A 56,592-nucleotide genomic window follows, 5' to 3' on the forward strand; every position below is an offset into this window, starting at 1 on the left:
CGATGCCCTGCTGGCGTTGATGCAGCGCGAAGGCCTCAGCCATGAACAGATTGCCAGCGTGACGGCGAGGGTCCACCAGGGCGCTATCGACGTGCTGGGCCGGGTCGTGAAACCGACCACCGTGCATCAGGCGAAGTTTTCCATGGGCACGGTGCTGGGGCTGATCGCGGTACATGGCAGCGCGCAGCTGATCGAATTCCGCGACCTGGCGCTGACCGACCCGCGGGTGGACGCCTTCCGCGAAAAGGTCCACATGGAGCTGGACCAGCAGGTCGATGCGGCCTATCCAGCGCGCTGGCTGGGTCGCGTGACAGTGACGACAACCGACGGCCACAGCCTTTCGGCGGCCATCGACGATCCCAAGGGCGATCCCGGCAATACCCTGTCGCGGCGCGATCTGGAAGACAAATTCCAGCGGCTGCTGGCGTTCTCCGGTGCCCGCACGCCGGAACAAGGCCAGGCGCTGATCGACAAGGTTTGGCAACTGCGTGATGCGCAGTCGCTGGGCGACCTGATTTAACCCCGGCGCAGGCCGTGCTTTGTGAGCAGGTGAATCCACATGAATCCTTCCAACCCACGTCCTCTGGACGGCATCACAGTGATCAGTCTGGAACATGCCATCGCGGCACCCTTCTGCACGCGGCAACTGGCGGACCTTGGCGCGCGCGTGATCAAGATCGAGCGCCCCGGCAGTGGTGACTTCGCCCGTGGCTACGACCAGCGGGTAGACGGCCTGGCGTCGCACTTCGTGTGGACCAACCGTTCCAAGGAAAGCCTGACCCTGGACCTGAAACAGGCCGACGCCACGGCGATTCTCGACGCGCTGATCGGCAGGGCCGACGTCCTTGTGCAGAACCTGGCGCCCGGCGCGGCGGCCCGCATGGGGTTGTCGTTCGAAACCCTGCATGAGCGTTACCCCAGGCTGATCGTCTGCGACATTTCCGGGTACGGCGAGGGCGGCCCTTATGAACGCAAGAAAGCCTACGACCTGTTGATTCAGAGCGAAGGCGGTTTTCTCTCGGTCACCGGCGGCCCCGGCGAACAGGAGATGGCCAAGGCCGGCTGCTCGATCGCCGACATCGCGGCGGGCATGTATGCCTACACCGGTGTCCTGTCGGCATTGTTGCTGCGGGACAAGACTGGCGTCGGCAGCCGGATCGACGTCTCGATGCTGGAAAGCCTCGTCGAATGGATGGGCTACCCGATGTACTACGCCTACAACGGCGCGCCGCCTCCCCCGCGCGCCGGTGCTTCGCACTCGACCATCTATCCTTATGGTCCTTTCCCGGTCGGCGATGGCGGGACGGTGATGCTGGGTTTGCAGAATGAACGGGAGTGGACGGCGTTCTGCGAGAAAGTCCTGCTGGACCCTGCGCTCGCCACCGACGAGCGCTTCAGCGCCAACTTCAAACGTTCGGAAAACCGTGACGAATTGCGCCGGATCATCGTGGAGAGTTTTGCCCGGCTGAATGTCGATGAGGTCGTAAAGCGTCTTGAAGATGCGCAGATCGCCAACGCCCGGGTCAATGACATGCAGGGCGTGTGGAATCATCCGCAACTCCAGGCCCGCGACCGCTGGCGCGAGGTGGGCAGCCCTAGCGGCCCGCTGCCCTCGATGCTGCCACCGGGACGCAACGCCGCCTTCACGCCGCGCATGGATGGCGTTCCGGCGCTAGGCCAGCACACCGGCAGCATTCTCAGCGAACTGGGCCTGACGGCGGACGAGCAAAGCCGGCTGGCGGCTGCCGGCGTGGTCTGAGCAGGCGAACGCTTGGCGCCGCTGTCTTTCGATTCATTGATCAGGAGTCTTGTCATGCCCCCGACCATCATCCGCTCGGCGCTGTTCGTGCCCGGAAGCCGGCCAGAGCGTTTCGCCAAGGCGCTGGCCGCCGGAGCCGACGCAGTCATCGTCGATTTCGAAGATGCCGTTGAAGAACCCCTGAAAGCCCAGGCGCGGGATAACCTTGCGGCATTTTTGGGCCAGACACCCTCGGCGCGGGTCTGGGTGAGAGTGAACGCACCGGCGCACCCGGAGCATGCGCAGGATCTGGCGTTCTGCGCCGCGCAGTCCGGCGTGGCCGGCGTCTTGTTGCCGAAAGTCGAAAACGCGATCCAGGTGGCGGCGGTCGCCAGGACCGGCAAGCCGGTATGGCCGATCATCGAGAGCGCCAAAGGCTTGCTGGCGCTCGCGGACATCGCCGCCGCGCCCGGCACCGAACGGCTGTCGTTCGGCAGTCTGGATCTGGCGCTGGACCTGAACCTCACCCCGGACACGCCGAGCGCGACCCTGTTTCTGGATCAAGCGCGCATGTCCGTGCAACTGCACTCCCGTGGCGCCGACCTGCAGCCGCCGCTGGACGGCGTCTACCCGGCCATCGAAGATCCCGACGGCCTTGAACAGGCGGTGCGGCATGCCGCTGACATGGGCTACGGCGGCGCGCTCTGTATCCACCCCAGGCAAGTACCGGTGATCCACGCCACGCTGATACCCGATCAAGCCCGGCTCGACTGGGCGCGTCGGGTGATCGCCGCCAGCGCCGCGGCCGATGGCGCGGGGGCGTTCAAGCTGGACGGCCAGATGATCGACGCACCTGTGCTGCTGCGCGCCGAACGCTTGCTGGCGCTGGCGGCCACGGATCCGGCCGCCGCAGAACGTGGCGATACCGACCGGGCCTGCTAGCGTTGCAAGGGAGGTGACGCCCCCGGCCCGCGCCCCGGACGACGGCGTTCAGCATTGCCGAACGCCGGGTTATCAAAAAGCTGATTCTCGAAATGCGGCCGATTGGTCCATCTTGATACCGGAAACGCTTCGAACGGCTTCAGCGCCTTGCCGGCCTGGAACTGAATGCTCCTACAACAATAAAAAGGTGATATCGATGTTGAAGCTGACCAAGGCGCTGTTCTGCGCCGCAGCCGTATCCATGGCCGGCCTGGCTCAGGCTGCCGATCCCGTCATCATCAAATTCGCGCATGTCGTGGCGGAAAACACGCCCAAGGGCCAGGGCGCGCTGATGTTCCAGAAGCTGGTCGCCGAAGATCCGCAGCTCAAGGACAAGGTCAAAGTCGAGGTCTATCCCAACTCTTCGCTGTTCGGTGATGGCAAGGAAATGGAAGCGCTGCTGCTGGGGGACGTGCAGATGCTCGCGCCGTCGCTGGCCAAGTTCGAGCACTACACCAAGCAGATACAAATCTTCGACCTTCCCTTCCTGTTCGACGACCTGGCGGCGGTCGACCGTTTCCAGCAAGGCCCGCAGGGCAAGGCGCTGCTGACGTCCATGGATGACAAGGGCATCCGCGGCCTGGCTTACTGGCACAACGGCCTCAAGCAGCTTTCGGCCAACAAGAAGGTCATCCTGCCCAAGGATGCCCGAGGTCTGAAGTTCCGCGTCCAGGCCTCCAGCGTCCTGGAAGAACAGTTCAAGGCGATCCGCGCCAACCCGCGCAAGATGAGCTTTGCCGAGGTGTACCAGGGCTTGCAGACCGGCACGGTCAACGGCACCGAAAACACCTGGTCGAACTACGAAAGCCAGAAGGTGCATGAGGTCCAGCCGTTCTTTACCGAGACCAACCACGGCCTGATCGACTACATGGTCATCACCAACACGAAGTTCTGGAACGGCCTGCCGGAAGACGTGCGCAGCGAGCTGCAGAAAATCATGGATCAGGTCACCGTCGAGGTGAACAAACAGGCCGAGGCTCTGAACCAGACCGCGCGGCAGAAAATCATCGACGCCAAGACCAGCGAAGTCGATCCACTGACCGCCGAGCAGCGTCAACAATGGCGCGACGCGATGCGTCCGGTATGGGAGAAATTTTCCGACCAGATTGGCGCCGACCTGATCAAGGCCGCCGAGCAGGCCAACAAGCCGTCTTGATTCGCCACCCGCTGCAAGGCGGAATGACAGGCAGTGCCGTGAATGCGGTTACCCGTTCGGGTAGCCGCCTCCTCCCTCGGTTCGGAGAATTCCTATGCAATCGCTCAGACGGGTCTGGGAGCATTTCGAGGAAGGCATGATCGCTTTCCTGCTGGCTGCCATGACGTTGGTGACCTTCGTCTACGTGGCGCTCAACAACCTCTACACACTGTTCTACAACCTCAGCGACCGCTGGGCCTGGAGCAGCGAGATCTTCGCCGGCATCGGCGATCACCTGATGGAATACGCCCAGGAAATGACCTGGAGCGTGGCCTTGACCAAGGCGCTGTTCGGCTGGCTGATCTTCTTCGGTATCTCCTACGGCGTGCGCACCGCCGGCCACCTGGGGGTCGACGTGCTGGTCAAGAAGACCAGCAAGCCGGTGCAACGCATCCTCGCCATGCTGGCCTGCGCGTGCTGCCTGGCCTACGCCGGGCTGTTCCTGATCGCCAGCGTGAAATGGGTGACGGCGCTGATGACCGCCGGAATCGGCGCCGAGGACCTTGATCGCTACGGGATCAAGATCGGCCACATCGCGATGATCGTGCCGTTCGGCTTTGCGCTGATCATCGTGCGTTATCTGGAAATCCTGTATCGCATCTTCACCCATCGCCAGACCGGGCTGGGCCTGGCCGACGAAGCGGCGGAAGCGAGCAAACTGGCCAACCCGGGTGAGGAGCAACACTGATGACGGTCATCTGTCTGTTTCTGCTGTTGTTCGTATTCATGTTCCTGGGCGTGCCGATCGCGATTTCACTGGGTCTGTCGGGCGCGGTGTCGATCCTGCTGTTCAGTCAGGACTCGCTCAGCTCACTGGCGATCAAGCTCTTCGAAACCTCCGACAGCTATACCTTCCTGGCGATCCCGTTCTTCCTGCTGTCCGGCGCATTCATGACCACCGGCGGCGTGGCCCAGCGCCTGATCGACTTCGCCAATGCCTGCGTAGGGCATATCCGCGGCGGACTGGCAATCGCCGCCGTGCTGGCCTGCATGCTGTTCGCGGCGCTGTCCGGCTCGTCGCCGGCCACGGTCGCGGCGGTGGGATCGATTGCGGTCGCGGGGATGGTGCGCTCCGGCTATCCGCGGGAGTTTGGCGCCGGGATCATCTGCAACGCGGGGACCCTGGGCATCCTGATCCCGCCCTCGATCGTGATGGTGGTGTATTCGGCCGCCACCGAAACCTCGGTGGGCAAGCTGTTCATGGCGGGGGTCATTCCCGGCATTCTGCTGGGCGTGATCCTGATGGTGGTGATCTACGTCGTCGCCCGGGTCAAGAAGCTGCCGGCCCAGCCCCGGGCGACCTTCCGCCAGTGGCTGCACACTGCGCAGCGCGCGTTCTGGGGCCTGCTGTTGCTGGTGATCATCCTCGGCGGAATCTATAGCGGCATGTTCACACCCACCGAGGCGGCCGCCGTGGCGGCGGTGTATTCGGCGTTCATCGCGCTGTTCGTTTACAAAGACATGAGCTTCCGGGAATGCCCCAAGGTTTTGCTGGAATCGGGTCGGCTGACCATCATGCTGCTGTTCATCATCGCCAACGCGATGCTGTTCGCCCACGTGCTCACCACCGAACAGATTCCCCAGCAGATCACCAGCTGGGTGCTGTCCGAAGGGCTGACGCCAATCGGCTTCCTGATCATGGTCAACATCGTGCTGCTGATTGCCGGCAGCTTCATGGAGCCTTCGGCGATCATCCTGATCCTGGCGCCGATCTTCTTCCCGATCGCCATGGAGCTGGGCATCGACCCGATCCACCTGGGCATCGTGATGGTGGTGAACATGGAAATCGGCCTGGTGCACCCGCCGGTGGGGCTTAACCTGTTCGTGACCTCGGCGGTCACCGGGCTGACGCTCGGGCAGACCATCCGCGCCGCCCTGCCGTGGCTGTCGATCCTGCTACTGTTCCTGATTCTGGTGACCTACGTGCCGATGCTGTCGCTGGCGCTGCCGAACTGGCTGGGGATGCCGTAGCGCGGCACCCATCGCCAGCAAGCTGGCTCCTACACGATTTGGCCAACGCCACGGACCTGTAGGAGCCAGCTTGCTGGCGATTTTACTTTACGCAGCGCCCATTCCCTTGAAGAACGCCTGGGCGTTGGCCGACAGGGTTTCGATGTGATAACCGCCTTCCTGAATCACCACGCATGGCAGGCCCATGGCGTGGATGCGTTCGCCCAGGCGGCGGAATCCGGCCTGGGTCACGGCGACTTTGGTCTGCGGGTCTTCTTCATAGATGTCGAAGCCCAGCGAAAGCACCAGCACCTGCGGCGCGAATGCCTTGAGCGCGGCTTCGGCGTCGTCCATGCGGGCGAAAAAGTCCGCTTCGCTGGAGCCGTGGGGCATCGGCAGGTTGAGGTTCGCGCCCTCGCCCGCTCCAGTGCCACGCTCGTTCTCGAAGCCTGCTACTACCGGGTAGAAGTTGGTCGGATCGCCATGGATCGAGGCGTAGAACACATCGGCGCGGTCGTAGAAGATTTCCTGGATGCCTTGGCCGTGATGCATGTCGGTGTCGAGAATCGCGACCCGCTCGAAGCGCTCGCGCAACTCCTGCGCGGCAATCGCGGCACTGTTAAGGTAGCAGAAGCCGCCAGCGCCCTCGGCACGGGCATGGTGGCCCGGTGGACGGCACAGCGCGTAGGCGGCAGGCTCTCCGTCGCGCACGACCCGCGCCGCGGCCACCGCGCTCTGGGCTGACCAGTAGGCCGCGTCCCAAGTGTGCTCGCCGACCGGGCAGCTGCCGTCGGTGAGGTAACGGGCGGTCTTGGCGAGAATGCCGCGCAACGCGTTGTTCTCACGAATGAAGATGTTGGACATCACCTCGTCGCCCCAGTCCTCGGGCACGGCGTGCCATTCGGCGTAAGCGGTCTGCAAGTAGTCGAGGTATTCGCGGCTGTGCACCGCCAGCAAGGGTGCAAGGCCCGCGTCTTGCGGCTCCAGCAGTGGGAACTCCAGCGCCTTGACGGCTTCGATCAACGCATCGACCCGCGCCGGCACTTCCTGCGGTGTGCGCATCTGGCCACGGGACAGATAAGTGCGAGGATGATGCAGACGCTGGGCGGGATGGAAAAAGGTTTTCATCAGACGTGGCTCTCTGTGTTGGCGTGGGCGATGACGGCGTTGAGCAGTACGTCGGCGCCCTGGCGCGCATGTTCAGGGGTGATGGATTCGGCTTCGTTGTGGCTCAGGCCACCCGCGCAAGGGATGAACACCATGGCCGTGGGGCAATGGCGGGCCAGATGGATGGCATCGTGGCCGGCACCGCTGACGATGTCGCGGTGGGCATAGCCCAGGCCTTCAACTGCGTTGCGCACCGCCTTGACGCAGGCCGGATCGAAGGGCGTCGCCGGACTCAGCCAGTGCCGCTCAAGGCTGAATCGCAGATCGCGCTCGGCGGCGATGTCCTGCAAGCGGCGCGTAGCCTCCTCTTCCATGGCCGCGAGCACGGCGTCCTCGACATGTCGAAGATCCAGGGTGAATTGCAGGTCGCCCGCGATGGTGTTGCGCGAGGAATGAGCGACCGACAGTTCGCCAACCGTGACCAGCCCCTGGAAATCAGTTGCCAGCTGCTCCAGCGCCGCGAGCATCTGGCCGGTTCCGAACAAGGCGTCACGACGCATCGGCATGGGCGTGGTGCCTGCATGGGCGCGCTGGCCCTGCACCCGCACATCCAGCCAGCAAATGGCCTGGCCGCCGGTCACGACGCCGATGGGCAAACCGTCGTTTTCCAGCACCGGGCCTTGCTCGATGTGCGCTTCAAAGTAGCTGTCGAACTCACGTTGCAGAGGCAGTTCTCCGGCGTAGCCGGTCGCCGCCAGCGCCTCGGCGACGCTGATGCCATCCCGGTCGCGACCGGCGAGGCCATCGCGCAACGGCAGCGCGCCGGTAAAAACCGCCGAACCCAGCATCGCCGGAGTGAATCGGGCGCCCTCCTCATTGGTCCAGACCGCCAGCTCCAGCGGCTTGTTGGTCAGGATATTGTGTTCGTGCAGGCAACGCACCACTTCCAGACCAGCCAGCACGCCATAGACCCCGTCAAATCGCCCGCCGCGCGGCTGGGTGTCCAGGTGGCTGCCCATGACCAGCGGCGGACCCTCCCGACGTCCTTCACGACGCGCGAACAGATTGCCGATCGCGTCCACGTGCAAGGTCATGCCCAGCTCGCGGCACCAGCCGGCGAACAGTTCGCGGCCTTGCTTGTCTTCGGCCGAGAGCGCCGGGCGACTGCTGCCGCCCGCCTCGCCCGGCCCGATCTGCGCCATCGCCATCAGGCTCTGCCACAGTCGATCACCATTAACTTTCAACATCTCATAATCCCTTCTTGGTTCAGGCCGTGGCGGCCTGGCTGCGGACGGCCTGCCGCCGCGACAGCGCCAGCACGCACACCAGCGACAGGCCGGCCAGCAGGGTGTAGAACACCGCCAGCGGCCACCACTGGCCGGTAAAACGGTGGGCCAGCAGCGTGCCGACCAGCGGCGTCAGTCCACCGGCGACGGCGCCGCATAACTGGTACGCCAGCGAGATCGCTGTATAGCGGACCCGAGTCGCGAACACGTTGCTGACAAAGCCGGCGATCACCGCGTAGAAACTGCCCATGCAAATGGTCGCCAGGGCAATGCCCAGGGTGATGCTGAAAATCGTGCCTTGCTGCACGAGCACGAACATCGGGTAAGGCGAGGTCATCGCCAGCAGCGCCGCCAAAGAAAGGAAGCGACCCGCCCCGATGCGCTCGGCGCAACGCGCCGCCAGCGGCTGTGCGATGAACTGGACGATCGCGACCAGGAACAGGCAGTCGAGAATCAGCGAGCGGGAGATGCTCAGCACCTGGGTGGTGTAACTGATCATGAAGGTATTGGTGAAATACACCCCCGCAATGCCCAGGGTGTTGGCGCCGATGCACAGCAACAGAGGCTTGCGCGCGGTCCGGAGGACCTCGATTACCGGCACTTTGGCTGCCTCTTCGCGGGCCTTGAGTTCGGTGAACTCCGGCGACTCGTCGACGCCCAGGCGAATCGCCAGGCCGACCACCAGCAGCACGGCGCTGAACAGGAACGGCAATCGCCAGCCCCAGCTCATCAGGTCGGCTTCGTCCAGGCCGCTGACCGCGCGGAAGGCCACCAGGGAAAGGATCAGCCCAGCCGGGCTGCCCCACTGGGCGAAGGACGCAAAAAAGGTGCTGCGGCCCTTGGGTGCGTGCTCGCCGGCCAGCAAAACCGCGCCGCCCCACTCGCCACCTACCGCCACGCCCTGAATGACGCGCAGCAGGATCAACGCGATGGGCGCCCAGACGCCGGCCTGCTCGTAAGTGGGCAGCAGGCCGATGATGACGGTCACCACGCCCATCATCAGCAGCGTCACGACCAGCGATTTCTTGCGACCGATCCGGTCACCGATATGGCCGAAGATCACGCCGCCCAGCGGCCGGGCGAAGAAACCGACGGCGAAGGTGCCGAATGCGGCGAGCGTGCTCAGCAGAGGATCGCCGGAGGGAAAGAACAGCGCGCCGAACACCAGCGCGGCGGCCGTGGCGAAGATGTAGTAGTCGTACCACTCGATCATGGTGCCGATGAACGCCGCGGCGGCGGCACGCTTGGGTTGTCTGCGGCTCATGACAGGGTCGCTCCGGAGGTCGGAATGGACGGGGTAATGACGGGCGACTGCGCCGCGGGCCACTGAAGAAGGTAATCAGGCGGGGTTGCCGCCGAACGGCAGGCGAGCGAAACGGAACTCGGTACGAGGGATGACATGCACGGACTCCTGGCGTGTGCTGGTTGTTATTGGCAGGAGAAGCTGGACTGCGATTCGCGCTCTGCGGCGCGTTGTCGAAGTGTCCGCTTTCGTGAAAAGATAAGTCAATTTTCTAATTCTTATACTTGGATATTAGGTCTGCTAATAATGAATCCTGTCGGCGATGGTGCTTCACCCCCTCGGATCGAGGCCCGGCGCTTCCTCAACGACCGGCTGGACTGGAACCTGCTGCGCACCTTTCGCATGATCGGCCAGGAAGGCAGCATCAGCCGGGCCGCCGCGCGCCTGCACCTTACCCAGCCGGCGGTCAGCCAGGCGTTGCGCCGCCTTGAAGAGCAACTGGGCTGTACCCTGGTCAAGCGCCGCGGGCCGCGTTTCGTGCTCACCGCCGCGGGGGAAGAAGTGCTGCATATCGCTGCCGATATCTACGGCAACGTCTCGCGACTGGGCGCGGCGCTGGAAACAGCCGACGACACTGTGGCCGGTAAGGTGCGCATCCTGACCATCAGCCGGGTTCAGTCCAGCTGGTACGACGAGTTCCTGGCCGGCTTCCACCAGCGCTATCCGCGTGTTGAGCTGGAGATTGATGTGATGCGCAGCTCCGACGTCATCAGCTCCCTGTTGCAGAAAACCGCGACGCTGGGTCTCGCGCTATGCCGCATCGAGCAGCCGCGCCTGGAGCGGCGTGTACTGCTGGCGCAACGTTACGCATTCTTCTGCGGCGGGCGCCATCCGCTGTTCGGCCGGGACGATCTGACCCTCGCCGATCTACAGAGCGAGAACGTCGTCAGCTTCACCAGCGATCAGCTCGGCGGCAGCCTTTCGCCCTTGACCGTGTTCCGCGACCAGCAAGGCTTTACCGGACGCATCGTCGCCAGTTCGCCCAGCCTCGAAGAAATTCGCCGGCTGATCGGCGCGGGTTACGGCATCGGCTGCCTGCCCGAGCACGTCGTCGCCGAAGACGTCGCGCGCCGGCAACTCTGGCGACTGCCGCCGGACCAGGGTGTCGCCGACGTCGAGATACACCTGCTCTGGCACCGGGAGCAGAAGATGGGCCGCGCCGAAACGCTGTTCCTGCAGGCCTTCGAGGAAGCGCTGGCGAATACGCCGGTCGAGCAGCGCCTCGACGCCGCTGCCAGCGCGACATGAAAGGAACATTGTGGCTGACGGAACGCATGTGGGAGGGAGCTTGCTCGCGACCGCGTTGTGTCAATCGGCTGTTCCGGGCCTGACATGCCGCGGTCGCGAGCAAGCTTCCTCCCACAGGCTCCGCGCTGGCCGCGGATCGTGACCGCCGGTCACCTGCCGAGTCGATGCATGCATCGCTTGGCAACGTCTGCGGGTCGATTCAGGAGAGTGACCGTTCGATAGCCCCATTGAACGGGTTCGCAAGCGCCCGTCACGCCAAGGAGTTGCAGATGACATCGAGTCCCCCCGAGCTGAACCGCCGAACCCTGTGCAAACTGCTCGCCGCCGGCGCTGGCGCTGCGGCCATCGCGCCACAGGCCATGGCCGAACGCTTTGTGGCACCGACCCCGGTCGATGTCGGCAAGGTCGAAAACGGCAGCGTGAAGTTCCCGCCATGGCGAGGTCCCGCAGATACGCCCTCGGCTCCACCGCCCAGCCCCCTGCCGCCGGAGCAGCGCGTCGGTTTCGCCATCGTGGGCCTAGGCCGTCTGTCGCTGGAGCAGATTCTGCCGGCCTTCGGCGAATCCCTGTACGCACGGCCGGTGGCGCTGGTTTCCGGCACGCCGGAAAAGCTCAAGACCGTCGCCGCTCAGTACGGCATCAAGCCGGAAGGCTGTTACAGCTACGAGGATTTCGACCGCATTCGCGACAATCCGGATATCAAGGCGGTGTACATCGTGCTGCCCAATGCCATGCATCGCGAGTTCTGCGAGCGCGCCGCCGCAGCCGGCAAGCATGTGCTGACCGAAAAGCCCATGTCCGTCACGTCCGCCGACGGCCAGGCGATGGTGGACGCCTGCCGCAAGGCCGACGTAAAACTCATGGTCGCCTACCGCATCCAGTACGAGCCTTACAACCTTCGGGCGAAAAAGCTGGTCCGCGACAAGCAGCATGGCCGGCTGGTCGCCTACACCGCGGTCAATACCCAGACTGTCGCCGAGGATGGCGATCGCCAGTGGCGGCACAAGAAGCAGATGGCTGGCGGCGGCTCGCTGCCTGATATCGGCCTGTACTGCCTGAACACCGCCCGTTTCCTCACCGGCGAAGAACCTGTGGAAGTATTCGCGAGCATTTACTCACCGCCGAACGATCCCCGCTACGCCGATGTCGAGGAAACCGTGCAGTTCACCTTGCGCTTTCCCTCCCACACCCTGGCCAGCTGCATCACCAGCTACGGCGCTCGTGACGACAAATACCAGCGCCTCAATCTGGAGTCCGCCGCCGTGGACATGCCAAACGCCTTTCTTTACCAGGGCCAGCGCCTGTCGGTCATCGAGCGCGACGCCGACGCCACCCGCAACGGCGAGCTGACGCTTCAACCCAAGAACCAGTTCGCTCAGGAACTGGACCATATGGCGCAATGCGTGTTGAAAAACCAACAGCCCTGGACGCCCGGCGAGGAAGGCGTGCAGGACCACAAACTGATGGAGGCCATCTACGAAAGCGCGCGCACGGGTCAGCCGGTCAGGTTCGAACCGAGCCCCGGACTGGACCGCTTTCGCGGCACGCCGCCTGCTGAAAGCTGAGGTCCGGTCATTATTCAGGGGCCCGCGCTGTTATGAGTCGGGTCCCTTCATGGCATTCGCCAACGCCATCAGCAGCGCGTCTTCCGAAAAAGGTTTGAACAGGCACTCCACCGCGCCTTGACGCAGCGACTCGGCCAGGGCGCTATCGTCCCAGTGCGCGGACATGCAGATCACTGGCAGACGACTGTTCAGGCGGCCCAGTTCGCGTTGCACATCCATACCATCCAGGCCGCTCATTTTCAGATCGAGCAAGGCACAGCCAGCATCGAATGCGGCAGGCGATGCGAGAAAGGAGGTCCCACAGGCGAACGGCAACGCTTGAAACCCGGCCGAGCGCAGGAGATTGGACAGGCTTCTGCGTACCGATGCATCGTCATCGACCACGCACACCACCACCGGGCCGGGGACGTCTGGTCTGAAGGCTTCGCACCCGGAATCTCTATTCATGCAGGTTCCTGATCCCAGGAGAGTCAATGGGCGCTGTCGTGCGCTCGATCGTGCGGCCGGTCGGCTCCGCACACCGTGCATCCTTGTTGTTGTGGTTCTCGACGACTGCCGGGTCGGCGGACGCAACGGGGCATGACTACAGTAGGCACAAGCAGCGCTTAATGCCATTACCCCGTGGGGTAGGTTTTCCGTGTTTCAGCGCGCCAGTGATCGCCGCGCTCGCTGGACGTTCCGTCCATGAAGGGACCTGGACAGTCATCAGAGGGCCTCATTCTGCCAAAACCGTCGAGGGCGGCTGTCAGCCGTAACCTGATGCGTATACTCGACCCCGGACGACAGGAAGGGTTCACAAGGGTGGCACGATGCTAGAAAAACGTCTTCCTCGAACGCTCTCCAGTGATGAGCCGTCGCTGGATGAAGACTGGCTGAACCAGTGCGAAGTCGCCCTCGTCCGGCATGAAGGCGAGCTGACGTATTGCGAATTGTTCGACCCGCGCACCGCGAGGACCTGGGTCGCGGCACGCGCGCCTATCGAATCGCCCGCTGCCTGCCAACCACTGGAGCGCGACTTCCGGATTCGCCTCGACCCGGAATGGGCTGTCTTGCCTGTGGCCTTCCTGCGTTCGGCCGAAGGGCCACTGATGATTTACCCGCCCTGCGACGACTCGACGGTCAGCGACCTGATCGCGGACGGAGGCGTGACACTCGCGCAGTTCCTGGACCTGGCCACCCAGGCCTTCAAGGCACTGGCCATGGCCCATGACAGCGGCGTGGCACACGGTTTTCTCCAGGCTCATCACGTCATCGTTCGCGCCGATGGCAGTGTCCGGCTCAGTTGCTTCAGGGCCGACACCCTCGAACTCATCAATCCTGACAGTTCCGCCACCCTGCAATGGAATTACCTGGCGCCCGAACAGCTCTGCCCGCACGGTTCGGTGACCGACCATCGAAGCGATATCTACGCCCTGGGCGCGGTGCTCTACCAGTTGCTCACCGGCGAGCTGCCGCTGGCCGGCCGCGACAAGGCCCACTGGCGCCAGCTGCACGCGGGTGTACAGGCCCGAGCGCCAAACGAACTGGATTCGCGAATTCCGGCGCAGCTCAGCCGCATCCTCATCAAGGCGCTGGCGAAAGAGCCCAGTGCGCGCTATCAGACCGCACGAGCGCTGGCGATCGACCTGGAGCACTGCTGTCGCCAGTGGGCGCAACAGCAGTCGATCCCGGAGTTCACACCCGGCGCCGCCGATGTCATGCCGGTCAACAGCGACGCGCTGTTCGGACGTGGTGAAGAGCAGGCGCTGATCGCCAAGGCCCTGCGGACCCTCAGACGCGACAGCAGCCCGCGGATTCTCACCGTCTCCGGCCCCGCCGGCAGTGGAAAGTCCAGCCTGGTCGCCTCGGCCTTGCGCGAGCACAACACCACCTATTGGGCCTCGGGCAAGTGCAGCACCCCGGATCAGGCGGTTCCCTACGGGCCATGGAGCGATATCCTGTCGTCGCTGACCACCCAGTTGTTGGTGAAGAACAGCGCCGACCTGGACTCCATCAAGGCCGACATGGCGTTCCGTCTGGAGGGACGCGGCAAACTGCTCGCCAAGCTTGCACCCTACCTGAAACTGGTCATCGGGCCGATGGCCGGTCTGCCGGAGAAACCCACCAGTCTGGTGCTGGAGAAGGAATACCGGGCCATCCTGGATTTCCTCGATTTTTTCGGCACACCTGGCAAGCCGCTGGTGATTTTTCTCGACGACATGCAGTGGGCGGACGACTCCACCTACCGCCTGCTCAGGGAATACCTGGCCCGCCCGCTGCGCAACACGTTGCTGGCGCTGGCCTGGCGAACCGAAGGCCATGAACCGGCCGATGTCGCCGAATCCGGTCTGCAAACGCTCGTCTGGCCGCCCGCGATCGCTCGCGACGATATCTGTCTGCCTCCGCTTTCCATCGACTCGGTCACGGCATTGATCGCCGAACGTTTTCACGCGGCCGCCGAGAACGTGGCCGAGGTGGCCGGGCTGGTTCATGAGAAGACCGCCGGCAATCCATTCTTCGTCAATCAGATCCTCAAGATCATGGTCGAGGACCGTCTGGTCGAATTCGACAGCCAGGCGATGTGCTGGAAGTGGTCGCTCACGGAGGTGGCCCGGCATCGCTACGCGGACAACGTCGCCGACCTGATGGTGCACCGGCTCGGGCGCCTGCCCGCGTCGCATCGGGAGATTCTGCGCCTGGTGGCCGCGGCTGGAGGCAAGTGCGATGAGGTGCTGCTGGGCGCGCTGACCCGAATCGAGCCCGGCCGCCTCAACCAGCGCCTGCACAGTCTGGCAAACGCGGGCTTTCTGGCGCTGAGTCAGGGCGGGCTGTTCTTTACCCACGACCGGGTTCTGGAAGCCGCCTATGAGCTGACCCCCGCCGCGCAGCGCCCCGGGCAACACGCCCAGATCGCGGTTGCCATGCGCGAGCTGTGGAACGAGGATCTGCAACGCGCGACCTTTGCCATCGCCAACCAGATACACCTGTCGGACAAGAGCGCCTACGCCACCGAACAGACCGCTGACTACATCGCCCTGCTGATGGAGGCCGCGGCTCGCGCTCGCGACGCCGCGGCCTTCGAACAGGCAGCCGGCTATCTGTGCTCCGCCGAAGAACTGCAACGCTCCAGCCCGTGCGAAGCAGTCCGTGAGCGGTTCGCTTTCGCCATCATGTCTCAGGCCGCCGAGTGCGACATGCTGCTGGTCGACATGGCGGGTGCCGAGACGAAAATCGAAGAATGCATGCGGCGTGCCAGGCCGGGACGTGAAAAAGCCCAGGGCCACAAACTCAAGGCCCGGCTGCTGACCCTGCGCTCGGACCATGACGGGGCCATCGACGAAGCGCTCGCGGGGCTTGCCGAGGCCGGCGTATCCCTGCGACGTGGCAGCGCGCCGGAGCTCGTCGCCGCGGAGTACGCGAAGGTGCAGACGCTTATCGATCAGCGCGGCTACGCGGGTCTGCAAGCCCTGCCCCGCCTGGTCGATCCCGACGCGGAAGTAGCAATCGAGCTGCTGGCCACGCTGGCCTGCTCGTTTTCCGCGGAAGACGACCTGCGCTTCCTGCACCTGACCAAGATCGTCGAGCTGTCCCTGGCCCACGGTATCGCGCCCGGCACGACCTATGGTCTTGCCTGGTACGGGGTGATGATCGCCGAGCGCTTTGGCCGGCATCACGATGGCTACGCCTGCTGCGAGGCGGCGTTGCACATGATCGATGCCCACGGGTTCGAAGCGGCCCGGACCGCGACGCTGGTCGCTTTCGATCAGGTCAGTCCCTGGACCGCGCCGATGGATCACGCGAAGCGCCGAGCGCAGGAGGCATTCGATTCGGGCCACCTCAGTGGCGACCTGGCCATGGCCTGTCACGCCTGCCATCACCTGGCTTCGGACTCGCTGATCGTCGGCGACCATTTGCAGGAAGTCGCGGTAGTGGTCGAGCGCGGGCTGGCGGTGGTTCGCCAGTACGGCTACGCCGATGTCGAACGCATCCTCATGGCTCAGGAGCGCTTCGTGCAGGAGCTGTCGCGCAAGACCCCGGCGGCCGCCGCCTCGGCATTCCAGCCCGATCCGCTCAGCGAGCCTGCACAGGCGGGGGCGATGTCGGCCAGTGCGCGATTTTACCTGGCGCTGTACGCCGGCATGTCGGCCTTCTACCTGGGCAACATCGCCACGGCCGTGCGCCGCTTCGAAACGGCGGAACGCCTGGCGTGGTCGGTCCCGGCCCATGTCAACCAGGCCGACCTGCACTTGTTTTCCAGCCTGGCGCTGGGCAGTCCGGAGACGCCCGGCTCGACCGAACACAAGCTCGCAAGGTTGCAGGGGCACCGCGAGCAGTTTGCCCGCTGGGCGGCGGTCAACCCAGTGACCTTTCGCAACAAGCTGCTGTTGATCGAAGGCGTGATCGCCAAGCTCAACGGCGACGGCATGGCGGCGATCCGCAGTTTCGACCAGGCGCAGATCGCCGCCGCTGCCGCGGGTTTCATCCACGAGCAGGCGCTGGCCCACGAGCAACTGGCCGAGGTGTGCATCCCCACCGGCCTGATCTCGGGCGCCAACCTGCACCTGCGCGTCGCCCGCGACTGTTTCCACATCTGGGGTGCCAATGGCAAGGTGCGCCAGCTCGAAACGCTGCACCCGTTCCTGCGCACCCAGCCGATCCAGGAAACCTTCCGCAGCACCTCACAGGCGCGTCTGGATCTGGAAGTGGGCATCGAAGCGGCTCGGGCCTTGTCCGAAGAGGTCTTGTTGGAGCGCCTGATCGAAACGCTCATGAGCCATCTGATGCAGCACTCCGGCGCCGACCATGGCGCGCTGCTGATCGTCAGCGGCGCCGAATTCCAGATGGCGTCGATTGCCGACATCGACGATGACGGCTTGCGCGTGACCATGGAGAATTGCCAGAAATTCCGCACCCAGGCGCCAATCTCGGTGCTCAACGCCACGATGCGCACCAAGACCCATTTCGTGCTGCACGACGCGCTGCAGGAGTGTCCGGATCCGTTCCGTCAGGAACTGCGCCAGCGCAACGCGCGATCCGTACTGTGCCTGCCGCTGGTCAAGCAAGGGGTGCTGATCGGGCTGGTCTACCTGGAGAACCGTCTGGTCCCCAACCTGTTCAGCTCCCAGCGCCTCGCGATGCTGGAAATCCTCGCGTCCCAGGCGGCGGTGTCGTTGCAGGCGGCCAAGTTCTTTACCCGGCTGGCCGAAGACAATCAGATCAAAGCGCAGATGGAAGAACAGCTGCGTCGCTCGCGAGCCGAACTGGCGCGCAGCTCCCATCTGCAAGTGACTGGCGAATTGTCCGCTTCGATTGCGCATGAAATCAGTCAGCCGCTGTTGGGCATCGTGTCCAACGCCGCCGCCAGCCTGCGCTGGCTCAAGCGCGAAAATCCGGATCTGGACGAAGCCATCGCCGGGCTCGAAGATATCCGCGCCGACGGCGAACGCGCCGCCGGTATCGTCCGGGCACTGCGTTCGCTGGCCAAGCAGGCCCCGGCGCAGCTCCGGCCGATGCTGATCGACGATGTGATTCTCGAGGTCGTGCGCCTGACCTCCGCCGAAACGGTCCGCCACGGCGTGACCCTGGAAACCACGCTCGACGCCTCGCTGCCAGTGATGGGCGATCGGGTCCAGATCCAGCAACTGGTCTACAACCTGCTAACCAACGCGCTCGAAGCGATCAGTGGATTTCGCAGCGGAGACGGCGCGCTGTGGGTCACCTCGCGCATCGCCGACGGGGAAATCGAAGTCTGCGTCGACGACAATGGTCCAGGCATTCCGGCCGACGAAGCCGAAAAGATCTTCGGCGCCTTCTATACCACCAAGCCCAGCGGCCTGGGGATGGGGCTTGCCATCTGCAGTTCGGTGGTCAGGGCCCATGGCGGCAGTTTGCATGCCGAGACGTCGCCCTGTGGCGGGGGGCGGATCCGCTTCAACATTCCGCTGGGGGCGGCAGAGCGTGTAGTGACCGATCCATCAGGTTGAAGCCGTCGCGAGCAAGCTCCCTCCCACAAGGAGCGCATATCGCCTGTGGGAGGGAGCTTGCTCGCGACGAGCGCCACGCACAGTCTTCGCCTCCTTGCATCCGCATACCCGCCCCCGGTAGGCTCTCGATCCGTTGAGACCGGCAAACGAAGGCGCAGGCATGCAAGACCGCAATACCCCTAGAACCATTGCCATGGTTCTGTTCGACGGCGTGCTCATGCTCGACGTGACCGGCCCGATGGACGCCTTTTCCATCGCCAACCGCTTCTTGCCCGAGCAGCGGCGCTATCGGCTGTTGACCCTGGCGGCGGATGACGGGCTGGTGCTCAGTTCCAGCGGGCTGCGCGTCAAGGCCGACCTGACGCTGGCCGAGGCACCGGACGAGATCGACCTGTTGCTGGTGCCCGGCGGCCCCGGCGCCTACGACATGACCCGTCCCGCCCTGCAGGCCTGGCTGCCAGAGGCCACGCGCAAGGCCAGACGCTTCGGCGCCATCTGCACCGGGGTCTTCCTGCTGGGTCAGGCCGGACTGCTCAACGGCTATCGCTGCACGACTCACTGGAACTACATCGAACAGCTCGCGCGACGCCATCCCGAAGCGAAGGTGGAGACCGAGCAGATCTATGTCGTGGACCGCAATCTGATCACTTCCGGGGGCATTACCGCGGGGATCGACATGACCTTGGCAATCATCGCCGAGGATCATGGCAAGGAGATCGCCCTGGAGGTCGCCAAAGTGCTGCTGGTGGTCATGCGCCGCCAGGGCGGACAGGCGCAGTACGGCCCGCTGCTGGCGGCGGTGCCACGCGACGGTTCGGCCATCGCCAGGGTTCAGGCCTACGTCGTCGATCATATCGAGGAGGCGTTCACGGTGCAGAGCATGGCCGATATGGCCGCCATGAGCCCGCGCAACTTCGCCCGGGCTTTCCAGCGCGAGGTCAGCCTGACCCCGATGCAGTTCCTGCAGAACGCCAGGATCGATCACGCCCGCCGACTGCTCGAAGGCACCGATCTGCCGCTCAAGGTGGTGGCGACCCGCTGCGGTTTCGGCAGCGCGCGATCCATGCGCAAAGTGTTCTGCGAGAGACTCGGGATTACCCCGAGCCAGTACCGCCAGCAGTTCGGCGCGACGTGAGTCCCCGCTGACGAGGCCGCGACTGCCTGACTTCGGTTCAGCCGGTCACGGCCTCCGGCCAGGCGCTTTCGCCCATCAGCGCGGCGACAGTCCGCTCGCCCAGACCCGGTCCAACGCTCATGCCGAGCCCCGTGTGCATCAGCACCGCGGTGACGCCGTCGCAGGCACGCACCACGCTGAACGGGCCGGGGCCGCGTGAACCGTATACGCCCTGCCAGCGCTCCAGGATCTGCAAGCGGCCGCCCAGCGTGTGCTCGGCCAGGCCGATCATCAATTGATCCACGCCTTCGACATTGAACGGCGAAGCGTCGCGGCCATAATCGTGGGAGTCGCCGATGATCAGATCGCCATAAGGCGTCGGACTGACCAGAAGGTGGATGCCGTGGGCTTCCAGCGCAGGGTTTTCCCTGCGGATCTCGTCACGAATGGCTTGCGCTTCGGGCAGATCGGAAAACGCGCCGTAGTGCACGCAGCTCAGCCCGGTCAACACCGCATGTTGCAGGTCGATCGGGCTTTCCAGGCGGGCGCGCAGCATCTGCAAGCGGCAGACCGACGGGCTGAGCGCTGCCATTTGCGCGGCTAGCAGCGTCTGATAGTCGTGACCTGAGCAGACCACGATGTGCCGGGCTCTGAACGTCCCCGCGGTCGTCACCGCGCAACCGGCTCCCACGTCCCTGACCAGGGTCGAGAAATGAAACTCGACACCCTGCCCGCGCAGGAAATCGACGATCTGCGGCAAGGCCTCGCGGGAAAACAGCTGCTGGTCGTCCAGGCCATGCAGTGCGGCGCGGTGATGGGCGAAGCGGCCGCCGTACAACGCTTCCAGCGCCTGGCCGCGCAGCAGCTCTACCCGGTAGCCCAGTTCGCGGGCGCGGCCGGCGCAAAAGGCTTCGAGCATGGCTTGCTCAGCCTCGGTGCGGGCGAAAATCAGCGACCCCTGGCGTTTGACTGTCAGCCCCGCCGCTGCGCCCAGCTCGGCCCAGAGGCCATTGGACTGACGCGCCAGATCCAGCATCGGCCCGGGAGCCTGGCCGGTCACCAGCGCCTGCCCGAAGTTGCGCACCGAGGCACCCAGCGCGCGGTCGCTACGCTCGAACACCTTGACCTTGAGGCCGCGGCGAACGCCTGCCCATGCATGGGCCAGGCCGAGAATACCGGCCCCGACGATCAGCAGGTCACAATCTTGCTGACTCATTGAATAACTCCTGAATGAAAAGAGGGCCACGCGCGCGGCCGGATCCTGTGGGCGCAGCTTCGAGAATCGACTGCGCCGCGCTTTCACTTGCTGACGAGCTCCGATTTGCCGTCATACCGCTTGCGCCATTCGGCCAGGACCCGGTCGCGGTTCTGCGAGGCCCACTGGAAGTCGTTGGCAATCAGGCGCCGCTCGTAGTCGGCGGGCAGCTCTTCGAAAGGTTTGGCGACGCCCGGCTGGGCCAGCACGGCGAAGTTGGCCTTGTAGAGCTCCATGGCCTCTCGGCTGGCGGCGAAATCCGCCAGCTTCTGCGCGGCCTCCAGCTTGTCGGTCCCTTTGATGATGGCGGTCGCCTCGATTTCCCAGCCCAGACCTTCTTCAGGCAGCACGATGTCCAGGGGCGCCCCCTTGCGCTTGAGCTGAATGGCCGGGTACTCGAAGGATATGCCGATGGGAAATTCCCCGGCCGCTGCCTGTTTGCACGGTTTGGAGCCGGAGTGGGTGTACTGGCCGATGTTCTGGTGCAGCTTGTCCATGTAGGCCCAGCCCCGCTCCTCTCCAAACGTTTGCAACCAGGCGCTGACGTCCAGATAACCGGTGCCTGAAGACGCCGGGTTAGGCATCACGATCTTGCCTTTGTAGACCGGATCGGCCAGATCCTCCCACTTGGCGGGCCGGGGCAGCCCCTGTTTCTGCGCTTCGATGGTGTTGAAGCAGATGCTCGCGGCCCATACGTCCATCCCGACCCAGGTCGGCGGGTTGTCGCTGTCGCGATAATTGGCACCGATCTGCCCCAGATTCGCCGGCGCATAGGCCTCCAGCATGCCCTGCTGTTTAAGGACCGCAAGGCTGGACCCGGCCAGCCCCCATACGGCATCGGCCTGCGGGCGGTCTTTCTCGGCGACCAGTTTGGCGGTGACGATTCCGGTGGAGTCACGGACCCATTTGATCCGGATATCCGGATACTGCTTTTCGAAGGCCTGCTGATACGGCTTGAGCTGCTCGACTTCCAGCGCGGTGTAGACAGTCAGTTCGGTGGCGGCCTGAGCCTGCAAAGTGGCGGCGAGCAGCGCGGCGGCCAAGGCGAGTCGTTTGAACATGGTAAGGCTCCTGGCGGAAACGGATCAGTTGGCCTGGGGGCTTTCGCCCCGGGCAAGACGGGCGTTGATGGCATCGATCACGGGCGGCAGATCGGCCAGGGTATCGATGAGGTAATGGGGACGGCTGGCCGCGAAGAGCGCGTCTATGCGTACCCTCTCCTCGGCCAGTCGTTCGGCGGAAAGCGCCTGATACTGCCGCCAGCTCAAACCCAGGAAATTGCCGGAACAGCGCAAGGCCACCGTCCACATGCCTGCGGCGCGGCCTTCAAGAATGCCGGGCTCGGTATCGTCGACCTTGACGCAGACGGCGACGTCGTCCAGGCCCAGAGCGATGACGTTGGCCAGCGCCTGCGCGGGGCTCGGGCGGCCTTTGGGCACTTCGTCGGTGGCAACCACATGGTCAGGGCGGTAACCCGCGAGCGCGGCCAGCTCCACCACCTTGTCCATCACCACCTTGGGGTAGCCGGAACAACTGCCGATCTTCAGGCCGCGCTGGCGCAGCAGTGTGATGGTGTCCAGCGCTCCGGGAATGAGGGCGGAGTGCTCGCCGACCTTGGCGATCTGCAACGGCATGAATCGTTTGTAGATCGCCGTGACATCCGCGTCGCCTGGCAGGCGGCCAAAGCGCTTGTTGAAACGTTCCGCGACCTGGGGCTGGTCGCACAGGGTGCGAATATGATCCCACTTGCCCATGCCCATGGGGCCGCGGGCTTCGTCGAGGCTGATCTCGATGTCGAACTGAGCGAATGCTTCGACAAAGATGCGGGTAGGCGCGAAGGAACCGAAATCGACCACGGTGCCGGCCCAGTCCAGGACGACGGCTTGCAGATGGTCAGGATGCTGATAACGCATGAAAACTCTCCGTGAGATCAATGACCGGGTGCCGCTCGCCACGCCTGGGAGCGACGCAGCAGGCCACGCGACGCCCAGGCCAGCAGCAGTGAAACGCCGGCGCAGGTGAGAAGGATCAGGGTGGACATGGCGGCCGCGCCGCCGACGTTGCCAGCGTCGTCCATGTTCAGCACGGCGATCGAAGCCAGCAGGCTGTCCGGGCTGTAGAGAAAGATCACCGCCGAGACCGTGGTCATTGCCGACACGAACAGGTAGCGAACGATGTCCAGCAGCGCGGGCAGGCAAAGCGGCAGCGTCACCCGTAGAAAGTGGCGATACAGCGGCATGTCGAGAGACACGGCCGCTGCCTCGAACTCGCCGTCGAGCTGGCGAAGCGCCGCGGCGGCAGTCATCTGCGCCGTGGTCAGGAAATGCGCCACGGTGCAGATCACCAGCAGCGCCATGCTGCCGTAAAGACCGTGCAGCGGATTGCCCGGCAGATTGAAGAAGAATACGTAGCCAAGGCCCAATACCAGGCCGGGCACTGCCATGGGAATGAAGCACAGCAGTCGCAATGTCCGGGTCAGAGGGCTCTGCCCGGTCTTTTCCAGCAGGTAGCTAGCGATGAAGATCACCACGCTGCCGAGCACCGCGCAGCCGCTCGCCAGGATCAGGCTGTTGCCGAACGCACTCCAGCCCCCAGGCAATTCGGAAAAGGCATAATTGTGCAGCGACAGCGACAGGTCATACGGCCAGAACTTCACCAGCGACGAATACACGGCCATTGCGAACACGCCGACCAGCACCGCGCTGGTCGCTGCCACCACCAGCAGAAAACTGCCGTCGCGAATGCCGCTCGCGCTGGGACGATAGACCTGGGCGCGGCCGCTCATGGCGTCGCGCTGACCGCGTCGCAGCCAGAGGTCCACGGCAAAGCTGAGCAAGGCCGGCAACAACAGGAAAAGACCGATCAAGGCGCCGCGGCCGAACTGCTGCTGGCCCAGTACCGCCTTGTAAGCCTCCAGCGCCAGCACCTGGTAATCGCCGCCGACCACCACCGGTACCCCGAAGTCGGTCATGCAGAGCGTAAAGACCAGGCAACCCGCCGCGAAGACACCCTGGCGGCTGCCCGGCCAGGTGATGCTGGCAAAAGCGCGCCAGGGTGAGGCGCCCATGCTCGACGCCGCATCGAACAGTCGAGCGTCGGCCAGCGCCAGGGTACTGAGCAACACCATCAGCGCGTGTGGGAAGGTATAAATGGCCTGGCCCAGCACGATGCCCCAGAAACCGTAAATGCTGTCCGGCAGCCATTCGCGCAGCACGCCCTGATTGCCGAACAGGTAGATCAGCGCAATGCCGGGAAGCATCGAAGGTGCCAGTAGCGGAAGCAGCGAAATGGCGCGCCACAGTCCCTTGCCGGGAATACATGTGCGCTGCAACGCGTAGGCGAAGGTATAGGCCAGCGGCAACACGATCGAGACCACTGTCAGCGCGCTGGTCAGACTGTTGCCGAGCAGCCAGCGAAAGTTCGCACTGCCGAACAATTGCGCCGCTGCAACCAGCCCCCCGCCCTGACCCGGTTCACCCGCCAGACCGCGCCAGAGCATGGCGCAAAGCGGCAGCACCACCGCCAGCAGCAGCAACCCCAGCAAGATCCACTGACCGCCGCGAACAAACAGACGGTCCGCGAGATCCGCAGGATAGCCACGGGCGAACCTGCGAGTCGTGATTTCCATGACCTGCTCCATCAGACGAACACCTGCAGGCTGTGCGGAGGCAGCGCGACGCGGATGCGTTCGCCTGACAATGCCGGCATGGCGTCAGGCGCCAGCTCGGCCAACAAGGCATGGCCCGGCAAATCATCCAGCTCGAAGCTGAGGCGGCAGCGGTTGCCGAGGAAGGTCATTTCCCGCATGCGCGCCGCGAACAGGTTGTCCTGTTGCCCGGCCGGGTTGACCAGCACCGCTTCCGGACGACAGAACACATGTCCGGCGGCAGTGGCGCCGCTTTGCGCCAGACGCAGTCTCAGCGATCCCACATGCGCATGTCCGCCGTCGCGCCGACACGGCAGCCAGTTGCCGCGGCCCACGAATTCAGCCACGAAGGGGGTCGCAGGCCGGTCGTAGATCGTCTGAGGTGCCGCAAACTGTTCGACCCGTCCCTGATTCATGACCGCGATGCGGTCGGCCATCAGCATGGCTTCGTCCTGGTTATGGGTCACCATCAGAGTGGTGATACCGAGCTGGCGTTGGAGACTGCGCAGCCCGGCGCAGAGGTGATCGCGCACCTTGGCATCGAGCGCCGACATAGGCTCGTCGAGCAACAGCAAAGAGGGGTTTGGCGCCAGCGCCCGGGCCAGCGCGACACGCTGCTGCTGACCGCCGGACAACTGGGCGGGGTACTTCTGTTCGCTGCCGGTCAGCCCGACCAGCTCAAGCATTTCAGCAACGCGCAGGCCAGTGGCGCTGCTCTGCCGGCCCAGGCCATAGGCAATGTTGTGGGCGACGGTCAGATTGGGAAACAGGGCGTAGGACTGAAACAGGATGCCGTAGTCTCTGGCTTGCGGCGGGAGCGCGGACACATCGCGGCCGGAAAAATGGATGCGTCCGCGATCCTGTCGCTCCAGACCCGCGATGCAGCGCAGCAAGGTGGTCTTGCCGCAGCCCGATGGCCCGAGCAAGCACACCAGTTCTCCGGCCGCGACATCCAGCGACACGCCGTCTAGGGCCTGAAAGGCGCCGAAGCCCTTGTGAATGTCGCGCAATTGCAGATCGACGGTGGCCATGCAGGTTAACCTCGTTTGAAATCGAACGAGTGTCATCCTGGACCTGGCTCACTAAAGCTTTATGGCATTTGGGCAAAAGCTGCCGATAGTGGTATCGGTGTTTTTATGATGCGGATCAGTCGCCGGCCTCGGCGTGCTCCCTGGCAATGGCCAGAAATGCGGCCGGCAGCCGTGCCTGACGGCGTTCGCGCAGGCAATACAGATATTCCGGAATAAGCGGCGCGTTCTCTAGGGCGACGATCCTGAGGTCCGGGTTGTCTGGAACCTCGTGGCGAGCAATGACGCTGATTCCGATGTTGCGCAGCACGGCCTCGCGTATCGACTCCCGGCTGCCGATTTCCAGCAGCGTTCCCGGCACCACCCCCGATTCGCGCAGCATCTGGTCGGTCAGCAGACGCGTTGTCGAACCTGTCTCGCGCATCAGCAGACAATGCCCGGCCAGCGCCGAGGCCGGCAGACGGCTGTGGACCGCCAGGGGATGATGGCGATGCACCGCCAGGACCAGCGGGTCCTGACCCAGCACGATCCGGGTGAAACGCGCGTCCTGCTCCAGTTGCGATGAGGCCGCCAGGTCGACCCGGTATTCCTCCAGCGCTTCGATGACCTGCTGAGAATTGCCGATTTCGAGCGTTACCTGGATCTGCGGCATGCGCTCGCGGAACAGCCGCAAGAGTTCGAGCACGTAATACGGCGCGGTTGCCGCGATTCTCAAGCTTCCCTGCAAACGCCCGCTGTTGCGCAGGAAAAACTCGATATCGGCCTCCTGCTGCAACAGTGTCTGAACCATGGGCAGCAGACGAACGCCGTCGTCGCTGAGGGTCAGACGCCGGCCACCCCGGTAGAACAGCTCGACGCCATATTGCGCTTCCAGATTGCGGATCTGCGTGGTCACCGTCGGCTGACTCAGGCCGAGCTTTTTGGACGCCTGGGTGATGCTGCCCAGGCGGGCCACCATATGGAATGATTTCAGCTCGGCGCAAAGCATGATCAGCCTCGCGTCGCAACGGCCAGCGGCGGCGTGCGGGGCGGCACAACCCGCTTCGATCCCAGCGCTTCGAACGCGGCGCCCAGGCGCAGCAGGTTCGAATCGTCGTAGGCGCGGCCGGCAAAGGTCAGCCCGACCGGCATGCCGATATCGGCCATGACGCCCATGGGCACGGTCACTGTCGGCACGCCCAGATGACGGATGGCGAGGTTGCCGTTGGCGACCCAGACGCCGTTGCTCCAGGCAATGTCCGCCGCCTGCGGATCGACATCGGCGTTGGCTGGCGCGACGTCGGCCACCGTGGGGAACAGCACCGCGTCCAGACCGAGCCCGTCCATCCAGTCCTCCAGATCGATCTTGCGGGTTTTTTCCAGCCCGCGCAGGCCGTCCGGCAAGGTCGCGATCTGGTCCCAGGGCATGATGCCCCGCTCGGCCATGCGCACATACTCGTCCATGCCGGCGGCCAGGTCGTCCTCGCGATTGGGCAGCGTGCCGGGGTCATGGGGAAAGATCTTCGCGCCGTCGACGTCCGCGAGCCGGTTCAGGGCCGGGTCGCCGTTGGCCCGCAGAAAATCGTCGAAGCCCCAGGCCGACAGCTCCCAGAGTTCGTCATGAAGAAATTCCTTCGAGACCAGCCCGCGATTGAACACCGTCGGCGCGCCGGGCCGGTCGCCTTCGCAATTGGAAACCAGCGGGAAGTCGACATCGATGACTTCCGCTCCCGCCGCCTGGAGCGCCGCGCGCGCTTCTTGCCAGAGGTCGATCACCGTGGGCCGGGTATCGATCCGCTGTCCGGTCGGACCGCCGATGCCCGGCTTTTCGGAGGTTCCGGCATCCGGGTCGGCGTTGATGTACATGCGCGGGACGCCCAGGCGTTTGCCGGCCAGCGCGCCGCTGCCACCCGCGAGCTCCAGGTAAGACGCGGGCCGCACCGAGGCGACCGACGGGATCGGTACCCAGGGTTGCAGCCGCCACAGGTCGCCACGTTTTTCGGTGTCCTCGGCCACGACCACGTCCAGCACTTCAAGCAGATCGGCCATGGTCCGCGCGTAGGGCACCACCACGTCCATGGTCGGGGTCAGCGGCCAGTTGCCGCGAACCGAAATCACCCCGCGCGAAGGGGTGTAAGCGCACAGGCCGTTATTGGACGCCGGGCCGCGTCCGCTGGACCAGGTCTCCTCGGCCAGGCCGAAGGCCGCGAAACTGGCGGCCGTCGCAGTGCCGGCGCCGTTCGAGGAGCCGGAGGCGAAAGGCGCGGTCAGGTAATCGCCGTTGTAAGGACTCTCCGCACGCCCATAGACCCCGCGCTGCATTCCGCCATTGGCCATGGGAGGCATATTGGTCTTGCCCAGGCAGATGGCGCCGGCGGCCCGCAGCCGCTCCACAGTGAAGGCGTCGCGGTAGGCGATCAGGCTGGCGAAAGCCGGGCTGCCGGACGCCGCCGTAAGCCCTTTGACCAGATAGCTGTCTTTGGCCGTGTAGGGAATGCCGTCCAGCGGACCCAGGGTTTCACCGCGCGCGCGTCGGGCGTCGGAGGCCTGGGCCTCGGCCAGCGCCTCGGGGTTGAACACCACCACGGCGTTCAGGGCGGTCGGGGTGTCGGGCCGGTCATAGGCGTCGATCCGGGCCTGGTAGGCCTTGACCAGTTCGACGGCAGTCGTGGTGCCGGATTCGAGCGCGGCACGCAATTCGGCGATGGAGGCTTCAGTCACCTCGATCATAATGTTTCCTCGGCCAGAAATCGGAAAGCGGACAGTCCACGGGTATCAATCGGGCCTGTCTTGAAAATTGGCCGACAGCTTAACGTGGCTGCATCAGCGCCGCCATGCCCGGCGGCGCCTTGGCACCCCCGAGCCGGTTCATTTTCGTGACCAGCAGGTCTGGAATCGAGGGCAAGAGCGGCGCCCGCCTGCAAGCCAGGCGAGCGCCCGCCCGAGCATCAACTCAGCTGCGTTTTCAGCTCTCCGCGCAGCAGGGTCTTGATCGTCACCAGGTGTTCTTCCTCATGCAGCAGCGGTTCCTTGAAGCTGGCGGCGATATGCGGATGATTGGCCTGTTCGGCCAGTTCGATCAGCAGTTCCCAAGCTGCGTTGTCGGTCAGCTCCAGGGTCAGCATGGCATTGAGGCACTGCGCCATGTTGGTCCGGGGGTCGGTCAGCACCTGCATGATGCCCTGTGCCATGGTCCCGGCGACCTGGGCGCTGGGGGTCACGGTGGTCGGGTCGGCGCCCAGCGTTTCGATCGTCTCACGCAGCAAGTGCATGTGCTCGGCTTCCTGGCGCTGGATATCGCGCAGGCTGTGCAACATCTCGGGACGGGCATCCGGCGCCGCCTCGACCTTGGCGAGAAACGCTTCGTACAGCCGCACGCCGGTTCGTTCGTAGCCGAGCCGCTCGCCCAGCTTGTCGACGAACAGTTCCGGGCGCTTGCCCATCAGCATATCCACGCCGGTCTTGAGCACACCCTTGAGGGTGCCGGGCGGCGGAACGGAGCCGATCTGCTCGGCGGCCGCTTCCTGCTCACGGATGAAGCGAACACGCTCGACGGTGATGCGCGTCGCGTCCCCCGGCACATCCGGCGGAAACTGTTCAGTGGCTTCGATCTGGCGTTGGGTGTCTTCGGGCGACATTTGCGTGCCGGTGCGGTTCAGGCCCAGAGGGGATGATCGGGTCATGACGAGTCCTCAAGGTTTGCGAAACAATTCGGTGCCGGGCGTCCAGATATAGCCCGCGGAGGCAATATCGGCGGGAATGCCTTCGGCGTTCAGATGGTTGCGGTAGTGCTGCGACGCCTTGTCTTCCTGCTCCTTGGGCACGTAATCGATGCCGTGGGCGCGCAGATCGATTTCCTCGGACAGGGTCTGGCGCACGAAATCCCGGTTGCGTTTGAGGGGGCGCATTTTGGGCAGCGCGCCGACCAGCACCTCGGCCGGGTCGCGGCGCTCGAACTTTTTGAACAGTTCCGAGGCGAAGTTCAGATGGCCCAGTTCGTAGTCAAGGAACCTCTCCCACAACGCCTTGATCCTTGGATTGTCCTCCTGCTCGGCGCAGCTGGCATAGGCATAGACCTCCATGGCCTCATGCACCAGCCACTTCTCCATGAAGGTTTCGCTGGCGTCCATCAGCGACTCGTACTGAGTGACGTGCTGCTCTTCCACCGAAGCGATCTCGGCGTAGAGCGCCCGCGCCACCGGGTCGGCGAAAGTGTTGCCGATGTTCATGTAGTAGTCGTGGGTCTGGTACTCGGAGCTGGTGATCATCGCCGCGTGGATCTTGGTGATCAGCTGCGCGGTGGTCTTGTCGTAGCTGTCGCGCAGGTCGTCGCCGGGGTTGCGGTGATGCTGGCTGGTGGGCCGGCCGGGGATGATGTCGGTGTAGCCTTGCAGGATGTTGTTCGGGTCCTTGCCTTCGAGCCGGTCATACATCGCCGAATATCGATACAGGTGGTCGAAATCCTCCAGCAGACCGAAGCGGTAGGACTGCGCCTGGTAGGGATCAGGCTCGTTCTGGGCCACCGCGGCGGTCACTTCGATTGCCACCTGCTCGTAGGCGATGGTGGTTTCCAGCGGTGAGTGATCCCCGGAAATCAGCCAGTTGATGGCGGTTGCCTGGTGCTGTTCGATGCGGCGGATATGCGCCAGATGAGGCTGCAGCTCGCGGTGAAAACGGGCGCCGAAGTGCTTGAGGCGCAGTGCCTCGGTCTCGATGCCGTTCATGAGGATGATGTGGATGCGCGTGGTCGCATCGTCGTCGAGTTTGCTGATCGGCCGGGCGGCCATTTCACGCCAGGTGAACTGCTGCCTGTCCAGCGGCGTGCCCTTCAGATCCAGAAGTCCGGAAAGTGTTTCCATATCGTTATCTCTCGCTCAGGCCAGGGACACGGTCAGTCCCGTTGTCATGGAAGCGTTTGCCCGCCAGGCGGCGCCCGGCAGACAAAGGGGTGGACTGGCGAGGCAATACCCGGTTCAGGCTGAGCGGGATCTGACCGACCGGCGGGACGACCGTCGCGGGCGGTGACCGCTCGTCGCCCTGCCCGACCTTGGGACCGTCGTGAGGGTCTGCCCATAGAGGCCCTTGTTGACAGTTGGCCGGTGAGACGAGCCATGAGCATTCCCGAGCATTTCGAATTTCATTATGTGGAGAACGGCGTCAAGAAAAGCGTCACGCTGTTTCCGGCGCTGTTGTTCAACAGGAACCCGGCGCACGGCGCACCGCCGCCCGCCCCGAAGCCCGCGCCAACCAGCCATCAGCGTCATGGCTGACCAGCCTGGTGCTGGACACTGCAAGAACGACTGTGGCGTCTAACGCTGCATGAGCAGGAGGAACCCCCGATGATCGATGAACAGAAAATCCGCGAGCGCGCCTATGAATTGTGGGAGCTCGACGGCAAACGCGAAGGCGCCGATGACGATTATTGGCGTCAGGCCAGAGTCCAGCTCGAAGCGGAAATCCAGCCGCCCGGCGCCAATACGCTGGACTCGGTGGGCGGCAGCACCCAAAGCGGCATCGCGGACATGCCGGTGAATCAGACCTCGAACGAGACGTGAATGCGACCCGCCGTTAATCCATTTCAAGCCCAGGGGTGCGCCGGCACCCCGCCCTCCAATCATCACTGTTTTATCCGTCAATGAAAGAAGATCCCGCAAAAGCCCGTCATCCCCTCGACGATATAAAAGCTCCGCAGCGACCTTTCGATGGCATCATTTCCCGACTTGTTCGTTTTGGAGACCCCTATGCTTCGCATGTTTGAACGCTGGCTCGATCCCTTCCCGCCCGATGAAGTGCCGCCTCCGCCCAACGGGCTGGTGCCTTTCCTGTGGGCGTGCACCCGTGGCGCGCGAGGCTACATCCTGGCGTTCGCACTGCTCAGTGCGGGCGTGTCTATCTACGAAGCCTGGCTGTTTTCCTTTCTCGGTCAGGTGGTCGACCTGCTGTCGGCCTGGCAGGCGGGCGGCGAAGTCACTGGCGAGGAAAGCCGCGTGCTCTGGGGCATCGGCATCGTGTTGTTGCTCAGCATCGGGCTGGTAGGGCTGCGCACCATGGTCCAGCACCAGGTATTGGCGATCAACCTGCCTTTGCGGCTGCGCTGGGACTTCCACCGGCTGATGTTGCGCCAGAGCCTGTCGTTCTTTTCCGACGAATTTTCCGGGCGGGTCACCACCAAGGTCATGCAAACGGCGCTGGCGGTGCGTGAAGTCTTGTTCACTCTGATCGAGATCGTGCCGGGGATCGGTGTCTATTTCATCGCGATCATCGCCCTCGCCGGTGGTTTCGCGCTGAAACTGATGTTGCCATTCATTGCCTGGGTGGTGCTGTTCGGCCTGGCGATGCGCTACTTCGTGCCGCGCCTGGGCAAGGTCGGACAGGAGCAGGCGAATGCGCGCTCATCGATGACCGGGCGTATTTCGGACGCCTACACCAACATCACGACCGTGAAGCTGTTCTCCCATTCCAAGCGTGAAGCGCACTTCGCTCGCGCGGCCATGGAAGACTTCAAGCAGACCGGCTTCGTGCAGATGCGCCTGGTTAGCCAGTTCGAGATCGTCAATCAGATCCTGGTCGTCGGGCTGATCATGTCGGCGGGCGGTTACGCCCTGTGGCTGTGGCATCAGGGGCAGGTCGGCGCCGGCGCGGTGGCGGCCATCACCGCCATGGCGCTGCGCATCAACGGCATGTCGCACTGGATCATGTGGCAGATGACCTCGCTGTTTGAAAACATCGGCACCGTTCAGGACGGCATGGAAACCTTGACCCGCGGCCCTAAGGTGCAGGATGCACCCGACGCGGCGACGCTGGTGACCTCGGGCGGCGCGGTGACCTTCGACAACGTCAGCTTTAACTACAACGGCGAACGCCAGGTGCTGGCCGGCCTGAATCTCAACATCCGGCCGGGCGAGAAGATCGGCCTGGTCGGTCGTTCAGGGGCGGGCAAGTCGACCCTGATCAACCTGCTGCTGCGTTTCTATGACGTGGACAGCGGCGAGATCCGCATCGATGGGCAGAACATCGCCAAAGTCACCCAGGACAGCCTGCGCAGCGCCATTGGCATGGTGACCCAGGACACTTCCCTGCTGCACCGCACCATCCGGGAAAACATCGCCTACGGCCGCCCCGACGCGACCGACGCGCAGATCCGTACTGCGGCGATCAACGCCCAGGCGGACGGCTTCATCAGCCAGCTGAGCGATCGACAGGGGCATAGCGGCTACGACACCCTGGTGGGCGAACGCGGCATCAAACTTTCCGGCGGCCAGCGCCAGCGCATCGCCATTGCCCGAGTGATGCTTAAAAACGCGCCGATCCTGCTCCTCGACGAAGCCACCAGCGCCCTGGACTCGGAAGTCGAAGTGGCCATCCAGGAAAGCCTCGACGAAATGATGCAAGGCAAGACCGTCATCGCTATCGCCCACCGCCTGTCCACCATCGCCGCGATGGACCGGCTGATCGTCATGGACGACGGCCGCATCATTGAACAGGGCAGCCACAGCGAACTGCTGGAGAGAAATGGCGTTTACGCGCGCCTCTGGCGGCATCAGAGCGGCGGTTTCCTGGGCGAGGATCAGGGTGTGGCGGAGAGCATCGAACAGGCTTGATACGCACGTCACTTGTAGTAGTGAGCTTGCTCGCGATCTGCCGCAAAGCGGCAGCAGAAACGTTGAGCCGTCGCTATCTCCCTGATGGACCGCGTCATCGTTCATCGCCAGCAAGCTGGCTGCCACGACTGCACGCATCCTCGTAGGAGTGAGCTTGCTCGCGATCTGCCGCGAAGCGGCAGCAGAAACCGCCGGGCCGACGCTGGCTTCCGGGTAGAGCGCGTCATCATTCATCGCCAGCAAGCTGGCTCCTACGACACTCCTTGGAGCCAGCTTGCTGGCGATCTGCCGATCACTGATGCGTGTCCGCTTCCTCAGCCGGATAAAACTCCCCTTCTCGCCCCGTCCCTTCCAGCCGCTCGCGCACGATCGCCTCAACCCGGCTCACTGCCACCTGATCGTCAGGGTCCACCAGCTGCAGGCACAAACGTCGGGCGTTCTGGTCGTGGGTGCCTTCGCTGAGCATCTCGTGGGTGAATACCTGCTCGCCACGCCACAGGCATAGCTGGGTATGGGTTCCGCCGAGCCAGATCTCGTTGATCGAATCGAGGTTGGTGGTCGCCAGTTGATCCACGGTGATCGTCTTGTCCATTGCGTCGTGCCTTTTCAGTGAGTCGATAGAGGTCAGACGTGCAGGCGTGACAGGTCGTTCCCGGATGATCTCATCTGGCGGGGGAAAGACGTGCGGAACTATAACAGGGGGTCGACAGGATCTCAGATTTGCGACAGCCCCCCGTCGACCATCAACTCCACGCCATTCACGTATCGAGCATCGTCAGAGGCCAGAAACAGTGCCGCAGTGGCGATTTCTTCAGGTTGTGCCATATAGCCCAGCGGCGTGATCTCTTTGACGTACTGGCGCAGTGCGGCGATGTCGCTTTCGGTCATTTTCAGTCCGTTGTCCATCAGCGGCGTGCGGGTGAACCCAGGGCTCACCACGTTTGCGCGGATTTTGCGGTTCTTGAGTTCATTGGCCCAGGTGCGCGCAAACGATCGCACCGCTGCCTTGGAAGCGTTGTACAGGCTCAGCCCTTCCATACCGTTGCTGGAGCAGATCGAGGCAGTCAGCACGATGGACGAAGCGTCTTTCATCAAGGGCAGCAACGTTTGCACGCTGAAGAAAACGCCTTTGACGTTCACGTCGAACATTGCGTAGTAAGCGGCTTCACTGGTTTCTCCAAGGGGATGTTTCTCACAGATCCCGGCATTGGCAAACACGGCGTCCAGCCGGTCGCCGCGCGCTTCGATTGCGCGCTTGAGCGCATCGAGATCCGCGTGGCGCGAGACGTCGGACACTACCGCGAGAGCCTTGTCGCCAAGCCTGGCAACCGCCGCGTCCAGCGTGTCCGCTGCCCGTCCCGTGATGTAAACGCGCTGCGCGCCCTCGGTGATCAAGGCTTGCGCGATGGAAAAACCGATTCCGGTGGACCCGCCGGTCACGACGGCTACCTGCTCGCTGAATTTACCTGACATGTCTGACTCCTCGGTCGTTGATGAAGGGTCGTCTGGAACGACTGCGCCCATGGTGAGCGTCATCGCAGCAGAGCGGCACTGACAGGAATGAACAATGGGCGTGCAGTTTTGTAAGGCGAAAGATCAGGAGGGATCCCCTAGATTGGGGCCCATCGGCCTGGCATGAGCGAACGAGAAGCCTGCCCCGCCAGGCCTTTCACTCGTCGTCTTTCACTCGTCGTGAAACCTGAAGGTTTCACACAGGAGGCCTGTCATGTCCCGAATTGCAATCGAAGCGCCCGAGCCACGGCGCTGGTTGATGTTCGCCGTCTTGCTTGTAGGTGCGTTTCTGCCGCCGCTGGATTTCTTTATCGTCAACGTCGCGTTGCCTTCGATACAGCAGGATCTGGGAACAGCCTCCTCTGCCGAGCAGCTGGTGATTTCTTCGTATGCGACGCTCTATGCCGTGACGCTGATCACTGGCGGACGACTCGGCGACCTGTACGGTCGCGGGCGGATGTTTTTCCTTGGCCTGCTGGGCTTCGCCGCTGCCTCGCTGATGTGCGGCCTGGCGACTTCGCCCTGGGTTCTTATCCTCGGTCGCGCCTTGCAGGGCGTGACCGCCGCCGTGATGGCGCCCCAGGCGCTCGCCTCGGTGCAGGCGATCTTCCCGGCGGCGGAGCGGCCATTGGCGTTGAGCCTGTATGGGGCCGTGTTCGGACTGGCGTCTGTGATAGGCCAGGCGCTGGGCGGCGTGCTGATCGCAATCGACGTGATGGGCATGGGTTGGCGCGCAATGTTTCTGGTCAACCTGCCGATCGCGCTGCTGGTCATCGCATTCGGCATCCCTGTCCTCAAGGAAACCCAGGCGCCGCACGCGAGCAAGCTGGACTTGGTGGGCACTGGGTTGTCGATGCTGACCCTGACCGCACTGGTCGTGCCGTTGATCGAAGGCCGCGAAGCGGGATGGCCGTTGTGGGCATGGCTTTCGCTCGCCGCAGTTCCTGTGCTGGCCGCAGTGTTCTGGCGCTACGAAACTCGCTTGCGCGCTGCCGGCGGAACACCCGTCCTCGATCCATCCGTACTGAAAGCGCCTGGTCTGGGCTGGGCGCTAGGGGTCGCGCTGTGCTTCTACGCACTAGGGGTGTTTTTCCTGCTGTTCTCGATGTACATGCAAAGCGCACTGCACATGACCGCGCTGCATGCTGGCCTGATCTTCCTGCCGTTCGGCGCGGGATTTCTCCTGGGCCCCTTGGTGGTTCCCCCGCTCAGGCGCGTCCTGGGAGACTATGTGAATCCCACAGGCATGGGCCTGGAAGTGTTCGGATTGCTTTGGCTCGGCTGGCTCGTGTCGGTGACGCCAACCACCCTCGCGCCGCCCCTTGCATCCCTGGCAACCATTCTGTTCCTGATCGGGTTTGGACAAGGGCTGGCGCTGCCGACGTTGATGCGCATGGTCACTGGCCGGGTCGCGCCGGCGTATGCCGGGATGATCGCAGGCATCACCAGCGCAACCTTGCAAATCAGCACGTCGCTGAGCGTCGCACTGATCGGCGGCGTCTTTTATACCCTGCTTGGGGACCCGCCAACGGCGCCCGGCATCACTCACGCCTTCACGATCTCCCTTCTGTGCATCGCCGCCTGCCTGGCCGTGGGGGCCGTGCTGAGCCTGACACTAGCACGGCAGCCAGCGCAGGTAGCGGAAACGTCGGCCATTCGTCCGACCTGAGGCGCTGCGAGGTTCTAGCTTGCACCGATCATGCTGGAGGCGAGGTCGGCCAGCACGCGCAACCGGTCCATCTGGCGCATGTCCTGGTGATACCCCATCCAGATATCCCGCCCTGGTGGTGGCTCGTGCTCATCCAGCAGCCGCAGTCCCGACATCGAGTCGCCAAGGACGCGCGGCAATACGGCAACGCCCAGCCCCTTAGCGCACATCTGCGCCTGGACCGTGCGGCTGCTGCTGGTGAACACCGTCCGGGCCAGCGGGTAGCGCTGCTGCAGCCATTGCACATCGGGGTAATGGGCCTGAGCGATGTTCATGAGGATCAGGCCCAGGCCCTCGCCGTCTGGCTCGGGCGCCGGGGCATGGGTCGCGGCATAGAGACCGTACGGCAGGGTTGTCAGCTTGCGGTGGACGATGTCGGGTTCGGTGAAGGGCACGATCCGGAAGGCGATGTCCGCATCCCGGCGGGCCAGGTCGAACAGCCGATGTCCGGCAATGACCTCGGGGACGATCAACGGATACCGGTTCACCAGTTCGCTCAGGACCGGCGCCAGCACATGGCAGGCAAACCAGTCAGCCGAAGATATGCGTAACAGCCCTTCCGGCTGGTCGCCATGCCCCGCGAGCCGACGCTCGATCGCCAGCGCGCTGTGCTCCATGTCCTGCGCCAGGCCGAGAATCCTCTCACCACTGTCGGTGAGCACCAGCCCTTGGGCAGTACGCAGGAAAAAGGGCTGCCCGCTGGTTTGTTCAAGCACCTGCAAACGCCGCCCGACCGTCGGGTGACTGACCCCCAACTGCCTGGCGGCGCCACCCAGCGAGCCGCTGCGGGCAATCGCCAGAAAAACCCGCATGTCACTCCAGTCCATGCCCTGCCCCCGACAAAAATAAACGACGAGGTTGCAACAACGGCAGTTCCGCAGCAATCCCCAGCACCACACACCTCGGAGCCGTCAACCGCAGCGAGGCCTTCGACATGTGCATCGGTTTATCGGAGCGCGCTGGGAATGCTGACCACGGTTAGCCGGCGGATTGTCGTTCTGAGACCACATTTGCAGGGCTCCGAATGGTGGCAACTCTATTGAAGGACGCGGGCGCGGCGCACTGCGGGTGTGGAGTGTCGGCTGAATCAGCTGACGCAGTTCGGACACGGTGTGCCGGCAATGAAGTGCCCGAGATTGGCCAATGTGGTCTGGGCAATCTCTTCCAGCGCTTCGGCGGTGAAGAACCCTTGATGCCCGGTCACCAGCACATTCGGGAAGGTCATCAGGCGCTGGAAGACATCGTCGTCGATGATCTCGCCGGAGCGATCCTGGAAGAACAACTCGCTTTCCTGCTCATACACGTCGATGGCGACTTGACCCAGATGGCGCAATTTCAGAGCACGGATGACCGCTTCGGTGTCCACCAGCGCGCCGCGCGAGGTATTGACCAGCATGGCACCGGATTTCATCCGCAACAGCGACACGTCGTTGATCAAGTGCTCTGTTTGCGCGGTCAGTGGGCAATGCAGAGAGACGATGTCCGAGCGTACCAGCAGATCGTCAAGCTCTACATCCTCACCGATCGCCTGGAAGGCAGGCGATGGATAAGGGTCATGGCCAAGCACACTACAACCCATGCCCTTGAAGATGCGCGCCGTCGCCAGCCCGATCTTTCCGGTGCCGACGATGCCTACCGTTTTGCCGTGCAGCGTCCGCCCCAGCAGACCCTCCAGCATGAAGTTGCCCTCGCGTACGCGGTTGTAGGCGCGGTGTGTATGGCGGTTCAGCGTCATGACCAGCGCCAGCGTGTGCTCGGCCACGGCTTCGGGCGAATAGGCAGGCACGCGGGCGACGAAGAAGCCCAGCTGCCGCGCCGTGGCCAGGTCCACATTATTGAAACCTGCACAGCGCAGCACGATGGCGCGCACACGCAACTCGTGCAATGTCCGCAGCACAGGCGCATCAAGCCGGTCATTGACGAACACGCAAACCCCGTCGCAGCCATCCGCCAGCGCGGCTGTACGGGAATCGAGCGTGGCCTCGTTGTACAGAAACTCGACCCGTTGCCCCGCTACGGCGGCCTCATTGGCCTGATCGAGTGAACGGCGGTCGTAGGGACGTGCGCTGAAGACGGCAATTTTCATCTGGAGTATCCGTTTCTGGCTGGGAAGGGTTCTGCGTGGGGGGTGTGCACCTGGCCCTCCCAAGAATGGCCCGATCCTGCATCGCACGGTATCGCGCTGTCCAGCGGAGAGCCTGTTATCAAGAATCGCCAACATGACTCTGTTCAACCGTGTACAGCATTCGGCTGGATATCTCTGCTTTCTCTCGACACGCTGTCTGACGAGTTGGCCGTTCGGGCTCTTAGCGCGACCGGAGCCTGCCATCAGATGCGCCGGTGTGAGTCGAAAACCAGCCACTGTGGAGGCGGCTGGTTGTGTATTTACCCAAGCTTCACATTCATGGTAATCCGCGCGGTGAAGACCTTGACCCCACCCTCGTCGAAGATTTCGACCGGAACGACTTTGTCGCCGGGCGAATTCCAATCAATGTCGCTGCCGTCGGCGATTGCACGAACCGCGGTCTTGGCTTTGGCCAGATGCTCGACGGTCATGCCTTTCGGAATCCAGCGAGCGCCGCCGGGAATGGAAACCTCGGTCATCATGCCGCCGGCGAGTTCGGCAGCGTTACACAGCGCGATCGCGTGGACAGAGGCAAGGTGGTTGGTGATCTCCTTGCGGAAAGGCACGTTCACTTCGGCGCGCCCAGGAGTCAGCACAGAGATTTCCGGGGTGATGGTACTGAAATAGGGGGCCATTTGGCAGGCCATGTTGCTGAAAGCGGAAGCGCCAACGCTTTGATACATGCCGAGAGTCTGGCTCATTTAGGGTGACCTTTGATCGAATGAACGGAGGATAAGGTACAGAACAATATTCTTTTCTAGAACATTATTCTGCTTTCTGCGACCCGTCAACGGCTCGTATGCGATCTCCGTTTCACTTAACATCGCGTTTTTTGGCCGGACTGAAGAATGAAACCTGCTGATCTTCTTGAGCGCTGCTACCCCGGGCGCCGTGCCGAATCCAAACGGCAAATTCTTCGCTGCGCCCTACGGCTATTCAATGAGCACGGCATCGATGCAACCACCATTGATATCATCCGGGCCGAGAGCGAGACGAGTGTAGGATCGATCTATCACCACTTCGGTAACAAGGAAGGCGTGATAGCAGCTCTCTATATGGCGGCTCTGGACGACCAGGCGCAGCTGCGAGACAGCTACATAAGCGGCGTGGATACAACGCGAGAGTGGGTATATTCGCTGGTCTTCAGCTACGTGGACTGGGTCGTGGGCCAGCCAGACTGGGCGCGCTTTCAATACCAGGCGCGCCACGCGGTCGCGCAAAGTGCGTTCGCTGCTCAGCTCAAAGAAGCCAATCGCGTCAGAAATGCTCAGATCAAGGAGTGGTTCAGTGACCCTGCTCATCGGGGTGATTTGAAGGATCTGCCCCGCGAGCTGCTGCCCTCGCTAATGATAGGGTCGGCCGAGAGCTACTGTCGTGCCTGGCTCTCGGGTCGGGTCAAGCACAGCCCGGATGTCTACAGGCAATTGCTCGCCGAATCCGCGTGGCTGAACGTGGGAAACGACGGATAAGAGGGCTTTCCGCTCTTCAGCAACGTTGAAAGCGATCGCGCAAGGTGGGATGGGCTGCGTTATCGTTTTATCGCGGCTCAAGCCGCTCCTACACAAACCCGTAGGAGCGGCTTCAGCCGCGATCTGTCGCTAAGCGGCAGTAATGTCTAAGCGGCGGTCAACAGGTTCTTCAACACCCCCGCCACTATCGCCTCGGGGCAATCCTCCTGAACCAGATGCCCCGCATCCGGAATCAAGCTGCACTCACGTTCCGGGATCAATCGAGCCAGGGCGACGCCCTTCTCATGCGGTATCCACTCATCGTTCTGTCCCCACAGTACGCTGACGGGGCAGTCCATCCGGTCATACAGCCCCTCCACCTCATCAGTGAAAACCTGATCCATCTGCGCGATCTGTCGGTAGAATGCAGGCTGGCCAACCGGCCCGAGCCACGGTTCGCTGTAGATATTCAGCGCCTCCTCGGACAACGGTCGATACGCCGCCGATTGCAGGTACGCATTGAGCAATGCCCGATGCATGTAGTCCGGCATCCCCGCGAAGGCTGTTTCATGCTGGCGTACATGCTGTACGAACGGCGACCCCCAGGGCGCCAGCGCGACGGCATCGAAGATTGTCAGCGATCCGTAGCGCAGGCCGTTGAGGTAGTAAGCTCGTAGCGCCGTAGCGCCACCGAAGTCGTGGGCCAGTACGTCAGGTCGCTGAAGGCCCCATTCGCTGAACAACGCGGCGAGTACGTTGTTCTGCACCGCCAGGGAGACGTTCTGGCCGGGACGCTTTTCGGAGAGTCCGTACCCAACCAGATCGAAGTAATACAGGGTTCGAAGGTCGGTCAGTTGCGGCACTATCCGGCGCCAGACCTGAGAGGAAAAGGGTGTCCCATGGATAGCGACCAGCGCGGGCCCGCTGCCGGTTTTACCCCAGCGAACGGCATTGCCCTCGATGATCGTGGTCTCAGGCAGGTCGAGCATTTTCACCCCCCGTCATTGCCGGTCGACGCATCACCCAAGCATAGCGGGGGTTGCCTGGGACATGTGCAAGCCTTTACTTGCCCCGGGCAGCGAGCCACTTCTTCATCATCCCAATCTCGCCCTCCTGAGCGCGGATCACTTCTTGGGCAAGCTGGCGCACCTGCGCATCCTGACCGTATTGAAGCGCCACTCGGGCCATGTCGATCGCACCCTGGTGATGCGGAATCATGCCGCGCATGAAGTCCACGTCGGCGTCGCCAGTGAACTCGCCCGTCATGTCGGCGTGCATACGCTCTTTACCGGAGCGGTTGGCGGCCGCCGAAGCATCGCCCGAGCTTGTGGCGCTTGCTTGCTGACCGTGCTCGGCGAGCCAGGCGTTCATCATCACGATTTCGCGTTCCTGCATGGAGATGACTTCCTGGGCCAGCGTGCGAACCTCCTGGTCCTTGCCGTACTGCAACGCGACCTTGGCCATATCGATCGCGCCCTGGTGATGCGGAATCATGCCTCGCATGAAATCGACATTGGCGTTGCCTGTGGATGGGGCTGCCATCCCAGCGTGCATCCGCTCGCTCACCGCACGATACGCGGCCGTGGAAGGACTATCCGCTGCGGCCATGCTGGAGGGCATCACATGTCCATGATGCGCCTCGCCGGCGTTGGCCTGCAAAGCGCCTGCAATCACCATGGGTCCTGCGATGAGCAGGAGACTGAACGTTTTGATCTTCATGAGGAGGTTCCATTGACTCCATACGGGTGGGCCAATGTACGGATTACCACGGTGGGAAGGTCAACCCCGAAATGTAACAGGGGCCGGAAGCTTCAAGCGCAGTATCGGCACACGCATGGGCATGGGCAGAGTGCGTAAACTCGAGCCTTGTCTTCCTTCGCAAGCACTCACACGAACGACCTCGCCCGAAGGTAGAACGCCGAAAAGTGGAGACCGGTTTCTCGAACCGAAAATCGCCGCAAACCAGACTCAAGAGCACTGGCACCGAAAAAAGCTCGATGAACTGGAACGTATCGCCGTAGCGACTGATCTGAACGTCTCTGGAACAGTCCTTTCAGCGCAGCGATACGCCCAGATCCGGGTGACGGGAGCCATCGATGTTTCACCTTATGTTCACAACTCCTTGTCTGTATGTGATCGTGCGATTCATCTGGCCCATGCCATGGCCTCTGGCTGCCAGACTGACAAGCGCGGTAGTGCTGCTGCTCGCTTCGCAATATCACTTGTTTGCCAGATTCTCGTCAGGGAGCGTGTTCGCGCCGGAGTTTCCCCGCGCAGTGGTCATTCTTTTCAACTGGGCGTTTGGCGCGATCCTGTTGATTGCCGTGCTGCAGATCGTCGTCGATCTGGGCACGCTGCTGACAATGCTGGTTCGCCGACAGTGGCTGACCGTTCCCTTTTCGCTGCGCTATGCCGTCGGCGCCGCCGCGCTGACGCTGGCAGCCGTCGGCGTTCATCAGGCGATACGGGTGCCCCCTGTGAAGGATATCGAGGTTGCCATCCAGGGCCTGCCGCCGCAGTTCGACGGCTATACGATGTTGCAACTGACCGATCTGCACATCAGTCGACTGTTCGATGAACCCTGGACGCGCGCGGTGGTGGAACGCTCGAACGCGCTGAACGTAAACCTGATCGTGATCACCGGCGATCTGATCGACGGCCCGCTCAGCGCCCGCCTTGCAGACGTGGAACCGTTACGGAACCTGCGCGCCCCGGATGGGGTGTATGTAATTCCGGGCAACCACGAGTATTTCTTCGACCACGACACCTGGATGAAGCACTTCGCCTCGCTGGGCATGCGGACACTCGCCAATAGCCACTCGGTCATCGAACATGGCGGCGCGCTGTTAACCCTGGCCGGCGTCACCGATCTGAGCGCCCCACGCGCCGGTCTGCCGGGGCCGAATCTGAAACAGGCCCTGGCGGGAGCCCCCGCAGACGCCCCGGTCATCCTGCTCGACCACCAGCCACGCAACGCGCTGGTGGCCGCGCGTCAGGGCGTGGCCCTGCAGTTATCCGGTCACACCCACGGGGGCATGATCCGTCCGCTGGCCCCGATCATCGCCAACGCCAACGAAGGTTACGTCTCCGGTTTCTATGACGTGCAAGGCATGCGGCTGTACGTCAACAACGGCACGGCACTCTGGCCGGGCTTCGCCCAGCGGCTGGGTGTTCCTTCGGAGTTGACGCGTATCACCCTGAGGCGCGCCGGGCGGTCGGAGGCGCAAGCGACCGCCACCCGTTGATGCGGGCCACCGTGCAGTCCGTTTTTTCACACCTCGCGTAGGAGCCAGCTTGCTGGCGATAGGCCACGGAAGAAACGATATGTCGGCACAGGGCGCCGGGTTTATCGCCAGCAAGCTGGCTCCTACATGAGATTGAATGCGCGGCACAGGCGCTGGAAAATTTAAATCGAGATAAGCACTATACGACTGGTCTAATTGCTGATACTTTGGCCTCACGTTCACTTAGCCGAGGTGGCGCATTTGCCAGCTATCTAGACGACCGGTCTACGCAGATCACTCAAAGACTACGCTTGTCCATTACCGCCTGACTCATGAATAGAGGAACTTGCCAATGAAAATCCTGATCGTTCTGACTTCGCACGACACCCTGGGCAACACCGGTCGCAAAACCGGTTTCTGGCTTGAAGAGCTGGCGGCGCCCTACTACGCGTTTCTTGACGCAGGCGCGGAGATCGTTCTGACGTCGCCAAACGGCGGTCAGCCGCCGCTCGATCCCAAGAGCAACGAGCCTTCCTTCCAGACCGACCTGACCCGCCGCTTCGAAGCGGATGCGGAAGCGAACGCGAAACTGGCCGCCACCGTACGCCTGGACAGCGTGACCCAGGCAGATTTCGATGCGGTGTTTTACCCAGGGGGCCACGGTCCGCTCTGGGACCTGGCGGGGGATTCCCATTCGATCCAGCTGATCGAAGCCTTCCTCGCCGCCGGCAAGCCTGTTGCCCTTGTGTGCCATGCGCCGGGCGTCCTGCGCCATGTGAAAAAGCCGGATGGAACGCCGCTGGTCGAAGGCAAGAAAGTCACCGGGTTCACCAACACCGAGGAACAAGCCGTAGGCCTGACCGACGTGGTGCCTTTCCTGGTGGAAGACGAACTCAAGGCCAAAGGCGGCCTGTATTCCAAAGGGGACGACTGGGGTTCCTATGTGGTCAGCGACGGTCTGTTGATCACAGGTCAAAACCCTGCTTCCTCGGCTGCAGCCGCCAAGGTTCTGGTCGAGCATCTGACCCGCTGAACCCTGCGCATCAATCTGCCCGGAGGCGCCGTCGCGCCTCCGCGGTTCGCGCCTGAAACCTCACCTTTCACGACCGGCACGCCTGATGGCGCGGCCGACGTTCGCCAAGGAATCGACCATGAAACACCGCTCGCTCTTCGACCCAGTCAAACTGGGCAACCATACCCTCAAGAACCGGATCGTGATGCCGGCGCTGACCCGTCAGCGCAGCGCGCAGCCGGGTGACGTGCCCACTTCGCAGATGGCAACCTACTATCAACAACGCGCCAGTGCGGGGTTCATTGTCACCGAAGGCACGCAGATCGAGCCGCGTGGCAAGGGCTACGCCTGGACTCCTGGCATCTACAGCCAGGCGCAAATCGAAGGTTGGCGCCAGGTCACCGATGCCGTCCACGTCGAGGGCGGCGTGATCTTCGCGCAGCTCTGGCATGTGGGCCGCGTGTCTCATACCGAATTGCAGCCGGAACGCGGGGCGCCGGTCGGCCCTTCGGCGATTCCGGCGACCAACGCGAAATCCTTCATCGAAACGTCGCCGGGCGCCGGCACCCTCGTCCAGCCTTCCATGCCGAGAGCATTGACGGTCCCCGAAATCAAGGAACTGGTGAGAACCTACGCCCAGGCCGCACGAAACGCGCTGGACGCGGGTTTTGACGGGGTCGAGATCCATTCGGCGAACGGCTATCTGGTCAACCAGTTCATCTCGACCCACGCCAACCAGCGCGATGATGAATACGGCGGTTCGCTGACCAACCGGCTGCGCTTCCTGCGCGAAGTGGTCGAGGCGGTCAGTGCGGTCGTCGGCCCGGATCGCCTTGGGGTCCGGTTTACGCCGCTGTTCACCAGCACCAGTGAAGACCGGGTCTACATCGGTTTCGTCGAGGACGACCCACATCAAACCTACCTGGAAGCCATCAAGGTGCTGGAAGAAGCAGGTGTTGCGTACCTGTCCATTGCCGAAGCCGACTGGGCCAATGCCCCCGAGCTGCCCGAAACGTTTCGCCGTGATGCACGACGCGCGTTCAGCGGACGCATTGTTTACGCCGGTCTGTACGACGCGGCTCGGGCGGCTCGTCTTGTCGACGCGGGCCTGGCCGACTTCGTAGCGTTCGGGCGGCCGTTCATTGCCAACCCGGACTTGCCGCAACGGATAGCCAACGACTGGCCACTCAATCCGGTCGACCCGACCACGCTTTACGGCGGCGGCGATCAGGGATTCACGGACTATCCGGTGTATCGCGAATCTGAAATCGAGGAACAGGTGCTGTCATGAGTCAGATATTGAGGGCAAGTCTTCTGGACGTGTCTCGACAACCATCTGCCTGACCCGAACAAATACATGGGCGAGATCTCGACAACTAGACGATCGGTCTAGCTTTTGCTAGGGTGCTGCTGCCGCCAGGCGCAGCACATCGCTCCCGACAGGATCATCGAGGTGCCCTGTGAACTGGTAGGCTGGACTCAATAGAACGCCGGCGATACGAAAGGCAGTCCTGCCCGATTCCTCAAGTGTGAAATGACCCTATGAATGCATCTACCCGATTCAAGACGTCCGATGTCCGTGCGGAGATTCTTCAGGTCGGCCAGCGGATCATGGCGACCAAGGGCTACTCCGCCGTCGGCCTGAACGAAATCCTCACCACCGCCGGTGTGCCGAAGGGGTCTTTCTATCACTACTTCGGTTCCAAGGACGCCTTCGGAGAGGCGCTTCTGGAGAGCTATTTCGAGGACTACCTGGCCGATATGGACCGCATATTCAGCCAGCCGGGCGTAAGCATGACCGAGCGCCTGATGAATTACTGGCGAGTCTGGCAAGACACCCAGTCCTTCCAGGAATGCCAGGGCAAATGCCTTGCCGTGAAACTGGGCGTCGAAGTCGCCGACCTTTCGGAAACCATGCGCTCGGTCCTCAAGCGAGGTACTTCGGGGATCACCCGCAGAATCGCGCAAGCCATTGAAGGTGGCGTGGCCGAGGGGTCGTTTACCATCGACGAAGACGCCAGCACCGTTGCCGAAAGCCTGTATCAGCTGTGGGTAGGCGCCAGCGTCATGGTCAAGATCAGTCGCAGTCTGCAACCTTTCGAAACCGCGATGACCAGTACCCGGCATCTCCTCAAGATCGCCTGAATCTTGTGCGGCGCCCGCTGAATCAGACATCAGCGTCCCGGGCGCCGGTTCATCCTCAGCTTTCCAGCGCCCTCGCCCGTTGCCGGCGCTCCTGCGCCTTGGGCTCCTGCGCCGGCTGCAAAGTGAAGTCGAATTCGATTTCGGCAAAGCGCCCGGTGACGCCATGGGTTTCGGCGCGCGCGGCGTCGTCACAGAACTCGATGCTTGCGATCAACTCATCACGGGTTGCGTAGGCGAAGTCGTCGTGCAGGTATTGGTCGCCGTCCAGATTGATCTGGGTGGTGAGGTGTCGATGACCCGGCGCCGAGATGAAGAAATGCACATGGGCCGGACGTTGACCGTGACGACCGAGCTGGTCGAGTAATTGTTGGGTCGGGCCGTCCGGTGGGCAGCCGTAGCCAGAGGGTACGATGCTGCGAAAACGGTAGCGCCCTTCGGCGTCGGTCACGATACGCCGGCGCAGATTGAATTCCGACTGCGACGGATCGAAGTAGGAGTAGGTTCCGCCGGTATTGGCGTGCCAGACATCTACAATGGCTCCGGCCAGCGGGTTGCCTTCGGTATCGACCACTTGCCCGCTCATGAACAGCGGCACGCCCGGGTCCTGACCGTCGTCCAGCCGCGCTTCACTCTGGCACAGCGGCGCGCCAGCCACATACAAGGGGCCTTCGATGGTGCGCGGGGTGCCACCGGTGCGGCCGGCCTCCTGGTCTTCGGCGTCCAGCAACAGGTCCAGGTAATGCTCAAGCCCCAGGCCCGCCACCAGCAAGCCGGCTTCCTGCCGGGCGCCCAAGGTATTGAGATAGTTGACGGCCTTCCAGAATTCTTCGGGGCTGATCCGCAGGTCTTCGATGATCTTGACGGTATCGGTGAGCACGCGGTGAATCACGGTTTTCATTCGCGCGCTGCCGGCGTCGTTATCGAAGCCGCTGGCGTTTTCCAGGAACTTCTGCAGCTCGGCGGTATGGGCGATACGTACGGTCATGACAGGTCCTCGTTTTGTTTTTATGTCAGGCAAAGACTCAAGGTTCGGGTCAGCGGTCGTCGTCATGGATCGACGACGGGTGACGGCACATCGCGGTGACCTCGATTTCCATGTAGGGGTAAAGCGGCAGTTGCATCAGGGTGTCATGCAGGGTCTGCGCGTCGGGGACGTCGAACACGCTCACGTTGGCATACAGCCCCGCGATGCGCCACAGGTGGCGCCAGGTGCCTTCGCGCTGAAGGCGCTGGGCCAGTTCTTTCTCGTCGGCCTTCAGCCGGGCGGCCTGCTCGGCGGGCATATCGACCGGCAGTTTCACGGTCATGCGGACATGGAACAGCATGCGGCACTCCTTTTGTTCAATGGCGCCGTTCAATCACGGCGGAAGTGGGCGAGGCGGTCTTCGTCCAGCGCAACGCCCAGACCGGGCGCGCGCGGGATCATCAGCTGGAAATCCTGGTAGACCAGCGGCTCGCTGATGACGTCGGCGGTTAGCAGCAGCGGCCCGAACAGTTCGGTGTGCCATTGCAGCTTGTCGAGGGTCGCGAACGCGTGGGCCGAGGCCAGGGTGCCGAGGCTGCCTTCGAGCATGGTGCCGCCGTACAGGCCGATGCCCGCGGCTTCGGCGATGGCGGCCGTGCGCAGTACCGCGCGCGGCCCGCCGTTCTTGGCAATTTTCAGAGCGAAGACCGGCGCCGAGCCGGCGCGCGCCAGGGCGAAGCTGTCTTCGACCGATTCGATGGCCTCGTCGGCCATGACCGGCACCGGGCTGCGCGCCGACACCCGCGCCTGAGCCTGATGATCATGGCGTGGGATCGGCTGTTCGATGAGTTCGACGCCGGCATCCGCCAATTGCTGGCAGCCACGCAGCGCAACCGCCTCGCTCCAGGACTGGTTGAGGTCGACCCGCACGCTGGCCCGGTCGCCCAGCGCACGCTTGATGGCCGCGACGTGGGCGATGTCGCGCGCCGGCTCGTTGGCGCCGATCTTGAGCTTGAAGTGTCGATGGCGACGCAGGTCGAGCATGCGTTCGGCTTCTTCGATGTCCTTGTCGGTATTGCCGCTGGCCAGTGTCCACGCCACTTCGAGACCCTCGCGCACCCGCCCGCCCAACAGCTCCGCCAACGGCAGGCCGAGGCGCTTGCCCTGGGCATCGAGCAGCGCGGTTTCCACTGCCGAGCGAGCAAAGGTATTGCCGCGAATGGATAATGCGATTCGGTGCATGGCCGCGTTGATGTTGCCGGCATCCTGACCGATCAGCAGCGGTGCGAAATAGGTGTCGAGATTGACCTTGATGCTTTCCGGGCTTTCGTTGCCGTAGGCCAGGCCGCCGATGGTGGTCGCCTCGCCTACGCCCTCAATGCCGTCACTGCAACGGATACGCAGAATGACCAGCGTCTGGCGTTGCATGGTGTGCATGGCGAGCTTGTGGGGGCGGATGGTCGGCAGGTCGACGATCAGGGTCTCGACGCTTTCGATGATCGGATGAGTCATGGTCGGCATCCAGGCAGTGGCATCGGGGTAATTGCGGGGGCCATTGCATATCCTTGAAGTGTTGTTCTGGTGTGTGCCAAGACTGGACGCTGGGTTTGCAAGGGTCCAATATCGATTAGGTCTCGTTGCATACCCTGGAGGTATCGTGGAGCTGCGACACCTGCGCTACTTCCGTGAAGTGGCCCGCACCCTCAATTTCACCCGCGCCGCGGAAAACCTGCACATTGCCCAGCCGCCGTTGAGCCGGCAGATCCAGCAACTCGAAGACGAGTTGGGCATCGCGCTGCTGGACCGTGGCCGGCCTTTGCGTCTCACCGAGGCAGGCCGCTTCTTTCATGAGCATTCCACTCAATTGCTCGAACAGCTCGGGCGGGTCTGCGAAGACACCCGGCGCATCGCACAGGGCCAGAAACGCTGGCTGGGCATCGGCTTCGCGCCCTCGACCCTGTATGGCGCCCTGCCCGAGCTGATCCGGCGTCTGCGCGGCGACGGAGACGTGGAGCTGGGGCTTAGCGAGTTGATTACCCTGCAACAGGTCGACGCGCTCAAGAACGGACGTATCGACATCGGTTTCGGGCGCATCCACATCGACGAACCGGCCATTGTCCAGCGCGTGATCCGCGAGGATCCGCTGGTGGCGGTCATGCCCGTCGGCCACCCGCTGCTCGGCACGCCTGTGTCGCTGGCCGCCTTGTCCCGCGAACCCTTCGTGCTCTACCCCGGCACGCCCAGGCCCAGTTACGCCGACCATGTGCTGGGTCTGTTTCGTCGCGAAGGTCTGAGTATTCATGTCGCGCAGATGGTCAATGAACTCCAGACGGCCATCGGGCTGGTCGCCACGGGTATCGGCATCACCCTGGTGCCCGCTTCGGTGCAGCGCCTGCATCGTGACGACATCGGCTATACCTCGCTGCTCGATACCCAGGCCACCTCGCCGATCGTGCTGAGTTATCGCGCGGGCGACGACTCGGCGCTGCTGCGTCGCGTGCGGGGAATTCTCGATGATCTCAACATGGACGACAGCGACAGCGTGCCGTAGTTACTGGAAAAGTCTATTATTACGCCTCGAAATCATGGAAGCAGTAAGCATGGCATCCCCCAAGAAACGCTTGAGCCGCTACAACCCGGCCAGCGAAGACTTCCACAAGGAAGAGTTTCCGTTCTACTGGCTGGCCCGGGTCTACGGCCGCTACTCGATGAGCATGGAAAAACTGCTGAAAAAGATCGACCTCGATATTCCGCGCTGGCGGGTGCTCAACATCCTGTACGAGAACAACGAAGCGAGCATTTCCGAGATTTCCGAACACGCCATCGCCAAGCTCTCGACTATCACCAAGATTGTTTATCGCATGAAGGACGATGGACTCGTCGACACCCGCCCCAGCGAAGTGGACGGGCGCGTGACTCAGGTCTCGATCACCGAAAAAGGTCGCGAGGCCTTCATGACCATGCATGAAGTGACCGACGATCTGTTCCACAAGAGCTTCCAGGGGCTGACCGAAGCCCAGGTCCGCAAGCTCAACCAAGTGCTGGCGAAAATCTTCGACAACCTCCCACACGACTGAACACAGCGGGCCGTGTGGCCCTCAGCGCAACGGCGAAAAAGCGGCCGGCAGGTACACGGTGGAGTTCATCTTCTGCAACTGCGGTCCGGAGTTTTCCGGCGGCCAGACTCCATCCGCCACCGCTCGGGTGCGCACGTCCAGACGCTGTTCCAGCGTTGCATAAGGCCAGATATGCAGATAGCGCGGCACTTGGCCGGAGGTCGCATAGAACGCCGCGTAAACCTGCGAATACTGCGCCTGGGTGCGCGGCCCTGCCGCCTTCTCCCATCCGGCCATGGTCGGCGCCAGGCCGGACGGCACCAGATTGTATTCGCGCAGCTCATAGAACGGGCCGTGTTCACCAGGCGCCAGCGGTTGCAGGAACGGGAACAGGCTGTAGTCGCCCACCGTCATGTCCAGCAGCAGTTCGCCAATGCCGAAGGCGTCGCTGTGGCACAGATAGCGCTCGCGTTCTGCCTGGCGCGCGCGTTCGTCGCGAAAGCCGCGTAGCACCGCGATCTGGTTCTGCGGCCCGATTTCCGAGAGCCAACAGCCCATCAGCACCACGTCGTCGCGCTCCACACGCAGGGCATCGCCGAGGCGCGCCAGGGCCGTGGCCGGGGTTCTGACGCGCACAGTGAAAGTGATCAGTTCGAACAGGGTCATGCCGATACTCCAGCAAGCAGGTTGGAAGGCCATTCGGAACGGCCATCGGAGGAATGAAAGATGAGCCAGTCAGCGCCAAGCTGGTCGATATCGGGACATCCCATCAGATTGAGACAGCGGTCGAGTTCCTCGCCCAGCAAGTCCAGCGCGTGCCCCGCTCCTGCTTCACCGGCCACGGCCACGCCATAGAGCGTTGCGCGACCGAGCAGCACAGCATCGGCGCCAAGGGCCAACGCCTTGACGATATCGCTGCCCCGGCGGATGCCGCTGTCGAGCAGCAACGCCAGCTTGCCGCGAACTTGCACAGCGATCTCCTTCAAGGCTTCGAGGCTGGCCGGCGCGCCATCGAGCTGGCGACCGCCGTGGTTACTGATGACCAGGCCGTCCAGCCCCAGCGCGACGGCCTGCTCGGCATCGGCCGGGTGCAACACGCCCTTGAGCAACAACTGGCCCGACCAGCGTTCGCGCAGACGGGCCATTGCGGTCCAGTCCAGTTGCGTATCCATCTGCTCGCCGATGAACTTCATCGACCCCAGCGCAGTGCGTTCGCCCACCGGCAGATAGCGATCCAGATTGCCCATGGACGGCAACCCGGAGGGCCACATGACCTGGCGCAACCAGCGTCCGTGACGCAGCGCGTCCAGCTTGTTGCGCACGGACAACTGCCGAGGACGGACGAAGTTGCGACGGTCCCATTCGCGCCCGCCCAGCACCATCGCATCGCTGGTCAGCAGCAAGGTCGTGACGCCGGCCTGCTCGGCGCGCCTGAGCAGATCTTCCTGAACCGCCGCGTCGCGCATCGCATACAACTGGAACCACAGGTTCACGCCCGGGACCTCGGCCTTGATGCGTTCCAGCGACGCATTGCTCACCGTGCTCAGGCAAAACGGCAGGCCGCGTGCCGTCGCAGCGCGAGCCAGATGGATATCGGCATCGCGATGCAGCATGCCGTTGAATCCGGTCGGGCCGATCAGCATCGGTCGGGCCAGGATTTGCCCGAGCAATCGGCGCTCGGTCCGAGGTGGCTGACAGGGCACCAGGGTGCGCGAATGCAGGCCCAGCCCGGCGAATGCCGAGCGGTTGCGGGCCAGCGTCCACTCCTGTTCGGCACCGCCGGCCAGGTATTCCCAGGCGAAATGCGGCAGGCGGCGTCGTGCCAGCGCGGCAAGCTCCTCGATGCTATGGATCCGCGAAAGATCGCTCCCCGCATAGAAACGGCGCATGACTTGTCCTCTGAATGCCCGTCAGGCGGCCGCGCGACCGGGTTCGGCAAATCGCGTACCGGTGCTGTAAGGCGCCTTGCGAATCGTGAACAGCGTGAAGGTCGTCACCACGCCGAACAGAATGAGCATCACCGACACTGGCCACGCCGACTGGAACTGCGCGAACAGCGCGGTGGCAATCAGGGGCGCGAAGCCGCCGGCGAAGATCGACGCGATCTCGTGCCCCATCGCCAGCCCCGTGTAGCGCACGTGGGTGGGAAACAGCTCGCCCATCAACGCCGGCTGGGTGCCGATCATCGCTGCGTGACTGATCGGCAGGCCGAGTATCAGCGCCAGGTACACCAGCGTGGTGTCGTGAGTGTCCATCAGCCAGAAGAACGGGAAGGCGAACAGCACCAGTCCCACCGAGCCGATGGCGTAGACCGCGCGCCTGCCGATCACATCCGACAGCCAGCCCCAGAACAGGATGGTGAAGGCCTCCAGAACCATCGCGATCATCACCCCAACCAATACGACCTGGGTCGACAACCCGGTGAACTTGGCGTAGGCCATGGCGAAGGACAGGAAGATATAGGCGCCGCCGTTTTCCGCCAGGCGCAGGCCCATGGCCTGAAGGACCGCCTTGGGATGCTCGCGCAGCACTTGCATGGCCGGCAGGTGCCTGGCGGCGTTTTTGGCTTCGACGTCCTTCTGGAAGTCGCGGCTCTCCGGCAAACGCCTGCGAATATAGAGCCCGACGCCGAAGATCAGGATGCTGGCGAGAAACGGCAGGCGCCAGCCCCAGCTCATGAAGTCGTCCTCGGGCAGCATCTGCACTAGATAGAACGCCGCGGCGGACAGCACAAAACCGCCGGACACTCCTAGCTGGCTCCAGGCCGCATAAAAGCCGGTGCGATTGGCGGGCGCGTTTTCGCTGAGCATCAGGACCCCACCGCCCCACTCCCCGCCCGAGGCGATGCCCTGCACGATGCGCAGCAGCACCAGGCTGATCGGCGCCAGGTAACCGGCCTGTTCGAAGGTCGGCAGCAGGCCCATCAGAAAGGTGGCGATGCCCATCAGCGCCAGGGTGATGACCAGCGCGTTCTTTCGTCCATGCAGGTCGCCGATATGGCCGAACACGATGCCGCCCAGCGGACGGGCCACGAAGCCTACGGCGAAGCCGGCGAAGGCGCCCAGGGTGCCGATGACCGGGTCCGTGCCGGCCGGAAAGAACAGCGGTCCGAACACCAGCGCGGCCGCGGTGCCGTACAGAAAGAAGTCATACCATTCCAGGGCATTGCCGATGACCGAAGCGACGACAATGCGGCGCAGCGACCTGGGTTGTTCAGTGTGGGAGGACATAGCAACTCCGATATCCTGTCGCCCGCACCTGGCCTCGCGGCCTCGATGCAGGCGACGGCCTTAGAAAGCGTTCCAGGTGTAGGTCACGTACAGACGGTTCTCATTGAAGTCGTTGCCGAAGTCGTGCTGCTGCACCAGATAGTTTTTCCACTCCACGCCAAGGCCTTTGAGCGGTCCGCTCTGCACGGCGTAACGCACGGCGATGTCGCGCTCGTTCTCGGCGCCTCTGCGGGTGCCCAGATCGATGTCGCTGCCCTTGATGAAGCGCGTGTTGAACGTCAGGCCTGGTATGCCAAGCGCGGCGAAGTTGTAGCCGTAGCCCAGTCCCCAGGAGCGTTCCTGCGGACGCATGAACGGCTGGTTAGCCCAGTTGAGCAAATAGAACTGCGGGATATAGCCGTTGGGCGTCGGGAAGATGCTGTCGCCGAACATTCGCTGGTAGACGATGCTCGCCTTGTGGCCGCCCTTGCTGAGGGTGAAACCGCCGGAAAACGCGCGGTTATCGACTTCGCCGTTCAGTGCCTCGCCGTCTTCCTTGTTGTCGAACCAGCGGGCATCGGTGCGCAGCCCGAAACCGTTGCCCAAGTCTGCGGTATGGGCGAAGCCCAGGTAATGCTGCTTGTAGATGTCATGCATCACGCCGTAGAAATAGCTGGCCTGCAGGCTTTTGGTCACATTCCAGGTCGCGCCGCCGAAATCCAGCCCCTTGTCGCTGTCGAGGTTGTCGGTGGAGCCGTACTTGTAGAATTTCTCGTGATCGGACGATTCGCGGGTGACCGCCGACCAGAAACGTCCGCCGGTCAGGGTCAGGCTGTCGAGCTCTTTGGACTCGATCACTGCGCCCTGGAAGATGGTGTCCAGCTGACGGCTGGGGTCATGCCAGGCCACCGGTAGCTCGGGACGCATGTCGCCGATCTTCAGCTCGGTCCTGGAGTACTTCATCTTGAAAGTGGCGCCACCACGGCTGTAATCGTCCACCGCCCGGCCGGTGCTGGAATCAATCGGCAAGGACCCGTCATCGCCGTGGGAATCCAGGCGGATAGCGTACTGCGCATCCACGTCCAGACCGAACTGGACAGGCGTGTCGGTGTAACCCGAGGTGAATTGCAGGTCAAAGCCCTGGGACCAGTTGCCGACCTTGGACTGGGCGGCGTCACTGTTGGTGAAGTCGCGGTTCAGATAGAAATTTCGCATGTCCACCCGCAGGTGGCTGTCCGACACCAGGTCGGCGTGGGCAACCATCGGTGCCATGACCACCCCCAACTGGCCAAGGCTCTTTAACACGCGTGCAAGCGAAGAGTGCTGGTGCATGTGACGCTCCTTTATTTCCGGTATCCCGGGTGTTGTAGGTATGAGCAGATCAACAAACTTGGCAGTGAATTCGCGGGCGCTCTGAACGGCGCGGTTATCCGCGAAGCGGGCAATGCAAGCCCTTCCCCGGCGCACGGACGCCGGGGTCTTGTAGAGTGGAAACGGGTCTAGAACGCGGCCTTGGAGGCCTCGCAGAGCTTGTGATAGGCGCGGTTGAAGTAGACCAGGCCTTCTTCGGTGTCTCCCTGTTTGATGCGCAGCACTTCGCAATAGAAAATACTGTGCGAGCCAACCTCGTGAACCTGGGCGATCCGGCAATCGAAGTTGACCAGCGCCTGCTGCATGACCGGCGAGCCGCTTTCCATTGTGGTCCAGGTAGTGGCGGCAAAGCGTTGCGCCGAATCGAGTTCGCGGTTGGCGAACACGCCGGAAATCTCCTTGAGCTCGGCGCTCAGCACGTTGACGCAGAGCACGCCGTTATTCTTGAAATGCACATTGGAGGTGGAAGCGCGGTTCATGCACACCAGCAGGGTCGGCGGCGAATCGGTGACGCTGCAGACCGCCGAGGCGGTGAAACCGAAACGCCCGTCGGGCCCGTCGGTGGTGATGACCGAGACAGCGCCGCCCAGGCGGGCCATGGCATTGCGGAAGCCGGTTACGTCGACCATGTCCGTTCTCCTCAGATGTCCAGGACCAGTTTTTTCGATTTGGCGCGCGAGCAGCAGACCAGGATCTGGTCGTTCGCTTCTTTTTCCTCGTCGGTGAAGTAGACGTCGCGGTGGTCCGGCTCGCCTTCCAGCACTTCACACATGCAGGTGCCGCACACGCCCTGCTCGCAGGACACGTCGATCTTGATGCCCACGGTGCCGAGGGCTTCGAGAATGCTCTGCCCTTCGCTGACCTGGACCGTCTTGCCGGAACGCGCGGCGACCACTTCGAAGCCCGCGCCGCTGTTGTCAACTTCCACCTGGAAGTACTCGCGATGGATATGGTCCTGGGCGTAGCCGCGCTTGGCCGCCTCGCCAATCACCCAGTCCATGAAACCGGAAGGACCGCAGGTGTAGACGTGCACACCCGCCTCGGCCTGTCCGAGGACGGCGTCCATGTCCAGCTTCTGCTCGGCGGCTTCGTCGTCGAAATGGGTGAAGACCCGGTCGGCGAACGCCGCGCCGGCCAGCTCGTCGAGAAAGGCGCTGTGGCTGCGCGACCGGCCGCAGTAATGCAGCGCGAACTCGGCGCCCTGGCGATGCAGCGCGTAGGCCATGGCGATCATCGGGGTAATGCCGATGCCGCCGCCAATCAGCACCGAGCGTGTTGCATCGCTCGCCAAAGGGAACAGGTTGCGCGGCGCGCTGATCTGCACTTCGGCCCCTTCGAGCAGGGTGTCGTGCACACCGGTGGAACCCCCACGGGAGGCCGGGTCCTTGAGCACGCCGAGCCGATAGGTCGCGCAGTCGGCCGGGTCGCTGCACAGCGAGTACTGGCGCACCACGCCCGGGGCCACATGAATGTCCACGTGGGCGCCGGCTTCGAACGCCGGCAAGGTAGCGTCGCCGACCGGGATCAGGTCGATAACCACCACGCCGGCGCCTTGCAGCTGGCGCTTGTGCACCTGCACTTTGAGTAATTCTTCAGTCATCTCGGGTTCCCCCGCATTGCACGTCAAGGTAAACGCGGCCGTGTTGCGGCCGTCGCATCATGGGTCGGGTGTCACTCAGCGCATGAACAGGCCGCCGTTCACGTCCCAGGTCGCCCCGGTGGTGAAGTACGCTTCCGGGCGTGCCAGTTGCACGACCAGATCGCCAAGAAAATCCGCGTTGCCCAGGCGCCTGACCGGAATGTTGGCCAGCAGGCCGTCCATGCGCTCGGCGGGAATCGCGGCGCGCACCATGGGCGAG

51 protein-coding genes (2 of these 51 cut by a window edge) are annotated in these 56,592 nt (G+C 63.3%); 21 read left to right on the forward strand and 30 right to left on the reverse strand.

Annotated elements, in window-relative coordinates; all coding sequences use genetic code 11:
• The 6 genes from TRP66_RS01225 to dctM all read left to right on the forward strand — a co-directional run.
• A protein-coding gene (locus TRP66_RS01225) for an MmgE/PrpD family protein (protein WP_333399493.1) crosses the window boundary here: on the forward strand, positions 1–520 show its end. The gene continues 830 nt to the left of window position 1, outside the view; 520 of the gene's 1,350 nt are visible here — the last part of the coding sequence; the start codon falls outside the window, past its left edge; it ends in the stop codon at positions 518–520.
• A gap of 39 nt (positions 521–559) precedes the next feature.
• The gene (locus TRP66_RS01230) at positions 560–1,759 is read left to right on the forward strand and encodes a CaiB/BaiF CoA transferase family protein (protein WP_333399494.1); all 1,200 of its coding nucleotides are present in this window, start codon (positions 560–562) and stop codon (positions 1,757–1,759) included.
• 54 nt (positions 1,760–1,813) lie between these two features.
• A complete protein-coding gene (locus TRP66_RS01235) occupies positions 1,814–2,680 on the forward strand; it encodes an HpcH/HpaI aldolase/citrate lyase family protein (RefSeq protein ID WP_333399495.1) in 867 nt (288 codons plus the stop codon).
• A gap of 196 nt (positions 2,681–2,876) precedes the next feature.
• Positions 2,877–3,875 carry a TRAP transporter substrate-binding protein gene (locus TRP66_RS01240; RefSeq protein ID WP_333399496.1) on the forward strand — a complete coding sequence of 333 codons (999 nt, stop codon included), beginning with the start codon at positions 2,877–2,879 and terminating at the stop codon, positions 3,873–3,875.
• A 94-nt stretch (positions 3,876–3,969) separates the two neighbouring features.
• Complete coding sequence (locus TRP66_RS01245; protein WP_333399497.1) at positions 3,970–4,602, forward strand: TRAP transporter small permease; 633 nt, start codon at positions 3,970–3,972, stop codon at positions 4,600–4,602.
• Entirely contained in the window at positions 4,602–5,885 is a 1,284-nt protein-coding gene (gene dctM, locus TRP66_RS01250) for a C4-dicarboxylate TRAP transporter large permease protein DctM (RefSeq protein WP_333399498.1), read from the forward strand. Before TRP66_RS01245 ends, dctM begins: the two co-directional genes overlap by 1 nt.
• Positions 5,886–5,972: 87 nt before the next feature.
• Here dctM and TRP66_RS01255 read toward each other — a convergent pair whose 3' ends face one another.
• The 3 genes from TRP66_RS01255 to TRP66_RS01265 are packed head-to-tail and all read right to left on the reverse strand — an operon-like array spanning position 5,973 to position 9,521.
• On the reverse strand, positions 5,973–6,992 hold the full coding sequence (locus TRP66_RS01255; protein WP_333399499.1) for a histone deacetylase family protein: 1,020 nt from the start codon (positions 6,990–6,992) through the stop codon (positions 5,973–5,975).
• Positions 6,992–8,218, reverse strand: a complete 1,227-nt coding sequence (locus TRP66_RS01260) for a Zn-dependent hydrolase (protein WP_333399500.1) — start codon at positions 8,216–8,218, stop codon at positions 6,992–6,994. The genes TRP66_RS01255 and TRP66_RS01260 overlap by 1 nt, the downstream gene beginning before the upstream one ends.
• A gap of 19 nt (positions 8,219–8,237) precedes the next feature.
• Positions 8,238–9,521: an MFS transporter gene (locus TRP66_RS01265; RefSeq protein ID WP_333399501.1), complete on the reverse strand. Its 1,284-nt coding sequence runs from the start codon at positions 9,519–9,521 to the stop codon at positions 8,238–8,240.
• A gap of 285 nt (positions 9,522–9,806) precedes the next feature.
• Here TRP66_RS01265 and TRP66_RS01270 point away from each other — a divergent pair, with 285 nt between their 5' ends.
• Together TRP66_RS01270 and TRP66_RS01275 are read left to right on the forward strand one after the other, a co-directional pair.
• Entirely contained in the window at positions 9,807–10,808 is a 1,002-nt protein-coding gene (locus TRP66_RS01270; RefSeq protein ID WP_333399502.1) for a LysR family transcriptional regulator, read from the forward strand.
• A 269-nt stretch (positions 10,809–11,077) separates the two neighbouring features.
• Positions 11,078–12,373: a Gfo/Idh/MocA family protein gene (locus TRP66_RS01275; RefSeq protein ID WP_333399503.1), complete on the forward strand. Its 1,296-nt coding sequence runs from the start codon at positions 11,078–11,080 to the stop codon at positions 12,371–12,373.
• Between the two features lie 30 nt (positions 12,374–12,403).
• Here the strand turns inward: TRP66_RS01275 and TRP66_RS01280 are convergent, their stop codons facing one another.
• Entirely contained in the window at positions 12,404–12,820 is a 417-nt protein-coding gene (locus TRP66_RS01280) for a response regulator transcription factor (RefSeq protein WP_442965148.1), read from the reverse strand.
• A gap of 362 nt (positions 12,821–13,182) precedes the next feature.
• Between TRP66_RS01280 and TRP66_RS01285 the strand changes: the two genes are divergently transcribed.
• Positions 13,183–18,336, forward strand: a complete 5,154-nt coding sequence (locus TRP66_RS01285; RefSeq protein WP_333399504.1) for a trifunctional serine/threonine-protein kinase/ATP-binding protein/sensor histidine kinase — start codon at positions 13,183–13,185, stop codon at positions 18,334–18,336.
• 160 nt (positions 18,337–18,496) lie between these two features.
• Positions 18,497–19,471, forward strand: coding sequence for a GlxA family transcriptional regulator (locus TRP66_RS01290; protein WP_333399505.1), 975 nt, complete (start codon positions 18,497–18,499; stop codon positions 19,469–19,471).
• Between the two features lie 37 nt (positions 19,472–19,508).
• Here TRP66_RS01290 and TRP66_RS01295 read toward each other — a convergent pair whose 3' ends face one another.
• From TRP66_RS01295 to TRP66_RS01335, 9 genes are all read right to left on the reverse strand, one after another.
• A complete protein-coding gene (locus TRP66_RS01295) occupies positions 19,509–20,666 on the reverse strand; it encodes a TIGR03364 family FAD-dependent oxidoreductase (protein WP_333399506.1) in 1,158 nt (385 codons plus the stop codon).
• A gap of 83 nt (positions 20,667–20,749) precedes the next feature.
• The gene (locus TRP66_RS01300) at positions 20,750–21,766 is read right to left on the reverse strand and encodes a putative 2-aminoethylphosphonate ABC transporter substrate-binding protein (RefSeq protein WP_333399507.1); all 1,017 of its coding nucleotides are present in this window, start codon (positions 21,764–21,766) and stop codon (positions 20,750–20,752) included.
• A 24-nt stretch (positions 21,767–21,790) separates the two neighbouring features.
• Complete coding sequence (phnX, locus tag TRP66_RS01305; RefSeq protein WP_333399508.1) at positions 21,791–22,618, reverse strand: phosphonoacetaldehyde hydrolase; 828 nt, start codon at positions 22,616–22,618, stop codon at positions 21,791–21,793.
• Positions 22,619–22,635: 17 nt separating this feature from the next.
• Positions 22,636–24,345, reverse strand: a complete 1,710-nt coding sequence (locus tag TRP66_RS01310) for a putative 2-aminoethylphosphonate ABC transporter permease subunit (protein WP_333399509.1) — start codon at positions 24,343–24,345, stop codon at positions 22,636–22,638.
• Positions 24,345–25,382, reverse strand: a complete 1,038-nt coding sequence (locus tag TRP66_RS01315) for a putative 2-aminoethylphosphonate ABC transporter ATP-binding protein (protein ID WP_333399510.1) — start codon at positions 25,380–25,382, stop codon at positions 24,345–24,347. Before TRP66_RS01315 ends, TRP66_RS01310 begins: the two co-directional genes overlap by 1 nt.
• 115 nt (positions 25,383–25,497) lie before the next feature.
• A complete protein-coding gene (locus tag TRP66_RS01320; RefSeq protein WP_333399511.1) occupies positions 25,498–26,367 on the reverse strand; it encodes a LysR family transcriptional regulator in 870 nt (289 codons plus the stop codon).
• Positions 26,368–26,369: 2 nt separating this feature from the next.
• Positions 26,370–28,088, reverse strand: a complete 1,719-nt coding sequence (locus tag TRP66_RS01325) for an amidase (protein WP_333399512.1) — start codon at positions 28,086–28,088, stop codon at positions 26,370–26,372.
• 218 nt (positions 28,089–28,306) lie between these two features.
• Positions 28,307–29,041, reverse strand: coding sequence for a ferritin-like domain-containing protein (locus tag TRP66_RS01330; protein ID WP_333399513.1), 735 nt, complete (start codon positions 29,039–29,041; stop codon positions 28,307–28,309).
• 9 nt (positions 29,042–29,050) lie between these two features.
• Positions 29,051–30,217: a hypothetical protein gene (locus TRP66_RS01335; RefSeq protein WP_333399514.1), complete on the reverse strand. Its 1,167-nt coding sequence runs from the start codon at positions 30,215–30,217 to the stop codon at positions 29,051–29,053.
• A gap of 252 nt (positions 30,218–30,469) precedes the next feature.
• On the opposite strand from TRP66_RS01335, the gene TRP66_RS01340 reads away from it, so the two are divergent.
• The 3 genes from TRP66_RS01340 to TRP66_RS01350 all read left to right on the forward strand — a co-directional run bounded on the left by TRP66_RS01340 (position 30,470) and on the right by TRP66_RS01350 (position 32,959).
• Positions 30,470–30,628 (forward strand): hypothetical protein, encoded by a 159-nt coding sequence (locus TRP66_RS01340; RefSeq protein ID WP_333399515.1) that lies wholly within the window; start codon positions 30,470–30,472, stop codon positions 30,626–30,628.
• A 69-nt stretch (positions 30,629–30,697) separates the two neighbouring features.
• Positions 30,698–30,913, forward strand: a complete 216-nt coding sequence (locus tag TRP66_RS01345) for a DUF2934 domain-containing protein (RefSeq protein ID WP_333399516.1) — start codon at positions 30,698–30,700, stop codon at positions 30,911–30,913.
• 186 nt (positions 30,914–31,099) lie between these two features.
• A complete protein-coding gene (locus TRP66_RS01350) occupies positions 31,100–32,959 on the forward strand; it encodes an ABC transporter ATP-binding protein (RefSeq protein ID WP_333399517.1) in 1,860 nt (619 codons plus the stop codon).
• A gap of 292 nt (positions 32,960–33,251) precedes the next feature.
• Here TRP66_RS01350 and TRP66_RS01355 read toward each other — a convergent pair whose 3' ends face one another.
• Positions 33,252–33,551: a hypothetical protein gene (locus TRP66_RS01355; protein WP_333399518.1), complete on the reverse strand. Its 300-nt coding sequence runs from the start codon at positions 33,549–33,551 to the stop codon at positions 33,252–33,254.
• Positions 33,552–33,673: 122 nt separating this feature from the next.
• The gene (locus TRP66_RS01360; RefSeq protein WP_333399519.1) at positions 33,674–34,432 is read right to left on the reverse strand and encodes an SDR family NAD(P)-dependent oxidoreductase; all 759 of its coding nucleotides are present in this window, start codon (positions 34,430–34,432) and stop codon (positions 33,674–33,676) included.
• A gap of 253 nt (positions 34,433–34,685) precedes the next feature.
• On the opposite strand from TRP66_RS01360, the gene TRP66_RS01365 reads away from it, so the two are divergent.
• On the forward strand, positions 34,686–36,140 hold the full coding sequence (locus tag TRP66_RS01365; RefSeq protein ID WP_333399520.1) for an MFS transporter: 1,455 nt from the start codon (positions 34,686–34,688) through the stop codon (positions 36,138–36,140).
• 14 nt (positions 36,141–36,154) lie between these two features.
• On the opposite strand, the gene TRP66_RS01370 is transcribed toward TRP66_RS01365, so the two are convergent.
• The 3 genes from TRP66_RS01370 to TRP66_RS01380 all read right to left on the reverse strand — a co-directional run bounded on the left by TRP66_RS01370 (position 36,155) and on the right by TRP66_RS01380 (position 39,005).
• Positions 36,155–37,006, reverse strand: a complete 852-nt coding sequence (locus TRP66_RS01370) for a LysR family transcriptional regulator (RefSeq protein WP_333399521.1) — start codon at positions 37,004–37,006, stop codon at positions 36,155–36,157.
• A gap of 260 nt (positions 37,007–37,266) precedes the next feature.
• A complete protein-coding gene (locus tag TRP66_RS01375; RefSeq protein WP_333399522.1) occupies positions 37,267–38,265 on the reverse strand; it encodes a 2-hydroxyacid dehydrogenase in 999 nt (332 codons plus the stop codon).
• Positions 38,266–38,564: 299 nt separating this feature from the next.
• Positions 38,565–39,005, reverse strand: a complete 441-nt coding sequence (locus tag TRP66_RS01380) for a hotdog fold domain-containing protein (RefSeq protein WP_333399523.1) — start codon at positions 39,003–39,005, stop codon at positions 38,565–38,567.
• A 147-nt stretch (positions 39,006–39,152) separates the two neighbouring features.
• Between TRP66_RS01380 and TRP66_RS01385 the strand changes: the two genes are divergently transcribed.
• Positions 39,153–39,773 (forward strand): TetR/AcrR family transcriptional regulator, encoded by a 621-nt coding sequence (locus TRP66_RS01385; protein WP_333399524.1) that lies wholly within the window; start codon positions 39,153–39,155, stop codon positions 39,771–39,773.
• Positions 39,774–39,919: 146 nt separating this feature from the next.
• Here TRP66_RS01385 and TRP66_RS01390 read toward each other — a convergent pair whose 3' ends face one another.
• Complete coding sequence (locus TRP66_RS01390; RefSeq protein WP_333399525.1) at positions 39,920–40,741, reverse strand: alpha/beta fold hydrolase; 822 nt, start codon at positions 40,739–40,741, stop codon at positions 39,920–39,922.
• A 73-nt stretch (positions 40,742–40,814) separates the two neighbouring features.
• A complete protein-coding gene (copM, locus tag TRP66_RS01395; protein ID WP_333399526.1) occupies positions 40,815–41,471 on the reverse strand; it encodes a CopM family metallochaperone in 657 nt (218 codons plus the stop codon).
• Between the two features lie 377 nt (positions 41,472–41,848).
• Between copM and TRP66_RS01400 the strand changes: the two genes are divergently transcribed.
• The 4 genes from TRP66_RS01400 (at position 41,849) to TRP66_RS01415 (ending at position 46,133) form a co-directional block, all read left to right on the forward strand.
• Complete coding sequence (locus tag TRP66_RS01400; RefSeq protein ID WP_333399527.1) at positions 41,849–42,997, forward strand: metallophosphoesterase; 1,149 nt, start codon at positions 41,849–41,851, stop codon at positions 42,995–42,997.
• Between the two features lie 331 nt (positions 42,998–43,328).
• Positions 43,329–44,009 carry a type 1 glutamine amidotransferase domain-containing protein gene (locus TRP66_RS01405; RefSeq protein ID WP_333399528.1) on the forward strand — a complete coding sequence of 227 codons (681 nt, stop codon included), beginning with the start codon at positions 43,329–43,331 and terminating at the stop codon, positions 44,007–44,009.
• 118 nt (positions 44,010–44,127) lie between these two features.
• A complete protein-coding gene (locus TRP66_RS01410) occupies positions 44,128–45,279 on the forward strand; it encodes an alkene reductase (RefSeq protein ID WP_333399529.1) in 1,152 nt (383 codons plus the stop codon).
• A 251-nt stretch (positions 45,280–45,530) separates the two neighbouring features.
• Positions 45,531–46,133 (forward strand): TetR/AcrR family transcriptional regulator, encoded by a 603-nt coding sequence (locus tag TRP66_RS01415; RefSeq protein ID WP_333399530.1) that lies wholly within the window; start codon positions 45,531–45,533, stop codon positions 46,131–46,133.
• Positions 46,134–46,188: 55 nt separating this feature from the next.
• Here the strand turns inward: TRP66_RS01415 and catA are convergent, their stop codons facing one another.
• From catA to TRP66_RS01430, 3 genes are read right to left on the reverse strand one after another with little or no spacing between them, the layout of a single operon-like run.
• The gene (gene catA, locus TRP66_RS01420; RefSeq protein ID WP_333399531.1) at positions 46,189–47,118 is read right to left on the reverse strand and encodes a catechol 1,2-dioxygenase; all 930 of its coding nucleotides are present in this window, start codon (positions 47,116–47,118) and stop codon (positions 46,189–46,191) included.
• A 49-nt stretch (positions 47,119–47,167) separates the two neighbouring features.
• Positions 47,168–47,458: a muconolactone Delta-isomerase gene (gene catC, locus TRP66_RS01425; protein ID WP_333399532.1), complete on the reverse strand. Its 291-nt coding sequence runs from the start codon at positions 47,456–47,458 to the stop codon at positions 47,168–47,170.
• 29 nt (positions 47,459–47,487) lie between these two features.
• Positions 47,488–48,609 carry a muconate/chloromuconate family cycloisomerase gene (locus TRP66_RS01430; protein ID WP_333399533.1) on the reverse strand — a complete coding sequence of 374 codons (1,122 nt, stop codon included), beginning with the start codon at positions 48,607–48,609 and terminating at the stop codon, positions 47,488–47,490.
• A 145-nt stretch (positions 48,610–48,754) separates the two neighbouring features.
• Between TRP66_RS01430 and TRP66_RS01435 the strand changes: the two genes are divergently transcribed.
• The gene (locus TRP66_RS01435; protein WP_333399534.1) at positions 48,755–49,648 is read left to right on the forward strand and encodes a LysR family transcriptional regulator; all 894 of its coding nucleotides are present in this window, start codon (positions 48,755–48,757) and stop codon (positions 49,646–49,648) included.
• A gap of 49 nt (positions 49,649–49,697) precedes the next feature.
• The gene (locus tag TRP66_RS01440) at positions 49,698–50,174 is read left to right on the forward strand and encodes a MarR family winged helix-turn-helix transcriptional regulator (RefSeq protein ID WP_333399535.1); all 477 of its coding nucleotides are present in this window, start codon (positions 49,698–49,700) and stop codon (positions 50,172–50,174) included.
• A 21-nt stretch (positions 50,175–50,195) separates the two neighbouring features.
• On the opposite strand, the gene TRP66_RS01445 is transcribed toward TRP66_RS01440, so the two are convergent.
• The 7 genes from TRP66_RS01445 to TRP66_RS01475 form a co-directional block, all read right to left on the reverse strand.
• Complete coding sequence (locus TRP66_RS01445) at positions 50,196–50,819, reverse strand: NIPSNAP family protein (RefSeq protein WP_333399536.1); 624 nt, start codon at positions 50,817–50,819, stop codon at positions 50,196–50,198.
• Positions 50,816–52,042, reverse strand: a complete 1,227-nt coding sequence (locus TRP66_RS01450; RefSeq protein WP_333399537.1) for an alpha-hydroxy acid oxidase — start codon at positions 52,040–52,042, stop codon at positions 50,816–50,818. Before TRP66_RS01450 ends, TRP66_RS01445 begins: the two co-directional genes overlap by 4 nt.
• Positions 52,043–52,063: 21 nt before the next feature.
• Positions 52,064–53,383 carry an MFS transporter gene (locus tag TRP66_RS01455; protein WP_333399538.1) on the reverse strand — a complete coding sequence of 440 codons (1,320 nt, stop codon included), beginning with the start codon at positions 53,381–53,383 and terminating at the stop codon, positions 52,064–52,066.
• Between the two features lie 60 nt (positions 53,384–53,443).
• Entirely contained in the window at positions 53,444–54,694 is a 1,251-nt protein-coding gene (locus TRP66_RS01460; RefSeq protein ID WP_333399539.1) for an OprD family porin, read from the reverse strand.
• A gap of 167 nt (positions 54,695–54,861) precedes the next feature.
• Positions 54,862–55,362 (reverse strand): flavin reductase, encoded by a 501-nt coding sequence (locus TRP66_RS01465; RefSeq protein ID WP_333399540.1) that lies wholly within the window; start codon positions 55,360–55,362, stop codon positions 54,862–54,864.
• Positions 55,363–55,373: 11 nt separating this feature from the next.
• The gene (locus tag TRP66_RS01470; protein WP_333399541.1) at positions 55,374–56,333 is read right to left on the reverse strand and encodes a PDR/VanB family oxidoreductase; all 960 of its coding nucleotides are present in this window, start codon (positions 56,331–56,333) and stop codon (positions 55,374–55,376) included.
• A gap of 75 nt (positions 56,334–56,408) precedes the next feature.
• Positions 56,409–56,592: the 3' portion of an SDR family NAD(P)-dependent oxidoreductase gene (locus tag TRP66_RS01475; RefSeq protein WP_333399542.1), read on the reverse strand. 557 nt of this gene lie beyond the right edge of the window; the window shows 184 of its 741 coding nt (coding positions 558–741); its start codon lies off the right edge, out of view; it ends in the stop codon at positions 56,409–56,411.

The sequence above is a fragment of the Pseudomonas sp. JDS28PS106 genome (assembly GCF_036706555.1).
GTDB lineage: Bacteria > Pseudomonadota > Gammaproteobacteria > Pseudomonadales > Pseudomonadaceae > Aquipseudomonas.

Coding starts and splice junctions, on each gene's coding strand:
- dctM (WP_333399498.1), top strand. CDS start 4,602: ATGACGGTCATCTGTCTGTTTCTGCTGTTGTTCGTATTCATGTTCCTG.
- TRP66_RS01230 (WP_333399494.1), top strand. CDS start 560: ATGAATCCTTCCAACCCACGTCCTCTGGACGGCATCACAGTGATCAGT.
- TRP66_RS01290 (WP_333399505.1), top strand. CDS start 18,497: ATGCAAGACCGCAATACCCCTAGAACCATTGCCATGGTTCTGTTCGAC.
- TRP66_RS01275 (WP_333399503.1), top strand. CDS start 11,078: ATGACATCGAGTCCCCCCGAGCTGAACCGCCGAACCCTGTGCAAACTG.
- TRP66_RS01340 (WP_333399515.1), top strand. CDS start 30,470: ATGAGCATTCCCGAGCATTTCGAATTTCATTATGTGGAGAACGGCGTC.
- catC (WP_333399532.1), bottom strand. CDS start 47,458: ATGCTGTTCCATGTCCGCATGACCGTGAAACTGCCGGTCGATATGCCC.
- TRP66_RS01325 (WP_333399512.1), bottom strand. CDS start 28,088: ATGATCGAGGTGACTGAAGCCTCCATCGCCGAATTGCGTGCCGCGCTC.
- TRP66_RS01345 (WP_333399516.1), top strand. CDS start 30,698: ATGATCGATGAACAGAAAATCCGCGAGCGCGCCTATGAATTGTGGGAG.
- copM (WP_333399526.1), bottom strand. CDS start 41,471: ATGAAGATCAAAACGTTCAGTCTCCTGCTCATCGCAGGACCCATGGTG.
- TRP66_RS01380 (WP_333399523.1), bottom strand. CDS start 39,005: ATGAGCCAGACTCTCGGCATGTATCAAAGCGTTGGCGCTTCCGCTTTC.
- TRP66_RS01470 (WP_333399541.1), bottom strand. CDS start 56,333: ATGACTGAAGAATTACTCAAAGTGCAGGTGCACAAGCGCCAGCTGCAA.
- TRP66_RS01370 (WP_333399521.1), bottom strand. CDS start 37,006: ATGGACTGGAGTGACATGCGGGTTTTTCTGGCGATTGCCCGCAGCGGC.
- TRP66_RS01255 (WP_333399499.1), bottom strand. CDS start 6,992: ATGAAAACCTTTTTCCATCCCGCCCAGCGTCTGCATCATCCTCGCACT.
- TRP66_RS01465 (WP_333399540.1), bottom strand. CDS start 55,362: ATGGTCGACGTAACCGGCTTCCGCAATGCCATGGCCCGCCTGGGCGGC.
- TRP66_RS01405 (WP_333399528.1), top strand. CDS start 43,329: ATGAAAATCCTGATCGTTCTGACTTCGCACGACACCCTGGGCAACACC.
- phnX (WP_333399508.1), bottom strand. CDS start 22,618: ATGCGTTATCAGCATCCTGACCATCTGCAAGCCGTCGTCCTGGACTGG.
- TRP66_RS01270 (WP_333399502.1), top strand. CDS start 9,807: ATGAATCCTGTCGGCGATGGTGCTTCACCCCCTCGGATCGAGGCCCGG.
- TRP66_RS01330 (WP_333399513.1), bottom strand. CDS start 29,041: ATGACCCGATCATCCCCTCTGGGCCTGAACCGCACCGGCACGCAAATG.
- TRP66_RS01315 (WP_333399510.1), bottom strand. CDS start 25,382: ATGGCCACCGTCGATCTGCAATTGCGCGACATTCACAAGGGCTTCGGC.
- TRP66_RS01385 (WP_333399524.1), top strand. CDS start 39,153: ATGAAACCTGCTGATCTTCTTGAGCGCTGCTACCCCGGGCGCCGTGCC.
- TRP66_RS01235 (WP_333399495.1), top strand. CDS start 1,814: ATGCCCCCGACCATCATCCGCTCGGCGCTGTTCGTGCCCGGAAGCCGG.
- TRP66_RS01285 (WP_333399504.1), top strand. CDS start 13,183: ATGCTAGAAAAACGTCTTCCTCGAACGCTCTCCAGTGATGAGCCGTCG.
- TRP66_RS01245 (WP_333399497.1), top strand. CDS start 3,970: ATGCAATCGCTCAGACGGGTCTGGGAGCATTTCGAGGAAGGCATGATC.
- TRP66_RS01280 (WP_442965148.1), bottom strand. CDS start 12,820: ATGAATAGAGATTCCGGGTGCGAAGCCTTCAGACCAGACGTCCCCGGC.
- TRP66_RS01455 (WP_333399538.1), bottom strand. CDS start 53,383: ATGTCCTCCCACACTGAACAACCCAGGTCGCTGCGCCGCATTGTCGTC.
- TRP66_RS01410 (WP_333399529.1), top strand. CDS start 44,128: ATGAAACACCGCTCGCTCTTCGACCCAGTCAAACTGGGCAACCATACC.
- TRP66_RS01460 (WP_333399539.1), bottom strand. CDS start 54,694: ATGCACCAGCACTCTTCGCTTGCACGCGTGTTAAAGAGCCTTGGCCAG.
- TRP66_RS01335 (WP_333399514.1), bottom strand. CDS start 30,217: ATGGAAACACTTTCCGGACTTCTGGATCTGAAGGGCACGCCGCTGGAC.
- TRP66_RS01260 (WP_333399500.1), bottom strand. CDS start 8,218: ATGTTGAAAGTTAATGGTGATCGACTGTGGCAGAGCCTGATGGCGATG.
- TRP66_RS01450 (WP_333399537.1), bottom strand. CDS start 52,042: ATGCGCCGTTTCTATGCGGGGAGCGATCTTTCGCGGATCCATAGCATC.
- TRP66_RS01440 (WP_333399535.1), top strand. CDS start 49,698: ATGGCATCCCCCAAGAAACGCTTGAGCCGCTACAACCCGGCCAGCGAA.
- TRP66_RS01365 (WP_333399520.1), top strand. CDS start 34,686: ATGTCCCGAATTGCAATCGAAGCGCCCGAGCCACGGCGCTGGTTGATG.
- TRP66_RS01445 (WP_333399536.1), bottom strand. CDS start 50,819: ATGACCCTGTTCGAACTGATCACTTTCACTGTGCGCGTCAGAACCCCG.
- TRP66_RS01390 (WP_333399525.1), bottom strand. CDS start 40,741: ATGCTCGACCTGCCTGAGACCACGATCATCGAGGGCAATGCCGTTCGC.
- TRP66_RS01430 (WP_333399533.1), bottom strand. CDS start 48,609: ATGACTCATCCGATCATCGAAAGCGTCGAGACCCTGATCGTCGACCTG.
- TRP66_RS01400 (WP_333399527.1), top strand. CDS start 41,849: ATGTTTCACCTTATGTTCACAACTCCTTGTCTGTATGTGATCGTGCGA.
- TRP66_RS01350 (WP_333399517.1), top strand. CDS start 31,100: ATGCTTCGCATGTTTGAACGCTGGCTCGATCCCTTCCCGCCCGATGAA.
- TRP66_RS01240 (WP_333399496.1), top strand. CDS start 2,877: ATGTTGAAGCTGACCAAGGCGCTGTTCTGCGCCGCAGCCGTATCCATG.
- TRP66_RS01310 (WP_333399509.1), bottom strand. CDS start 24,345: ATGGAGCAGGTCATGGAAATCACGACTCGCAGGTTCGCCCGTGGCTAT.
- TRP66_RS01360 (WP_333399519.1), bottom strand. CDS start 34,432: ATGTCAGGTAAATTCAGCGAGCAGGTAGCCGTCGTGACCGGCGGGTCC.
- TRP66_RS01320 (WP_333399511.1), bottom strand. CDS start 26,367: ATGCTTTGCGCCGAGCTGAAATCATTCCATATGGTGGCCCGCCTGGGC.
- TRP66_RS01295 (WP_333399506.1), bottom strand. CDS start 20,666: ATGAGTCAGCAAGATTGTGACCTGCTGATCGTCGGGGCCGGTATTCTC.
- TRP66_RS01300 (WP_333399507.1), bottom strand. CDS start 21,766: ATGTTCAAACGACTCGCCTTGGCCGCCGCGCTGCTCGCCGCCACTTTG.
- catA (WP_333399531.1), bottom strand. CDS start 47,118: ATGACCGTACGTATCGCCCATACCGCCGAGCTGCAGAAGTTCCTGGAA.
- TRP66_RS01415 (WP_333399530.1), top strand. CDS start 45,531: ATGAATGCATCTACCCGATTCAAGACGTCCGATGTCCGTGCGGAGATT.
- TRP66_RS01355 (WP_333399518.1), bottom strand. CDS start 33,551: ATGGACAAGACGATCACCGTGGATCAACTGGCGACCACCAACCTCGAT.
- TRP66_RS01375 (WP_333399522.1), bottom strand. CDS start 38,265: ATGAAAATTGCCGTCTTCAGCGCACGTCCCTACGACCGCCGTTCACTC.
- TRP66_RS01265 (WP_333399501.1), bottom strand. CDS start 9,521: ATGAGCCGCAGACAACCCAAGCGTGCCGCCGCCGCGGCGTTCATCGGC.